We start from the raw sequence: 57,671 nt of genomic DNA, 5'->3' as shown, positions 1-57,671 counted from the left end.
TTTGCCGATTTGATTAATCAGGCCGGTTATGCTTCACCGATAAGGACACCGCGCGGGCGCGATATTCTTGCCGCTTGCGGGCAACTTAAATCACAATCGGAACGTTTAAGAAAATCGGAACGGTTAAAACTTGAAGCCATGATGATTGCCGGACATGGCGACTGAAAATGGTGGCTCGAATAGGAAGTGACATGAAAAGTATTACAGCATTTCACATTACATGGATTTTAGTCGGCTGTATCTTTGCCGAAGCTGCATTCATGATTGTACAAATCGGCTTGACGGTTCTTTTACTCGAGCATGATATAACGTTGCACGATCTGTTATCGCCAAACAATCCTCTCTACGCAGTTCCGCCCCATTTCCTCATTGTGGGTGTTGTCTTCATTTTGGCAATTATCTATGGCGAACACCGCCATTTCTACAAAATGCACTATTATTTATTGTCAGCCCTCGTAGCCGCCATTCTTTATTTCATCTCTCTATGGCTGAGCGGAATGGCTCTTTCATTTGGTGAAACTGTCATCAATCTTATAGCTTCTCTGGTTTCTGGCGGTGTTTACTGGTGTATCACACCGCGTCGCTATAATCGCCGCTCATTGGCAAGCCTCAAAAACAACTAGGCTTCGCGACTACGCCGTTCGACCGGGCTTTGCAAAACATGCAAACCCGGTTTTTTTAGGCTGAATTTTACTCGTTTATATCGCCGGTTTTTATTTTATCGATTAGCAAATCTTTTTTTAAAGCGCACCCGATATACTTTTCCAAGCTTGAACTATTTTAGCCTAAAGATCACTCGACATGATGCTTTGTCATGCCCCTATGTTCCAGTCTACAAAGCTGATAAAAGCTATTTCCCATTCTTATAGAATTGAAGCATATCTGATCGTGTCGCCGTTTCAGAATGCCGTTTTCTATCGTCTCTTTTGAGCCCTGTTATTTGGAGCTAGCCAAAAACCGTAAGACCTGCCAAAAGCCTTAAAACCGGTTCATGAAAATTGGTATCCGCGAGCCACCAGACGCTGATGGCGTTCGGCCAGCCGGTCTTTCATCTTTCCATCTCTCACCATCTGGCGCAGTTTTTCAATGCGCTTACGACGTAATTTTGGCGAACCGCGACGCACCATTGGCCAAAGAATCCAAGGCAAAGCAAAGATATGAAACATTGCAAGAACAATAATCGTTGCGACTTTCGACGCCATAAGATAGTGCCCGCGCGCGCGCAAAATATAATAGGGAATGCTGGCACAGATGCCCACAATAACTGCCCACAAAACCGGTATAATAATGGCCAGAAGAAATACACCAAATTTTCCGAGATCAATAAAAAATGTCAAATTCCATGCATGAATAATCCAGTTCGAGATCCCGAGCAGACCAACCAGCAATGCACCATAGATGAAAATAACAAACATAATGAGGAAGGTAAGTGGTGCGGCTATACCCGGCTCGCGAAACCGATCATCATTCTGATGAGCCAAAGAGGTCATTATTTTATCCTGCTATTGAAAAACGCCGAACAACTGAATGAAAATCCGACGACAGAAAGCCTATCAGCCGTATCCCCGCCGGTCAACTCAAGATAACCGGCGAAAACCGGTTGAAGTGACAGGAATAGAATACCCGCATTTCAACCTCATGCGGGCACAAGTAAGATAGATTATGCAGCGTTCGAAGCCGCCGGATGCTGCGTAAGAAAAGTATGGATGGCTGCCGCATCATGGGTGTTGCGCAATTTTTGAACCATATCATTGTCGCGCAAAACGCGGGCAATTCGGGATAGAGCTTTCAAATGGTCGGCACCGGCGCTTTCAGGTGCCAGCAGCAAAAAAACCAGATCGACCGGTTCGTCATCAAGCGCTTCAAAATCAACCGGCGTTTCAAGACGGGCAAAAACCCCGATAATATGATCAACATTGGCTAGTTTGCCGTGAGGGATAGCTATACCGTTTCCCACACCGGTCGAACCAAGTTTTTCTCGCTGAAGAATCGTATCTAGTACTGTGCGCTCGTCAAGACCGGTCAAAGACGCGACCTTATCCGCCATGATTTGCAAAACCTGCTTTTTCGAGTTTGCTTTGAGGGCGGGAATAACTGCGTCCGGTGCTATCAAATCACTGAGATCCATGTGGTTTCCTTTTTTCCATCCCCAATTCTTTCCCGAGCCTGAGGGCCAAGTCCGGAGCATTAAAGGGCGTGGAGCATTCCCCTTAACATCAAACTTTATGAAAGTCGAAGAAAAGGGAATTCCTCATTCAAGCTTTATTGGTAATGGATGACGGGTCAATCCAACCGATATTTCCGTCAGCCCGCCGGTAAACAATATTGATTTTACCATCAGCAGCATTGCGGAATACCAGAACCGGATTATCCATCAAATCAAGTTCTACAACTGCATTGGCGACAGACATATCGCGCAAAGCCATCGACGTTTCGGCAACGATCGTCGGTGCGTAGTCTTCCGGCAAGCCTTCATCTTCATCCGGCACCGGTTCCATAATATGATAAGCATATTCGGCAAAAGTCGCATTGTCATTTTGCTTGTTGCTGCGTGATTTCAAACGCCGTTTATAACGACGAAGGCGCGTTTCCAATCGTTCTGCTGCGGCATCGAAAGCACCTTGCGGATCCTGTGCCTGACCGGTTGTCTGCAACACTGCACCAGAGCTTAGATGCAATACGCATTCCGCCGAAAAACGCGAACCGGATTTTACAACGGTAACATGTCCGGTCACACCACCGGCAAAATATTTTGAAATCGCATCGTTGATCCGGTCCTCAATCCGCGTACGGAAAGCGTCACCGATATCCATGTGCTTTCCCGAAATGCGCAAGCTCATTATAAACCTCGTTCATAATTCGTGATTTTTGCAGTTTAACGACATCTTCAAGAGGAAGCAACTCAAAGCACGCCCTTTTCTCGAAATGACGGAAAAACCACGTTTTCAAAGGGGCTTCTATTCAGTTATCAACAATAAGTCAATTGACTTAAATCAATCTATAGTTGTTGCAAGTTTTGCTTTCTTTTCTCTGCGTCGTGTCACTGATGAGGAAATATTCATTACTTCTCTATATTTTGCCACTGTACGACGTGCGATATCTATATTTTCTTTTTTGAGCAACTGAACAAGTGTATCATCGGAGAGAATGTCATCTGCATTTTCGCCATCAATCAGGTCACGGATACGTTGCTTGACCGCATCTGCCGCATATTGCTCGCCGCCATTTGTTGATTGCAATGCCGCCGAAAAGAAACTGCGCATTTCAAAAATACCACGAGGCGTTGCGATATATTTATTTGCGGTTACGCGACTTATGGTTGATTCATGCATGTGAACCGCTTCGGCAACCATCGCTAGTGTCAGGGGTTTGAGAGCTGCAATGCCACGACGCAAAAATTCTTGCTGGTGGCGAACAATTTCTGCGCTTACCGTGATAAGCGTGCGTTCCCGCTGATCAAGCGCCTTGATCAGCCAATTTGCATTTTGAACACAATCGCTAATAAAACTGCGACCGATATCGCCTTTACCTATTTTGACTGCATAATCCCGATCAATCACAAGCTTCGGCATTAAAGCGCGGTTAAGCTCGACAACAAATTCGCCATTCTGATCCACAGAAACAATCACATCGGGCGCAACAGGAACCGCCATTGATGTGCTATAGGCCGTTCCCGGTTTGGGATCGAGACTGCGAATTTCTTTCAAGATATCAACAACCTCACTTTCATCAAGACCGGAAAGCCTTGAAAGCATTGTAAAATCACGTTTTGCCAAAAGCGGAAGATTTTCAAGAATAACGCTGATTGCCGGATCAAGGCGGTTTTTTCGTTCAAGCTGCAATGAAAGGCATTCACAAAGCGAGGTCGCAAATATTCCCGGGGGATCGAATTGTTGAAGGTGTTTCAGAACTTTTAAAACCAGTGCTTCAGGCACTGAAAATTCTTCCGCCACTTTTTGGACAGAACCGGTAAAATATCCCGCTTCATCAAGATCACAAGCGAGATAACAGGCAATATCGTGTTCATTTTTATGTTTGAAGGCAAAGGCAATCTGCTCGCTAACGAAATCCTGTAGATTTGTTTTATCTGCAATCGTTTCAAAAAAGTTGACATCTCCAATTGCCAAAGCTTTTGTCGCCGGTTTGTCCCAATTGTCCATGCCTATAAAGTCGGATGAATAGTCTCTTCCCGAACTTCTATCAGTCGTTTGGTTATGCAAAGAAACAGCCTCATCGGCGCCGTCAAACATGTTGGAAAGCGTTTCGGAATCAAATGTTTCAAATGTATCCTGATCGTTGGCGGCTTTTTCTTCCGGAATTTGTTCACTTAAATCGAATTTTCCAGTCTCTTGTCCGCTTTCGGCATGGAGATCCGTGTCTCCCTCACAATCGTCTGCATCCGATCGTTCAAGTAACGGATTTTTTTCCAGCGCCTCTTCAATAAATTGCTCAAGTTCACCTGCAGTCATCTGGAGAAGTTTGATTGATTGCATCAGCTGGGGCGTCATCACCAGAGATTGTGATTGACGTAGCTTGAATGACGGTGATAGCGCCATAACCTTAATTCCTCCCCGATGGACCCCTCGCGAAACGGCCAATGAACATCACACACAACCAACCGAAGTTTGAAACTTCGACGTGATATTTTAAAAAAATCTATTCCCTACCGAAACTGGTATGATCCTTGCTTGTCAATAAAAAAATGATAAAAAGTCGAAAGCTTCAATCCTTGCTTTCATTTTCAACAATTTTTGTATCTTACCGGTTATCGAATTTAGTTGTCGTCTGCAATAAATGCCTCGACATTATTCCGTATGAACACGTTTTTGTTAAAAGCTGCTTGATACATGGATTATAATAAAAACGCTCGAGCGCAGTAAATCACCCTTTCAACCCTCATTGTCCCCCTTCTCACTTGTTCTGACATGAAAGTAAAAACGCAAAAACACAAAAATATATTTATACTATAAAATATTTTAAGAATTTTTATATATAAATAAATTAATACAAATTTGTTTAATAACCTTTATTATTTTTATTTTATAAAATAAAAATTATTTATATTATATTTTGTTATAATTTTAATTAAAATTTCAAAACCATAAATATATTCTATATATTTTGATGCAATTTATATTCGACACCCGCGCCCGTATCTTTCAAGTGTGCTAAATATGAAGCACGGCTATTCGATATTACCAACATCGGAAATAAGTTATCAAAACCCCATTCATGATGAATAAAAACATGGACAAGCCGCGTCCACTAAGGCTGTTAATTATCCGACGTTGTTTAGAAAACACGAAGATCAAGCAACAGAAGATGCCTTGATACGTCCGGCGCCGACATCTCGCCTATTTCACATAAATATTGAAAAATCAGAGAGAAAACTGATCGCCGAGATAAAGTCTGCGGACATCCGCATTGGTAACAATATCGTCCGGTTGGCCGTGGGTTAAAACCTGACCATCGTGGATGATATAGGCACGGTCAACAAGCCCCAATGTTTCACGCACATTGTGGTCGGTCACAAGAACACCAATGCCGCGGCTTTTAAGATGCCGCACCAATTGTTGGATGTCGGCAATCGCAATCGGGTCAATACCGGCAAAAGGTTCATCAAGCAGCATGAAGTTCGGGCGAGAAGCGAGTGCACGGGCAATTTCCAGACGCCGTCTTTCACCACCGGAAAGAGCGAGAGAAGGACTCTTGCGCAAATGCGCAATCTTGAACTCATCAAGAAGCGCATCAAGTTCTTCGGCACGCTTTTTGCGGTCTTTTTCGACGACTTCCAAAACCGCCTTGATATTGTCTTCCACCGAAAGCCCGCGGAAAATGGAAGCTTCCTGAGGCAGATAGCCAATGCCCAAACGTGAACGCCGGTACATCGGCATGTCGGTCACATCAAAACCATCAATTTCAATGCTGCCGCCATCAACTTCGACAAGTCCTGTGACCATATAGAAACATGTTGTCTTACCCGCTCCATTGGGGCCAAGAATGCCGACAATTTCTCCGGCGCGCACGCCAAAAGAAACACCTTTGACAACTTTGCGCCCCCGATAGGTTTTTGTCAGATCGCGAGCAACGAGTGTCCCTTTGAGGCGTTCTTTGAGGCTTTTACCCGAACCATCTTCATAGGCTATTTCTTCAAAAGCCATTTGCGAATCACTTTGTGACATAAAACGCTCATTTTCCGTTTTGTTCGTTGCGATTCATAATGATCGATACCCGACCATTTTGACCCGCGGATTTACAGCTTTCGAGAAAAGCTTTGCCTGTATCCATGTGGGCAGTCAATTTACAACCGGTCGCCACATTATCACCATCTGCCAAAATGACGCGTTTTCCTGTCAGAACCATCAATTTCGATTTGCCGTCAAAAACACCTTCATCACCGGTCGCAACCTGTGTTGCCGTTTTGATATAGACTTTGCCGGATGCTTCCATTTTTTCAACACCCGTCGAACCGAGACCACCGGCACCTACTGTTTTGGTGGCAGCATCCCCTTTTGCCTGACCGGAGGCAGTGTTGCTTGATGCATCTGTCTTGTCTTTATTGGCGTCTTCAGGTGCCTTGGCGTAATGGACTATCAATTTCGATGTCCGCAAAATCCGGTCGCCCTGAACAACCGAAACGTTACCGGTAAAAATTGCAACGCCGTCTTTGTCACGCATTTCGAGATTATCAGCGTTGAGCTCCACCGGCTCTTTTCCGCCGGAAAGATTGACACCGAAATTCGTCTGTTGAGCCAATGAAGGCGTTTGCCCGAGGCTCATGAAAGCCAATCCTGTTGCCATCACTGCACCAAGGTTAGAAAAATACTGCTTTAAAGGCTTCATTTTACAATCCTCAAATAAACGCGACACTGCTCATTTCAAAAGGCAGGGGTCTTTCGTTCCTTATTGCGCATTTGCGTTGTCAATGACAAGACTGACACCACGATTAAAAAACAACACTTGTCCATTATCACGTATTTGTAAACCGTTTGCCTTCAAATGTTGCCCGCCACGACGAATATCAACCGGTTGATCTGTGCTCAACTGGCTGGTTGACAAGTTGACATCAGCAGCTTCGAGTTTTGCCACCATTCCATCATTTGTTTTAACCTCAAAGGGTTTGTCGAATTGCAGTCGCCCGTTGACATTATCATAAAATGCACCCACCGCATTGACCGCCGCTTCCCCGCGCTGCCCCAAGGGAAGAGTTGCGGCAATCTGTTGTAATTCGATCATACCGGGGTGATGTGGGTCCTGAATGGCTTTATTGGCTTTCAAAGAATAGGGCTTATTGGCCGATGTGTAACCTTCAAGCTTCGGATCAGTCATTGTCAATTGTCCGCCACTGCCCTGATCGCCATTTAAAACGACAAGATCACTCGTGCTTGGGGTAGCAAAAAACGTAAACCAGGAAAAAATCAGTGCAATAACAATGGCTGCCACCGGCAGCAGAAACTTCAATATATGGACGCGCACTGAATGACGACGTGCGGCATCAAAAACAGCGTCAGATTTATAGCTCGGTGAAAATATTTCTGAACTGTCGTCCATTCTACCCCTAACAATCTTTCGAGTTTGATAAAAACAATCGCCTAGACGAAGTTCCCATATACCAGTTCAATATTTAGAGCAATTGTACCCGCCATTCAACTTTTCATTAAACGACCTTGTTATTAAATAGAACGACAACAAAACGTGTAAATCTGAACAAAACAGGCAAAAACGCTTTTTTTTTCAACGGTTTTTAACGGTCTTGAATAATTTTTTGATCAAACAGCGTTGACGAAATGCAATAGACAGACAATAAACTATCACAGCAATTGAATATTATAGTGAATGGCAAAGGACAACTGGCAGAATTTTTGAAACGGAATTCGAAATGCCTGTCAGACATGGGATTATAAAATCAACGAATCGTTATGAGCCTTGATTTTGTAACGGGTCATTGTCACCAAGCCGATCAAAATTGGAGGCTGTTTTGATTAAATCGGAACTTGTGCAAATTATCGCTAACCGTAACCCTCATCTTTTCCAAAGGGATATTGAAAATATTGTCAGTGCTGTATTTGATGAAATATCCACGGCTCTGGCTGAGGGGAATCGCGTAGAATTGCGCGGATTCGGGGCTTTTTCGGTTAAAAACCGTCCAGCGCGCTCCGGTCGCAATCCCCGCACAGGAGAAACGGTTTCGGTTGAAGAAAAATGGGTTCCGTTTTTTAAAACAGGTAAAGAATTGCGTGACCGCTTGAACAACGAGTGAAATCATGAATCTGAAACAGATTGTTAGTTTGATAATACTGATCCCGGTTGGCATCATCCTGATTGCTTTTATCATCGCCAATCGGGCGAGCGTTGCTTTAAGCCTCAATCCTTTTGACACAACGGACACCAGTCTTGTTTATCACGCTCCGTTGTTTGTCTGGCTTTTTCTTGCACTTGCAATCGGTATTATTATCGGCGGAATAACAGTCTGGCTTACCCAACATCGCTTCCGCAAAGCTCTGAAAGACACGCAAACCGAACTGCAAGGGCTTAAAATGGATATGTCTAAGAAACCGGATTTGACTAAAACAGATCTTACAGTCGTTGACCATTCCTGAATATTAAGCCCCGTCGGGCAAAGTAGAATTTTTTCATTCATCTGCTTTCTGTATTCAACAATTTTTTTAAAATTGTAACCGGCGCCCTTGAACTGAATGACCTAGATTATAAGCGTTTGGCTTATCAATAATTTTATGCAAATATTTTATTGTTTTTTGCTCGCTTTTTTGGGTGATCGTTATCGATTGTTTTCGAATATTTGCGACAATAAAAACGGGACTATCAGCTTACCGTCCAATTCTCACTAAACCGCATAAGCAAAATGAAGAACGATTATTTTGCCGGAATCTTTATTCGTTTTGATAGTGGAATGCGTTGTTCTTTAGCCGAAACCGGTTTTAGAGCGTGCAAGAAAAATATACCTTTTTGAAAAAGATGTTTTATAAGCAAAGAACATCCTGAAATTTATGGAAAACGCCCGATTGTGAAAGCACAACACCCAAAAGAAAAGAAGCGCGGATCTAAAATATCACGCAACAGTGCTCCCTATAGTCCGAAAAAGGCCTCTGAAACGTTAGACAGGCCTGAAAGACGCAAAGCTATGCGCATCAACAATTCAGGGAAATTTCATAAAGCCCACACACCGGACGCCGCTGTGAAATCAGCTAAAGAGGTACTACGCGAAGACAAGGGTGGAAACACAACGCAGGTGAAAAACCGCTTTTTACCTCGCCCGTTGGGGAAAAGGCCCGAAGAAAAACTGCCGGTCATTCTCGAAACAACTGCAAGCGAAAATTATGCATTGATTGATAGCGGTAATGGCTTGAAACTCGAGCGTTACGGAAATTTGCGCATTATCCGGCCTGAAGGGCAAGCTTTATGGCAACCCGCGTTAAGTGAAAAAGATTGGCAGGATGTTGATGCGATTTTTACCGGAAATACCGATGAAGAAGGGATGGGGCGCTGGAATTTTCCAAAACAGCCACTTGGCGAAACATGGCCATTGACATGGGATGGAATGTCATTTCTCGGCCGCTTTACCTCATTTCGTCATGTCGGGGTCTTTCCCGAGCAGGATGCCCATTGGCGTTTTATGGAAGAACTTATTAAAAAAGCAAATCGTCCGGTCAGGGTGTTGAACCTTTTCGGCTATACCGGTCTTGCCTCGCTTATTGCGGCAAGAGCAGGAGCCGAGGTCACCCATGTCGACGCATCCAAAAAAGCTATTTTATGGGCCAAAGAAAATCAGGAAGTTGCACATTTGACAGATCGCCCCATTCGCTGGATTTGTGATGATGCGATGAAATTTGTCGAACGCGAAGGGCGACGCGGCAAACATTACGATATTATTTTACTTGATCCGCCGGCTTACGGGCGCGGGCCCCATGGCGAGGTGTGGCAACTTTTCGATCATTTGCCCGAAATGGTCAAAGGATGCCGCGCTATTTTATCCGACACCCCGATTGCCGTGATATTGACTGCCTATTCAATTCGCGCCTCATTTTTTGCAATCCATGAATTGATGCGTGATGAATTTACCGGCCTTGGCGGACTTATCGAATCGGGTGAACTTATTTTGCGTGAAGAAAAGGCAAAAAGGGCGCTTTCGACTTCTCTTTTTAGCCGCTGGATTTTTTAAAATGACAACACAAAGACAACACGGTCAGGTTAAAGAAATTACCTCGCTCGCCAATCCGATCATCAAGGATATGAAATCCTTGTCACTCAAAAAAAACCGCGATCGTGAGGGCGTTTTTATGGCCGAAGGGCTGAAGCTCATCATTGATGCTCTTGATCTCGGCTGGACAATACGCACACTTTTGTTTTCCAAAGCAGGGCTAGGTAACCCGCTCATCGAGAAAACCGCAGCCCGCACAAAAGCTTCCGGTGGTCTCATCATCGAAGCAAACCAGAAAGTTATGGAATCCGTAACACGGCGCGACAATCCGCAAATGGTGGTTGGTGTTTTCGAACAACGCTGGCGTGACATGTCTACCTTCAACGCCAAGGGAGAAGATGTCTATGTTGCACTCGATCGCATTCGTGACCCCGGCAATCTCGGGACCATTATTCGTACAGCCGATGCAGTCGGGGCAAAAGGACTTATCCTTGTTGGTGATACAACCGACCCCTACTCGCTTGAAACAGTACGCGCAACCATGGGGTCTATTTTTGCTCTTCCGCTTTTTAAAATGAGTGCTGACGAGTTTTTAAAATGGCGCACCGGATTTCACGGCCAAATCATCGGTACACACTTAAAAGGTTCCGTTGATTACCGCACAATCGACTATAAAAAGGGACCTATCATTCTTTTTATGGGCAACGAGCAACAAGGCCTTCCGGATAATCTTGCCGATAGTTGCGATCAACTTGCCCGTATTCCGCAAGCGGGACGCGCCGATTCACTCAATCTAGCTGTGGCAACCGGTGTCATGCTTTATGAAATCCGCCGTCATAACCTGACACTTGACCCGCGCGAGGCCCGTTCATGAAGGCAAAATCCCTCATCACACTTATAGTGGGGCTTATCATCACAGTTGGTCTTGACCAATTGATCAAATATTGGGTGGTGAATACATTGGAAGTCGGGGAAGAAATCGACCTTTTGCCATTTCTTTCACTTTATCACGCCCGCAACCCCGGAATTGCTTTTTCCATGTTGTCATCAGTCTCCGATTGGGGGCTGATTGCATTGACGTTATGCATTATCTGCTTCGTTATCTGGTTATGGAAAAACGCCGGTCCTGAAAAATCACTGTCGCGATTTGGTTTCCTGCTGGTGATCGGTGGAGCCATCGGCAATCTCATTGACCGCATACGTTTTCACTATGTCATTGATTACATTTCTTTCCATATCAACGGTGTTTTCTCGTTTGCTATTTTCAACCTTGCTGACAGTTTCATAACGGTCGGCGCTGTCCTGATCGTACTGGATGAATTGCTGCACTGGAAAAGGGAAAAGCGAAAAGCAGACTAGAATTTTCAACTACGCAATCAGGCTCGTTGCGTCCCCCTTTTATGGACTTGAAAATCTTAGAACGCTCGTAAGCAGCTTTTCATTTGCATTTTCTTAAAGCCGAAAAACACTTTGGCTCGCGCTTTTTACCAAAATCATCCGCTCTCTTGTTTACACTTCAAATAACAATTCTTTACCAAGACGATATTATCAGCGTCTTTAATCTGCCGAGACTTCCGCTAAAACAAAAATAATTCGAAACGGATGGGCTACTTTTTCCTAAAGCTTGTTGAAAAACGTCCTTTTCGATAAACCCGTCTTTTTTCAAATTAATCAGCCCCGTCTTTCCCAAAATGGTTACGACAAAGCTGTTTCGATTGTCATCAGCCTTTATCCATTAGCGGTTAAAAAGGATAAAAATCATATCCATTTTTGATACATCCGCCCTCTAACATCTGCCTTTGCCATTTTTTTGACAGAAATAAAATTGCGGTTCTTAACCGGCTAACCCGTTTCAAGCTCTTATAAACATAGAAAAAAGTCTATATTTACCAATTATTAATCCTATTTCAGGGCGATTGTGAATTGCCTTGAAAAAATCACTTTCCCGTCATTGTCATGCACCAAGAAAGTTCTAAATCGACAACAGAACATGATGTTGATTGATTTTAAATCAACAGCGCTTCAATAAGGAGCATTGAAATGACAGCTTGTGCAAGGACAGTTCTGAAAACACCGGATAATGAAAGTTGCGATATGAGCGATTCCCTCTTACTTGCAACATTCAGTTCTTTGGAAGCCCGTCTGCGGAAAGTCTCTGGTGACCTTGAACAAACGGTTCCGGCATCAGCCCAAAAAAATGTAACGGATGATCGTGACGAATGGGTGATGGTTGTCAATGATAAAGCACACCCGCAAAATCCTGTTGCAAGTTGCCACATGACACTTACAAATGTTCTAGGTGCCAATCAAAATCTTGACGGGACGAGTCTCGGTGACAGTTTCGAAGTCGAAGGCGGCCAGACTTCACCGGTGATTTTGGCAATCGCTCCTTTTGAATGCTTTGACAAATCGAAGGCACATCGTGCCCAAGGCCTTTTATGGCAGGCGATTTCGCACTTCTGCCAGCTCCAGAATGTCGATTATGTCATTGGAAGTCTCGCATTCGACAGCCGCTATCCTGCCGCACATGCTCTGGAACTTTCCTATCTCTATCATTTTTGCCGGTCACAATCCGGACTTCATTTGCGTGCTGCCCATGGTGTGACCATGGATATTATGCCGGAAGAGGCAATCAAGCCCGATGAAGCATTTTCTTCGCTTCCGCCCATGCTGCGCTATTGCTTGCGTGTTGGAGCGAAAGTTGCCGATAATGCTGTGGTTGACCGTGCGAGCAATGAAACACGCGTATTTTTATTATTCCCAGCCAAAAAAATTGTGGGCTGAAACAATACCTATAAAAGGCAGAAATGTATTTTGCCCATAAACTAAAGTTCAAGAAACGGAGGCCGTAAAATGCTTCCGTTTTTTGACATTTTAGAGCTATTTAATATTCATCCGCTTGTAGCAACTGAAACCGCCTAACGAACTTACTTGATTTATTGACAGATTTTTAAAAACGCACCAAATGATATGAACCCGTTTGGCAAAACAATGGGGCATTGTTTTTGGCGGTCTCACTAATTCCATTCCGGTGCGTTAAAATTAGTGGCTATGTTTGGTTGGAGCATGTTTTTTATCATGATGTTTTACATCATCCGCCTTCAGCCAATGGGCGGAAATTGCATTATATTCGCCATTTTTCTGCATCAAATGCAACCATTGATCGACATAAAGTTTCCAACTGATATCGCCCTTCGGAAGCATGTAGCCCTTCTCGAAAAACTCCAAAGGCTTTTCCGGATTGACGGCGCATAATGTCGGATAATACCGTTTTTGATAAAGAGCTTCGGATGCATCGGTAATCATGACATCGGCTTTTTTATCAACAAGATTTTTAAAAATCGTCGTATTGTCATGAAAAAGCTCGAGTTTTGCATTTGGCATATATTTTCTGACAAACGCCTCATTGGTTCCGCCAGCGGGTTCGATCGCACGAACAGTCTTTTGGTTAAGTGCACTTAACGTATTATATTTTTTAGCGTCTTCACAACGTACAAACGGAATTTTGCCATCCACTCCAAGTGGTTCCGACATATAAACCTGTTGTTGGCGGGCAAGCGAAATGGAAATCCCGCCCATTGCAATATCGCATTTGTCATCAAGGAAATCCGCCATCAGCGTTTTCCAGCTTGTTTGCACAAATTCTACCTCGGCACCAAGCGATTTGGCCAGAGAATGCGCCATGGAAATGTCGATGCCTTCATAGGTACCGTCAGTTTTCAAAAAGCTATAAGGTTTATAGTCACCAGTGGTGCAAACACGTAATGTTTTAATATCAAGAACATCATTGAGTTTCGACGCATCGGCATGTGTCAGCATCAAGAACGAGCACCCCAAAAAAAGCATCATAAGAGTTTTCTTCATCATCGGTCCCATCCGGCAGTTCATTGTTCGTCTGACTGTTTTCTTTCCCACATTGTTTTAACCTTATTGCTTGTCGGTTTTATAAAATCAGCCATCAAGCAAATCAATAAAAGCACCAACTGCTTTGGTTTTGAAGCGTTGCGGATTGAGTAACAGTAAAAAATCTCGTCTTACGGATAAAAAATTCAACCTTTCAACGAGTCCTGCGGCAAGCAAAGCCGAAACTGCACGTTTTGAAATGGCGGTCAGAGCATTTGATGCCGCTACTGCCGAAAGCACCGCTTCATTCGACGGGAAAGTCTGCATCACATCAAGAGCGGCCAGTTCATAACCATGGTTTGAAAGCGCCTGCTCGAAAATGGCCCGTGTTCCCGAACCCTTTTCACGCAAAATCCACGGAAACGCCGAAATATCCTTAAACTTCACCGACGGCTTATTTGTAAGAGGATGGTTCTTTGCGGCAACAATGAACAATTCGTCATCAGCTACTTTTTGACGATGAAGGCTTTCATTTTTTATGGTCCCTTCGGCAAAACCGATATCTGTTAGGCCTGATAGAACAGCATTTTCGACCTGTTCGGTGTTACCGATCGACATTTTAACCGTTATCGCCGGATATAAATTGCGAAATTGTGCAATGACCGGTGGCAAAAAATAATTTGCGATTGTCTGACTCGCATAGAGACCGAGCGCTCCACGTTTGAGACCGCTAAATTCACGCAAAGTTGTTTCCGCGACTTTGACTTGCGCCAATGTGTGGCGGCAATCTTCCACGAAGACAGAACCCGCATCACTCAACTGGATACGTCGGCCAATGCGATTGAAAAGACGCACCTGATAATGTTCTTCAATCATGTGGATGGCACTGGAAACGGCAGAAGGCGTCAATAAAAGTGCTTTCGCCGCTTCGGTCAAATGCTCGCGTTCGGCGACAGCCAGAAATATCCGCATCTGTTCAAATGTAATCATTGCCGTGCCAATGTTCGATCAAATCGAATAATTCATAACATATTTGAAAATTGATTACATGATTAAACAGCGCTAGCAGATTTTAAAAAAAGGATATTTCAATATGGCTAGCCGAGTTCAGGCAATTTTCTTTCGTTTTGCACCGGGCATCATATTATGCGCGGTTATTTCGGCTGTTGCCATTGTTCTGGAAAAGCTTGAAAAACTCATCTTCGGCGAGGCCTGGCTTGAAAGTCTGGTTCTTGCTATACTGATCGGCGCAATTATCCGGACAGTCAAAGGCATTCCATCCCAATATGCGGAAGGGGTCGGATTTTCTGCAAAAATCCTTCTTGAATGCGCGGTTGTACTATTGGGTGCAAGTATCAGCGTGAGCGCAGTCGTTGCTGCCGGTTTCGGATTGCTTGTCGGTATTGTCGTTATTGTGGCCTGTGTAATTGCCATAACCTATGCAATCGGCAGACTTTTCGGCCTCGGCCCACGTCTCGCATTGCTTGTGGCCTGTGGCAATTCGATTTGTGGAAATTCGGCCATTGCCGCTGTCGCACCGGTCATCAAGGCAGAAGGCTCGGATGTGGCTTCATCAATCGCTTTTACAGCCGCACTCGGTATTGTTGTCATTCTGGTCTTGCCACTTGCAGTCCCCTTAGCGGGCTTAAGCTTTACACAATACGGGGTTCTTGCCGGTATGACTGTTTATGCAGTGCCGCAAGTTTTGGCTGCGGCTGCACCTGTATCACTTATCAGTGTGCAGACAGCAACACTTGTCAAACTCGTCAGGGTTTTGATGCTTGGGCCGGTAATATTCGTGATCGGCCTCATTTACGGCCTCGGTGCCAACACCAAACTCAAATTCAGCAAAATAGTGCCGTGGTTCATTATCGGCTTCGTCATTCTTTTGCTTGCCAATTCCTGCGCTATCATTCCGCAATTGGCACTCGACGCCATGGCTTTTCTGGCAAAAATTTTGACAGTCATTTCAATGGCCGCTTTAGGACTGGGTGTTGATATAAAGGCTTTGAAAAAATCCGGTCCACGGGTTGTCCTGACAGCTTTCATATCCATCATCATTCTGGCAACCGCAAGTCTGACAATGATCTCGCTTCTTCAATTGTCATAAATGGCCGATAGTGTCGTAAACGACGATATATCCAAAAAAAACAGCCCCGAAGGGCTGTTTTAATAGATTAAATGCAATCTGTTTCTTTTAAGATTACAGAATAAACCGCGACAAATCGGCATTGGCGGCAAGGTCACCTACGGCTTTCTTGACATAAGCTGCATCAACCTTGAAGGTTGTTCCCGATTTATCAGGAGCTGTGAAGGAAATTTCATCAAGAACGCGTTCCATCACTGTTTGCAGACGGCGGGCACCGATATTTTCTACAGTAGAGTTCAAATCCACTGCTATATCGGCCAGAGCATCAATGGCATCATCGGTAATTTCGAGCGTCACATTTTCGGTTGCCATCAAAGCAATATATTGCTTGATAAGACTGGCTTCAGTTTCCGTAAGAATGCGGCGGAAATCTTCCCGTGTGAGCGCATTAAGTTCGACCCTGATCGGTAAACGCCCCTGAAGTTCAGGCAAGAGATCCGAAGGTTTCGATACGTGAAACGCACCGGAAGCAATAAACAGAATATGATCGGTTTTGATTTGACCATATTTGGTAGCAACCGTTGTTCCTTCAATCAAAGGTAACAGATCACGCTGCACACCTTCGCGCGAAACACCGGCACCAAGGCCACCTTCACGCGCTGCAATCTTGTCGATCTCGTCAATAAAGACAATACCGTCATTTTCAGTGGAACGAAGTGCTTCCTGAACAATCTGATCCTGATCGAGAAGTTTGTCGGATTCATCTTCGATCAATGGTTTGAATGCATTTTTGACTGTTGTTTTCCGCGTTTTGGTGCGTCCACCCATTTTACCGAAAATATCGGACAAATTCATAATGCCCATTTGTGCGCCCGGCATGCCTGGAATATCGAATGTAGGCGCATTATTCGGGCTGGTATCGGCAACTTCAATTTCAATTTCGTTGTCATCAAGCTCGCCCTCACGCAATTTTTTGCGGAAACTGTCGCGGGTTGCGGGACTTGCAGTTTTACCAACCAGCGCATCCAGAACACGTTCTTCTGCGTTGATATGGGCTTTGGCTTTCACAGCTTCGCGTTTTTTTTCACGGACAAGATTGATTGCCACTTCAACCAGATCACGAATAATCTGTTCGACATCACGGCCGACATAGCCGACCTCTGTAAATTTGGTGGCTTCAACCTTGACAAAAGGTGAACCTGCAAGTTTTGCGAGACGCCGTGCAATTTCGGTCTTGCCAACACCGGTTGGCCCGATCATTAGAATATTTTTCGGCATCACTTCTTCGCGCATTTCGCCTTTAAGCTGTTGGCGGCGCCAACGGTTGCGCAATGCTATAGCAACGGCACGCTTGGCATCTTTTTGTCCGATAATAAAGCGATCAAGCTCGGAAACTATTTCGCGGGGGGAAAATACAGAACTCATCTAAAAGTGCTCTCTCTTTCGCACTTCCTGTCAGGCTTAAAGCTCCTTCGACAAGAAGCGACATGGAAACATTCAATCATTATTCGGCATCAAGCGTTTCGACAATAAAGTTGCTATTGGTGTAAACGCAAATATCGGAAGCAATCTTCATGGCTTTGCGGGCAATTGTTTCGGCATCCATATCGGTGTCAATAAGTGCACGCGCTGCCGAAAGTGCAAAATTACCACCCGAACCGATTGCCATAATGCCATCTTCAGGTTCAAGCACATCACCAAGGCCTGTCAAAGCCAGCGTTACATTTTTATCGGCCACCAACATCATTGCTTCCAATTTACGCAAATAACGATCGGTGCGCCAATCCTTGGCAAGTTCAACACAGGCACGCATCAATTGGTCAGGATATTGTTCAAGCTTGGTTTCAAGCCGTTCAAGCAGAGTAAATGCATCGGCTGTTGCGCCGGCAAAACCGGCAATAACCGATCCATTCTTGCCAATACGGCGGACTTTTCTTGCATTACCCTTCATGATTGTCTGCCCTAATGTCACCTGTCCATCGCCGGCAATGACAACCTTATTGCCTTTACGAACTGTAATGATGGTCGTGCCATACATTGTATCGGGCTTATGTTCTGTCACAAGTAAACTCCTTTTATCCACACGCTCCATCCTCGTTAAAAGCAATGAAAAGCGGCTATATAGAGTGCATATTTAGGAACTCGCACATTAAAACTCAACCATATTGACGAAGACATTTTAAAAACCTTCTTACTTTTTAAACAACGCCTCAATCATTCCGGAAATTCCATTCAATGATGACTTGCAGTGAATGCTCGTTGTTGGTGTGAACAAATCCTGCTAAGGGTTGGCCGATAAGAACATTCAAAGGAAGACGTAAAATGCCATTGCCGACAGTAGCTATTGGTGCATTGGGTGGCACAATTGCCATGGTCGCCGGAACATCTGGCGGCGTGGAGCCGGAACTTTCGGCTGACCAGCTTGCAAAATCAGTTCCCGGCATTTCCGAACTTTCTACAATACATTCCAAAACATTGGCAAAACTGCCAAGCGGTTCCCTTTCCTTCAGAGTGTTATTTGATGCTCTTGATTGGGCAAATAACCAGATTGATGAAGGTGCAAAAGCTGTTATTCTGACACAAGGAACCGATACGCTTGAAGAATCAGCGTTTCTTCTTTCACTTTATTGGCAAAAGCCGCAGCCGCTCATTATAACAGGTGCTATGCGCGCACCTATGGCAGCCGGCGCCGACGGGCCAGCCAATCTTTTATCCTCTTTACTCGTGGCAATAGATGAACAAAGCATCGGTCGCGGTGTCATGGTAGTGATGAATGACGAAATCCATTCCCCTTATTTTGTAAGAAAAAGCCAATCGCTCAAAGTTGAAACTTTCAAATCAGGTTTAATCGGCCCGCTTGGTGCGGTTGTCGAGGCAAAACCGGTTTTCTTCCGCTCTACCGATAGGTTACCAAAACCGTTAAGCCAACCGAAAACGCTTGATAAAAAAGTTGCCCTCGTCGAAGCCTGCCTTTCTTCGGGAAGTGACCATCTTGAACTCGTATTTTCAAGCGGCATTTATCAGGGCGTTGTGATTGCCGGTTTCGGATCAGGTCATGTAAGCTTCGAGGAAGCCGATATTATCAAAAATTATGCCCATAAACTTCCGGTTATTATGGCAACACGGGCCTATAGCGGTCCAACGAGTGAGAAAACCTATGGCTATAAAGGATCTGAAATCGATCTGATGAGAGGCGGCGTGCTGATGGGCGGTTGGCTTTCGCCCTTAAAAGCGCGGCTTTTATTATGGGCTCTTCTTTCAGCCCGTCATGATAAAGAGGAAATTGAAAAAGAATGGAAACACTGGCAAATCGGCTAGATGATAAAAAACTGCTTAAAGTCACAAAACCGATTGATTGATGAAAAAGACGTGAAAGCAATTGGATATTTTGCACTAATGATTTAACATTGCTACTTCAAAAGTGACGCTGGCAAAGCTTATAAATAATACTGCTTCATTAAGTCTTGTACTCATCGTCAGGTTTTGAAAATGACAACAAGTGGAGCATCTTTCAAGCTTCTTGGAACGGGAACAAAATGACGCGCTCAGCAACGATAAAACGCAAAACCAACGAGACAGATATTTCGGTTTCGGTCAATCTTGACGGGACAGGAACATTCGAGATTGATACCGGTGTAGGATTTTTCAATCATATGTTGGAACAACTTTCCCGCCATTCATTGATCGATATGAAAATCAAGGCTGTCGGTGACACCTATATAGATGATCATCATACGGTTGAAGATTGCGGAATTGCGTTGGGTGAAGCTATCAAACAGGCTTTGGGGGAACGGCGCGGCATTCGCCGTTATGCTTCGCTTGATCTCGCGATGGATGAAACCTGCACGAGAGCGGCCATTGATGTATCGGGACGCCCGTATCTCATCTTCAAGGTTGAATTTCCGACACAAAAAATCGGTTCGTTCGATACCGAATTGGTCAGAGAGTTTTTTCAGGCTTTTTCCCAGCATGCCGGAATTACGCTTCACATTGTCAATCATTACGGTTTGAATAGCCACCATATAGCCGAGACCGCATTCAAATCGGTAGCCCGCGTTTTACGTGCTGCAATCGAAGAAGACCCGCGCCAGAAAAACGCTGTGCCCTCGACCAAGGGCACTTTGAAAGGTTGATAAAATGCAGGTCGCAATTATCGACTATGGCTCCGGCAATTTACGCTCGGCCACAAAAGCTTTCGAGCGTGCAAGCCATGACCATGGCATAAACGCGGATATTATCCTCACCAATCGGGCAGAAGATGTTATAAAAGCCGACCGCGTGGTTTTGCCAGGCGTCGGTGCCTATGCGGATTGTCGGGCGGGACTTGATGCTGTTCAGGGAATGGTTGAAGCTTTGAATGAACGGGTGCTGAACGGTGGCCATCCCTTCATGGGGATTTGCGTTGGTATGCAACTCATGGCTTCCCGCGGAATGGAAAAAGCAATCACCAACGGGCTTAACTGGATTAAAGGTGACGTTACTTTGATAAAGCCTCAAGACGACGCTTTGAAAGTGCCCCAGATCGGCTGGAACACTCTCGAATTGAAACGGAGCCATCCGCTATTTTCCGGCATCCGCACGGGTGAACACGGGCTTCACGCCTATTTTGTCCATTCCTATCAACTTGATTGTCAAAATTCTGATGAATTATTGGCGGTAACCAATTATGGTGGGCCGGTCACAGCAGCAGTTATCCGCGACAATATGTTCGGGACACAATTTCATCCGGAGAAAAGCCAGCGTCTCGGCCTTCAACTCATTGCCAATTTTCTGGAATGGAAACCATGATTCTTTACCCTGCAATCGATCTCAAAGACGGGTTTTGCGTTCGTTTAAAACTCGGCGATATGAATAAGGCAACTGTTTATAGTGCCGATCCTGCCGCACAAGCCCACCACTTCCAGTCGGAAGGTTTCAAATGGCTTCACGTTGTTGATCTCAACGGTGCATTTGAAGGCGTCACAGTCAACGGTTCGGCCGTTGATGCGATATTGCGCGCAACGACAAACCCAGTCCAGCTTGGTGGTGGTATCAGAACCCTTACCCATATCGAAAACTGGCTGGAAAAGGGTCTCGCCCGCGTAATTCTTGGCACTGTTGCCGTCAGAAATCCGCAACTGGTTCGCGAGGCTTGCAAACTTTTTCCGGGAAAAATTGCTGTCGGCATTGATGCCCGCGGTGGCAAAGTCGCCGTGGAAGGGTGGGCTGAAGAGTCCGAACTTTCCGTCCTTGAACTGGCAAAGCGTTTTGAAGGTGCGGGCGTTGCCGCCATTATCTATACCGATATTGATCGCGATGGTATCCTCACCGGTATCAACTGGAATTCGACCCTTGATCTTGCCCGTTCTGTTTCAATTCCGGTTATTGCTTCCGGCGGTCTTGCATCGATGGAGGATATCAAACGGCTTTGTTCACCCGATGCTTCCATATTGAATGGTGCCATTTCCGGACGTGCTCTTTATGACGGGCATATTGATGCAAAAGAAGCATTGGCATTGATTGACGAGGCAAATAAAAATGCCGGAAAGAGTGGGCAATCATGACGCTCAAAGCGCGTATTATTCCTTGTCTTGATGTCAAAGACGGACGTGTGGTCAAAGGGATCAACTTTGTTGATCTCGTTGATGCCGGTGATCCGGTTGAAGTCGCAAAAGCCTATGACAGCGCCGGTGCCGATGAATTGTGTTTTCTCGATATTACAGCAAGCAGCGATAATCGCGAAACATTGTTCGATGTTGTTGCCCGCACGGCTGACCAATGTTTCATGCCTGTCACTGTTGGCGGAGGTGTTCGCACTGTAAACGACATTCGCAAACTTCTGCTTGCCGGTGCCGACAAGGTGTCGATAAACACCGCCGCTGTTAAAAACTCCGATTTTGTAGCCGAAGCGGCCGATAAATTCGGCAACCAATGTATTGTAGTTGCCATTGACGCCAAAGAGGTGGCAAACGATGGCAAAAACCGGCATTGGGAAATTTATACGCACGGAGGGAGGCGCCCGACCGGCATTGACGCAATCGAATTTGCCCGTCTTGTTGAAAAAAAAGGTGCCGGTGAAATTCTGCTTACCTCTATGGATCGTGACGGGACAAAAGAAGGCTATGACATTGCTTTGACCCGCACCCTTGCCGATGCAGTGGACGTTCCCGTTATCGCGTCGGGTGGGGTCGGAACACTCGACCATCTTGTGGCCGGTATTCGTGACGGACATGCAACGGCCGTGCTTGCCGCATCGATTTTCCATTTCGGAACCTATAGCATCGGCGAAGCAAAACACTATATGGCAAAAGCCGGCATTCCTGTACGCATGGATGAGTTTGGAGAAGGTGAATGACTGATTTTAGCTTGCATAGCCTTGAAAATACCATTGCCAAAAGGGCAGTGGTTGACGATGGCAGTTCCTATACGGCAAGCCTCGTAAAAAAGGGAATGGGGCGTGCTGCCAAAAAAATGGGGGAGGAAGCTGTTGAAACTGTTATCGCCTCGCTTGATGAAGACGACAAACATTTCATCAGCGAGAGTGCCGACCTTATCTATCATTTGCTGGTTATGTGGCATATCCGCGGAATAAAGCTTGATGACGTCATCAAAGAGCTTGAAAGGCGCACCGCACAATCGGGACTTGAGGAAAAGGCGTCCAGAAAGAATGGGTAACGCGTTGAAGCCTGCCAGTCAGTCCGGCGACCTCGGTGACTTCGTTTTCGGAAGATATTCACCCTACAGTGTTTTCACTGCTTACGAATGGTCTGTCTTTCGCGCCGATACGCCATTGACCCTGACATTTGACGAGGTCAAACGGTTACGCTCCATCGGCGATCCAATCGACCTTCAGGAAGTTCAACGTATTTATCTTTCTCTATCCCGTTTGCTTTCGACCCATGTCGAGGCAATCCAGACTTTATTCCAGAAAAGAAAGCGGTTTTTGCGCACACAAAACACTGCAAAAACACCTTTTATTATCGGGATTGCCGGTTCGGTTGCAGTTGGTAAATCAACCACCGCGCGCATCCTGCAAGAGCTCCTGAAACGCTGGCCATCAAGCCCCAAGGTAGATCTGATAACAACCGACGGTTTTCTCTATCCCAATGCAGTCCTGAAGGCTGAAAACAGGATGGACAGAAAGGGGTTTCCCGATTCTTATGATGTCGGCAAACTTTTGCGCTTTCTTTCTGCTATCAAAGCAGGTATGGGCGATGTTGTAGCGCCACTTTATTCCCACGCAGCCTATGATGTTTTGCCAAATGAGCAAATTGTTGTTGACCGGCCGGATATTCTCATTGTCGAAGGTATTAACGTGCTTCAGGTCAGAGATTTACCGCGTGACGGAAAAGCTGTGCCTTTTGTTTCCGATTTTTTCGATTTTTCTATCTATATCGATGCAAAAACCGAAATCATCCGTCATTGGTATATGGAGCGGTTTCGCCGTTTCAGACTCACAGCATTCCAGAAGCCCGATTCATATTTCCATCGTTATGCAAAAATGACGGAAAATGAAGCCATGGCCGTTGCCGAAACGCTTTGGAACACAATCAATTTGAAAAATCTTGAAGAAAATATTCTGCCAACAAGACCACGCGCCGATCTTATTTTGCGCAAGGGCAGCGATCATCTGGTGGAATATGTTGCGCTTAGAAAATTATAGGTGAATTATGTCGCGAATATTGGCTCCGATAACGTCTTGTCCGATTGAATTTACAACAGAACAATCCGAACACAGCCACCCGATCATTCTGGTTGCCGAAAATGATGAATCCTTTGCTTCCGAAGACCCCGTTGCAGCCTCGTGGGCAAAAGCCAACCACTTCACCGGAAAAAGCGGTGACATATTGGTGGTTCCTGATAATGACGGGACGGCTTCCAGAGCCTACCTTGGAGCGGGCGACGGCAGCGATGCCTTTATAACCGGAAATTTGTTTAAACAATTGCCGGAAGGTGAATGGTATTTTGCCAATTTGCCGGAAAACCCGCTTAATCTTTTTCTGGGACTTGGGTTAGGAAGCTATAAATTCAGCAGATATCTTCAAACCGAAGGCGACAAAAAACTAAAATTCACCCTTCCGGAAAATATTGACCGCAGTGAACTCAAACGCCTTGTTGAAACAACATTTTTTGTACGCGATCTCATCAATACACCTACCAATGACATGCAGCCCGACACGATCGAGGAGGCAATACGCCAATTGGGAAGAACTTACGGTGCGAATGTTACAAGTATCTGGGGGGATGATCTTCTCAAACAGAATTTCCCGATGGTTCATGCTGTCGGCCGTGCCGGCTCGGTAGCCCCGCGCATTATCGATCTTCGCTGGGGAGAAGTGAACCGCCCGAAAGTGACATTGGTGGGAAAAGGGGTTGCTTTCGATAGTGGCGGCCTTGATATAAAATCCGCAAACGGCATGTTATTGATGAAAAAAGATATGGGGGGAGCTGCCAATGTTATGGGGCTTGCCAGACTCATCATGGATGCAAAACTCCCTGTCCAGTTACGACTTATCGTTCCCGCTGTTGAAAATTCGATTTCGGGAAATGCCTTTCGCCCAGGTGATGTTTTAAAAAGCAGAAAAGGCTTGACCGTCGAAATCGGCAATACCGATGCAGAAGGGCGGCTTATTCTGGCTGATGCACTTGCCTTTGGCGACGAAGACAAGCCTGATTATCTTTTCGACATGGCAACCTTGACAGGTGCAGCACGTGTTGCATTAGGACCGGACGTTCCGCCATTTTATTGCAATAACGGGGATCTCGGCCGGGAAATTTCGACACTTTCGCTCAATATTCAGGATCCGTTGTGGCAATTGCCGCTCTGGAAACCCTATCAGAAAAAACTTTCCTCACGCATTGCCGATCTCAATAATGTAACAACCGACGGATTTGCCGGCTCTATTACGGCTGCTTTATTTTTGCAAAAATTCGTCGATCAGGCGGTAAACTGGGCGCATTTTGATATTTATGGCTGGACACCTGCCGAAAAACCGGCATTTCCGATTGGTGGCGAAGCTCAAGGAATTCGTACGCTTTACACATTTCTGAAAGGCCTTTGATGGATAAACTTGATCCGCGTCTTCATGCTTATCGCCCTGACCTTGCCGACGAATGTTTGCGTGGCAAAGTCGAAGCGCGACAATTTGTGGCCGGCTCTTTGAAGCGCATTGTTGCGCCTGTTGCTGCTCTTTACAAAGTTCCGGACGCGCTGTCAGAGCGGCAAAGCGAATGTCTTTTCGGCGAGGATGTAAAAGTATTTGACGAAAAAAACGGGTTTTGCTGGGTTCAAGCTCAACAGGATGGCTATGTCGGCTACATCGAGCAATCAAAAATCGGATCTGCCGCAAATCACCCCACCCATCGGGTGAACGTGCCACGCACCTTCCAATATCGGGATGCAGATTTACGCAGCCCCATGATAAGTCCTTTATCCATGGGAAGCCGCATCACTGTAGTTCAAGAAACTGAAACACGCGGTACCCGTTATGCCAAGCTTGATAATGGAAGCTTCGTTGTTGCCAATCATATTATGCCTGTCACCACTGTGGCAGATGATTATGTGACGATAGCAGAGTCCTTTATGAACACCCCATATCTGTGGGGCGGAAAAAGTGGTTTGGGAATTGATTGTTCAGGCCTCGTACAACTTGCTATGATGATGACGGGACGAACGGTCTTGCGCGATACCGATATGCAGCAAGCGACAATCGGAAAAATGATTGCACCAGAAGAAGGACTGCAACGTGGTGATCTCGTTTTCTGGAAAGGACATGTTGCCATTATGGTTGATTTTCGCACGCTTATTCATGCCAATGGCGCATCAATGAGTGTGAAAACAGAACCACTTGATGAAGCGATTGCACGCATTGCACGAAATCACGCGCAACCGACCTGCTATCGCCGTCCGGATTAAAGGAAGAAATTATCATGTTAGTGGTGTGGCTCAAAGATTTTCTGGAACTCGCCCGCACCCGTAGTTTCACCAAAGCCGCCGAAAATCGCCATGTTACCCATCCGGCTTTCGGAAGGCGCATAAAACTTCTGGAAGAATGGGCCGGAGTTCCGCTCGTCGAGCGGAAAAAGCCGGTCGAGCTGACACCTGACGGCGTCATAGTGCTTGAAGCCGCAACCGATATATTGGAGACAATCCGGTTGCTCCATGGCAGGCTTGATGCCCGCAAGGATGATGCACAACCGGATTTGAGAATAGCAACCGGTGTCGCATTATCGGTAACGTTCTTTCCCCAATGGTACAAGGAGATGAACGAAAAAGTCGGTACTTTCAGAACACGTGTCATCGCGGGAAGTAACGAAAGTGCCATCCAGTCGCTCGCAAATAATGAAGCAGACCTTCTATTGGCTTATTCCAGCTATCATACGAGGCTACGCATCAATCCGGCAAAATTCAACTGGCTGACAATTGCTCATGAAACACTTGTTCCCATTAGTGCCCCTGACAAAGAAGGAAAACCTGTTTTTACCGGAATGACTGAACAGTCCGATCCGTTTTTAGCGTTTTTACCGACAACCGCATTGAAAACAATTATCACCCGTCATCTCGCAAGCCTCGACGACAAGCCGAATTTACATGTTGTTCATGAAACCGACTCTTTCAGCTCGATTGTAGAACTGGTTGCAGCCGGATTGGGAATGGCCTGGCTACCCTATCAACTCTGTAAGCCCGCAATAGAAAGCGGGCGCATTGTGGAAATTGATAATCCCAAATGGCTTATGCCGGTTGACATCGCTCTTTATCGCAAAAAATTTTCGAGCCATCCGATCGTTGACAAGATATGGGCTTATTACGTCGGCAAAAGTTTAAAATAAGCACATACTTGTGCAAAATAAGCACGGGTATTTTGACCCTGCTCTAGTTTAGAATTTACCTAAATCGATTGATTGACATTGATCACATGAATGGATCACTACAATAACAATTCGATCAATCGTATAAAAGTGGTTTCAAAAAATTCGGACAAGTTGAATTTCAAAAACCCGAAAATGACAGAGGGAAAAATGGGCCAAGCCAAGAGCAAAGGAAAACGGTCAATCCGGCAAAGCATAAAAGAACATTGGCGTGAATTTGCTGCTGCAAGTGCCGGTAATGCGTTAGAATTTTATGACATCCTGATTTACGGTTATTTCGCGATTACCATCGGTCATTTGTTTTTTCCGAACAAAGATAGCGCCGTTTCGTTACTGATTGCTGTTGGCACTTTCGGCATATCATTCATTACCAGACCTTTAGGTTCCGTCGTCTTGGGAAGCTATGCCGACAAAGCCGGCCGTAAAGCATCAATGACACTTTCTATCTCGTTGATGGTTGTCGGCACGGCCATGATCACTTTTTGTCCGACCTATGAAACCATCGGGATCTGGGCGCCGCTCATCATCATTATAGCACGCATGTTACAAGGCTTTTCGACCGGAGGGGAATTCGGCTCTTCTGTTGCTTTTCTCGTTGAACACGCAGGCATCGACAAACGCGGCTTTTTTGCAAGCTTCCAGATGTCGACACAAGGATTGGCAACCGTTTTTGCAGCCGGATTCAGTGCGCTGCTCTTTGCTCTTCTTACGCCTGAACAACTTAACGCATGGGGTTGGCGGCTCGCCTTTGCATTCGGATTGTTTATCGGCCCGATCGGCTTATACATACGCCGTAGTGTGGCAGAAACAGCCGATTTCGAGAGTGTAAAAACCTCTCGCCCGAAAAATACACCGCTGCACGACCTATTTAAATATAATTGGCGCGATATCCTGTTGTGTATCGGACTTGTCGCAGCGGCAACGGCATTCAATTATGTTCATAAAATCTACATGCCGACCTATGCGATCAAGCAACTCCATTTACCGGAAACATTTTCCTTCATCGGTGCAATGATTACCGGCGTTATGTTGTTGATTGTCTCGCCAATGGTGGGTGCCATTTCCGACCGGTTTGGACGTATCCGGATTGTTGGCATATCACTTATATTTCTCGGCATCACATCATGGCCGTTATTCTATATCCTCAATGCTATGCCGGTGCCTGCCGTGTTGTTTGCCGTACAAGCTTTTGTTGGTTTTCTCCTTGCCTGTAGTCTGGCAGCAATGCCTGCGCTTATTGCCGAAATATTCCCTACCAATGTACGCAGTACAGGTCTTGCCATCAGTTATAATCTGGCTGTCACGATCTTTGGTGGTTTTGCCCCCCTCATTGCAACATGGCTCATTCAAACGACACACAACAACATGTCTCCAAGTTTTTATGTCATGTTTACGGTTCTTCTAAGCCTGATATCGATATCTTTTCTTGCACATCGTCATCAGATTGCCGAGCCAAAAGAAAATTCTCAATCCAAAGCTTTGAAACAAGGAATTCAAGAATAGACTATGATGAATAACCTCAAACAATATCCGATCGAATTGTCCTTTCCGGACTTATCAAAATGGAAGCAGGGTAATTGTGGCGTCGATTACGTTTATCAGTTCAAGTCGGAGAATCCCGGCAAACACGTTATGATTATGTCGCTTATTCATGGCAATGAAATTAGCGGTGCTTTGGTTGTCGACAGGCTTTTGCGAGACAAGTTAAAGCCCGAACGCGGAACTCTCACTTTGGGGTTTGCCAATGTTGCAGCCTATGAAGCGTTCTCACCCGATGCACCTGATGCAACCCGCTTTCTCGAAGAAGATATGAACCGTGTTTGGGACGAGAAAGCCCTTGACGGTCCCCGCGACAGTCAGGAATTGCGCCGCGCACGTGCTTTACGCCCTATTGTTGATCAGGTTGATCTTCTTCTTGATCTCCATTCCATGCATGAATCCGATCCGGCAATTATGATGGGTGGCTATCTTAAAAAAGGTGAAGATCTCGCCCGCAAAATTGGTGTACCCGAGTATATTGTCATGGATAAAGGCCATAAAGCCGGAAAGCGGTTGCGCGATTATGGCGATTTTGGCAATCCGGAAAGCCCGAAAGCAGCTATTTTGTTCGAGTCAGGCCAGCATTTTGAAAAACATGCCTATCCGGCTGCGCTTGATGTTGCTGCCCGCTTTTTGATCGTTGCCGGCGTTGTCGACCGGAAAACAGTTGAAGATTACCTCCTGCCCACAACCGTTCAAAAACAGAAAGTGGTCGATATTACCGAGGCTGTTACAATCAAAACAGACAAATTCCGTTTTGCCGATGATTTCAAAGGTATGCAGCTGATAAAGAAGGCCGGTACAATTATCGCCTATGATGGTGATGAAGAGATAAAGACACCTTATGACAATTGTATTCTTGTTCAACCATCAATGCGCCACGCCCGCAAAGGCAATACAGCAGTGCGCTTAGGACATCTGCTTTAGTCCGAATAAAAATCCGAATACATAAAATGAATGGCGGCAATTTTGCCGCCATTTGATTTAGAAACCTTCAACAACAAGTTTACCGACCGAACGTTGGGTTTCGATCAGGCGGTGCGCTTCACGTAAATTGGCAGCATTGATGGGCGACAACACTTTGGACAATGTTGGTACCAGCTTTTTCTCGTCGATCAATTGCGCAACATGACGCAAAATCTCTCCCTGTCGGGCAATATCATCTGTCGTGAACATAGAACGTGTAAACATCGATTCCCAATGAACCGACACGCTTTTCATCTTTAACGGGTTAATATCAAATGTTTTCGGTCCATCGATCAGACCAAGTCGCCCTTCGGGTGCAAGAATGTCGACATATTGTGGCAAATAACCATCAGAATTTGCTGTCGAGAAGATAAACGCCGGATGAGGAAAACCGATCTTCTCAAGCTGTGGTGCAAAATCTTTTGTGTGGTCGATAACGTGATGCGCTCCCATTTTCAGCGCCCATTCCTGTGACCGTGGACGGGAGGCGGTTGCAATAATTTCTACATCGGAAAGGTGGCGTGCCAATTGAATGGCTATAGAGCCGACACCACCGGCGCCAGCAATCATCAATAGCGCATTTTTGCCCTTATGAACCGGCTTTAAAATATCAATCCGGTCAAACAACATCTCGTAAGCAGTGAGCGATGTAAGCGGCATAGCAGCGGCTGTCTTAAAATCCAGACTTTTTGGCTTTAACGTGACCAGACGGCTATCTATCGCTTGAAATTCACTGTTTGAACCTTGCCGGTTAATGGCACCGGCATAGTAAACCTCATCGCCCTCGTGGAAACCGGTAACTTTCTTGCCAATTTTTTGCACAATGCCCGCGGCATCAAACCCCAGAATTCGTGGGCTATCCCCAAAAGGTTTTCCGCTTTGCCGTGTTTTCACATCAATCGGATTGACCGAAACAGCTTTCACTGCAACCAACAGGTCATTGTCGCCGATTTCCGGCACATCAAGATCAAAATCCTGCAATGACCGATCGTCACTAATCGGTAAATTTTCAAAATATCCGACGGCTTTCATAATGGTTTTCCTTTGGTGAGAAACATTTAAAACATCTATAAACTGACATGGATAGGAGGCAATTATCTCCTAAACCACCAATTTAGAGTATTTTTGAAAGAAAGCCAATTGAACCTGACAAATCGGTTATTGCATTATTTTGCGTCTGCCAGAGATAGCCCATGCAAAATGTAACCGGAATTACAAAGAACCCGAATTATTTGGCAATTTTTTTCTGATTTTTCGACGACGCTTCAATATGATCAACATCGTCAAAATCGGGGTCCTTGAATTGTAAATCGTGGAGATGCTTATAAAGGCCACCTTCAATCTGCAACAATTGATGTTGGGTTCCTTGTTCGACAATCTTTCCATTTTTCATAACAACAATTTTATCAGCGCGCGAAATTGTCGAAAGCCTATGTGCAATGACGATCGTCGTGCGGTTGGTTGTCAACCGTGCCAAAGCTTCTTTGATCAAGGATTCGGATTCTGAATCAAGAGCACTGGTTGCTTCATCCAAGATCAGAATTTCACTATTGCGCAACATGGCGCGTGCAATAGCAATGCGCTGTTTTTGACCGCCTGAAAGATTGCCACCATTATCACCAACATCGGTGTCGTAGCCATTCGGCAGTTCCATAATAAAATCATGCGCATTGGCAAGCTTGGCAACTTCTTCGATTTCTTCTTCGGTTGCCCCTTCACGCCCGAGCCCGATATTATAGCGGACAGACCCTTGAAAGAGAAACGTATCTTGCCCGACATAAGACATCAATTCGCGCAACGATTTGAAGCTCACATCACGGATATCTTGACCATCAATCAGAATACGGCCCTCTTGCGGATCATAAAGGCGCATGATCAGATTGATCATTGTCGATTTACCTGAACCGGAAGGTCCGACCAAGGCAGTCATTTTTCCTGCCGGAATATCAAGATTGATATCATGCAGAACCATGTGGTCCTTCACATAGGAAAAGCCGACATGTTCAAGCCGGACATCACCCTTTGAGCGATCAAGATCAACAGGATTTTCTTTTTCCATAAGAGTGAGCGGATGATCAAGAATTTCGAACATCATACGCACACCGATCATGCCTGATTCGATTTTGACACGCACATTGGCAACCCGTTTTGCGGGTTCATAAGCTAGAAGGAGCGCAACAATAAATGACATCAGCTCGCCTTGAACGCCAACCTTTTGCGTTGCCATATAGCCGGAAAAACAAATAACCACGGCTATAGCAATACCGGCAAGCGTTTCCATAATCGGATTAGTTGCCGATTCGAGCATCGCAATACCATTCGAGCGAATTTCCACATCGGTAATAGCCTTGTCCATGCGCCGCTTCATCAGCTCTTCAAGAGAAAAAGCTTTAATAACGCGAATGCCGATTGTGGTTTCCTGCATAACTTTAATGATTTCGGAAATAGAGGAAAGTTCTTTTTCCATCAGGCCACGAACGCGTTTGAGAACCTGGCGAACACCGATAAAAGCAAGCGGTCCGACAGCCAAGGCAACAATACTCAGCAGAAAATTCTGATAAAGCATCACTGCGAGAAGGCTGACAACCGAAAAAAGGTCACGCACAAATGTGGTTACAATCGTATCAATAATGCTGCGAGCGGCATTTGCGTTTTGTGTAACACGCACAAGCAAATCGGAGGAAGAATTATTCTGATAGAATGCAACACCTTGCTGCATCAGTCGCGAATAAATACGGCGCTGTTGTTCAGCCACAATACTATTGCCTGCTTTACTTAAAAAATAGGTCTGGGCAAAAGTGGAAAAACCCTTCAGAATAAAAATTCCCGCAACCGCCGCGGAAACCATTGCAATAATTTTAAAGTCCTTGGCTTCAATGATGTGATTAACCACATCCCGCATAATCCACGCGCTTGCTCCGGTCGTAGCAGAAATCACGAGCATTGCGATAATCGCACAGACATACCAGAATGCATGTTTGCGGAAATTATCATGAAGCAAACGCATAATGAGTTTTTTATCAAATGATGATATCTGCTTTTTTTTTGCCATAAACAGCTGAACCTTTTTAAATGGCTACTTTTCGTGAAGGATAAATCGTTCCTTCACCAACAGCCACTATCACTATCCACGTTCCTATCCTGTTAAATAGCCAGATGCAAGAAGTCCGTCCATTTTCAAATATATTATGTAGCCGATTAGCCGACAGTGCTTATATATAAGTGTAATTTTATGTCATCCAGATAAACAGGTTATCCCAAAAACAAACAGGCAAATGAAAACTGTCTTTACCGAAGAGTAAGACTATTCAACAACGCAAAATTTTTGTACATATTTCTGGCAGGTTGGGAAATTTTGAAGTGTCTTTTTATCAAAAAACAATAAACGTTTTTTTGTCAAAAACTGTCAGAAAAATCGTCGATCTAATTAATAGACCGGCTAGTTACCGGCGTTTTGATAAACAGCTTCCTACAGTTACCATCATATATGGTTCTTCAAATTCTACCATTGTTAGCCTGATTGATTATGTAAACGGATTAGCAGGCTGTTATAACCTCGTCCTTTTCTTACCCGAAGGATATACGGGCTTACCAGTTGAAGAACGGAAAAAATGTTGGCAGATTTACTACTATAATCCAGAAGATTTGCTTAAGCGTGTAAAACAGAAATTTGCGTGGTTTTTTCGATCCGTCCCTGACATGCATTTTGTCTTGGTCGACGCCTGTATCGGCCGCTTTCTGATGCGCTATCTGTGGCGTAAAAAAATAGCCAGTATATTGCTTGTTAACAAAAATTATCCTCTCAAAGGAAAGCCTTTAAATAGAGTACTCGCTTACGCAACGAGAGTTATTTACGATTCCTATAATACTTTTATGAAAACTCTCACTAACGAGCTCTGGGCGTTTCCTGACAGTACAGACTATCTTTCTTTCGAAAAAGATGAGCGCCCACGAGAAGCCGAGGCTTATGTTCGGGAGATCATTGATATCTGCGAGAGGGCCAATAAGCAACTCGCTCAGGAAGACGAAGATGCGCATTTTTTAAGTAAATCGCCGGAGTTTGATATTCCGTATTGGACCGGAAAAAACAAACATGTCTTAAACCGCTTTCGTTATGCTCGGCGTTATATCCGTGATTATAAAAGCGGCGCCAATGCAGCTCGTCCCAAACCCGGCTTTCATCCGGGAATTTACGCAGAAAATCACGATCTTGGTATAACTCGAATTGATCCATTCGTAGATTATCTAAAGTCGGGTAAACCTCAAGGGCAATGGAATTGGCAAGTACTTACATCGCCAGACATTGTTCATTCTTTCATTGGCAGACAGAAAATTGCATTGCACATACATGCATTTTACCCGGATATGCTGGGGGAAATCTTTCAAAGATTGAAGAGTAATACAATACGTCCGGATATATTTATCAGTGTCAAAAGTGACAGAGATAAATCGGTTATTGAACCGATGCTTAAAGGATATGGTGACAAAATCGAGATCAAGCTTGTTCCTAACCGCGGAAGAGATATCGGTCCACTGTTAACGGAATTCGGACACAAGTTTGTAGAAGACTATGATATCATCGGTCATATCCACACAAAAAAGAGTTTGCACAAAACCAACCGCGAGATGGTCGCTGCGTGGAATAATTTCCTTTTAACAAATCTTTTAGGCGATGGGAAAAAGATACGGATGGCCGATGCCATCCTGAACTATATGCAATCAAATGAAAAAAACGCTCTTATTTTTCCTGATGACAAATATGCCGTTGGCTGGGCCCGCAATTATCAAGCCGCGGTTGATATAGCTCACCGTATAGGGTTAGTGAAATTGCCCAAATATGTTGTATTTCCAACAGGTTCAATGTTTTGGGTTAAAGCAGCTGTGCTAAAGCCATTTGTCGATCTCAACCTCACATGGGAAGACTATCCTGATGAGCCCCTGCCAACCGATGGTACGCATTTACATGCAATTGAACGGATGTTGACGTTAAGCTGCTATCAACAAGGCCTTGATATAGCTACAACCTATCTACCAGACACAATGCGATGAGCCTATTTAAGAAAAGAGTGGTTCCAAACAATCCTTTTTTCAAAGGATGAACCGGAACCATATTTTTGTTACGACAAACGACGGAATTTAACGACTTTTGAAAGCCTTACTTTTTTTCGTCATTTCTCAGTTTTATGCTCTCGGCAGTTTTTTCAATCTCGTCACTATAGGCAGCCAATGTACCTTTTTCACCGGTTGCATGCATAAAAATCGGATGACCGTCATTACCAACCGCAGCATAGATAACGAGATCAACAGGATCCCCCTTCATAAGGGCGGTTGCCTGTAAACGAAGTCCCGAATGGCCGGCAAATTTTGTCGTCGAGGTCTTGCGATGCTCGACATTATTGACGGTGTTCTGGATAGACTGGAGATAAGTATCAACAACCTTATCAAGGGGTGCATTCGGGGCAGTCTCGAGACCTTTTGTGACGATAATATCGGGCCGTTCGACATCCTCTTTTGTATAAGCCGGAATCGTGAGCATTGCCGAACTGTTCATGATCGATCCGACAAATTCGAATGGCGGTTGAGCGCCAAAGGTAAAGGGCAATGCACTTAATTGATCAGTTTCGTCATTATGGCTGGCAAGTGAAACAGAATTGAAAATCTTCATGGCATCATCAGCCGAAAATTCTTCGGTTTCCGGTGCTTGCACCGTTATGACATAAGATGCATTCGACGTGAAAAGCATTGATGACCATTTATCGAAAACATCATTTGCAGCCGCCTGCTTGCCCTTATAAACAATTAAATCATAGCCATCGCGCGATTTTGTTTTGAGCTGCGTTGCTATGTCATAGTGCTGAGCACCCATTGCAGCTGTAAATTTGCTCTGATCGTTGAACAGCTCTTTCATCCTGTTACTTGCCGGAGGCATGGTCGCAACAAGAATGGAAGCCCCGTTTTTTTTGTCGACAAAGCCGCTAAAATCGGTTGTCAGAGTAAAGCTGTCAGGAACGCTGATATATACCGCTGTTCCGGGAACTTTCTGGTATACCGCAGCTCGAGTAGCTATCGGTGCCACGCATAAAGCAATAACAGCAGAGATGAGTCGTATTGATTTATACACTGTTCGGACCTCCAGTATTCTAAACCACCCAATGCATCAACGAGTTGAACCGCATATCTAATATAATACCTAGAACGATTATAAGATAGAAATGTTCAACAAAAAACACCCTCATGATGGATCAGTCACGGAAATGTGACGGGCTATGTTACTCTTTCTGTATCCGTAACAAAAATAGAACACGATTCCAATGAGGTTCCACAAGAGAAAATAGAACTGGGTTTTCGAAGGCAGGCTGAAAAACAGATAAATACACCCGATAGCACTCACCGGCCCGACAATCCATACGAAAGGTGTTTTGAATTTTCTGGGAATATCTGCTGCAGTTTTACGCAAGACAACAAGACAAATACCGACAGAGGTAAAGGCGACCAACGTTCCGGCATTGGCCAATGCCGCGATTTCATCAAGACGGAAAAGCCCGGCAATGGCAGCAATGATTATCGCTGTGAAAATTGTTGTCGTAACCGGCGTACCGGTTTTTGCACTGACGCGAGAAAGGAAACCGGGAAGGGTTCCATCACGTCCCATAACAAAAAATATGCGCGTCTGACCGTAAAAGAATGCTAATAAAACAGTTGGCAAGGCCACGACAGCAGCAATACCGATGATGCCGGCAATACTATTGGAATTAAGACTACGCAAAATATGTGCAAGTGGCTCCTCGCTGTGGGAAAATGCCGTGTAATGAAGTGCTCCCACTGCGCCAAGACCGACGAGAACATAAATAATGATACAGACGATCAGCGAACCGACAATGCCGATAGACAGATCACGACGTGGTTGCTTGGTTTCTTCAGCAGCCGTTGCAATTGTATCAAAACCATAGAAGGCGAAAAATATAATAGCGGCCGCAGCCATCACACCGCGTTCGACGCCATCAGGCGACATGACTTTGGAAAAGCCATTCGGCATGAAAGGATGAAGATTTTCAATATTGAAATGCGGCAGCGTAACAATAATGAAAAGCACAAGAGCTGCTATCTTGATAAGAACAAGGAACAAATTCAACGTTGCACTTGCTTTGGTGCCAATAATCAACATGCCGGCAATAACGAAAACAATAAAAACTGCAGGAAGATTGACAAGCCCATGAAGTTGGGTTGCGGGATCAACAGAATTATAACCGGCTGTCAGCCAGAACGGCAGATGAATGCCGATGCCGTGCAAAAAACCTGTTGCATAGGCCGACCAGCCGACAGCAACAGTACTTACAACCAGTGAATATTCGAGAATAAGACTCCATCCGACAATCCAGGCAATCAGCTCTCCTAATGCAGCATAGGAATAAGTATAGGCTCCTCCGGCAAGCGGAATAAGGGTAGCAAGTTCGGCATAGGCAAATGCGGCACATGCACAAATAACACCTGCAATCACAAAGGATAACAGCACTGCCGGCCCTGCTCTATCGGCGCCAATGCCGATCAAAGTATAAATGCCGGTACCGACGATCCCTCCAACTCCCAAGGCAACAAGATGATGCCAACTTAATGTCGGAATGAGCTTACGCTCGTTATCCGAAGTTTGTTGAACAACCGGTTTACGTCTAAGCCATTCTGACACTCTATCTACTCCCTACTCCTACCGCCTTACAATGCTCTCAACAGATTGGAAGCATGTATCCCTTCACGGTATAAAACGCGAAACTCCAACTTTTTTGTTCTATAAATATAAAAATAAAATGCGATGTTTTTACTATTTCATTTATTGGCTAACAATTGCAACAAAAAAAGGTAATAAAAAAGCACCGTTATAAACGGTGCTTTTCAAATTCCATCGCTTTATTTGGGTGCGATGACCATCATCATCTGTCGCCCTTCAAGCTTAGGCTCGGCTTCCACTTTCGAAATACCGGACGTATCTACTTTTAAACGTTCAAGAAGTTGCATACCCAATTCCTGGTGGGCCATTTCACGGCCACGGAACCGAAGGGTAATCTTGACCTTGTCGCCACCTTCAAGAAATTTTGCGATCGCCTTCATCTTTACCCCGTAATCGTGAGTATCGATGTTCGGCCGCATCTTGATTTCTTTAATTTCCACGGTCTTCTGCTTTTTACGAGCTTCAGATGCTTTTTTCTGGTTCTGATATTTCAGTTTGCCAAGATCGATGATTTTACAAACCGGAGGTTCTGCATTGGGAACAATCTCTACAAGATCAAGACCAGCCTCTTCAGCCATTGCCAAAGCATCGTGCGTTGAAATAATCCCGTGATTATGCCCTTCATGATCAATAAGCTGTATACGAGGAATGCGAATATCCTGATTGGAACGCGGCCCATCTTTTGGGGTTGGCGTTGATTTAAACGGTCGGCGAATGGTCGGTTCTCCCTATAATAGTTTCAATTCTTCAGCCTTGACATAAGCTATCCGTTAAAAATAGGCGGGGTGACTTGATAGAACAAAGTTTCCTCGCCGGATATATGTTTTATATCCGGATAAACTTATATCTTCTCTGTCATATACAAATTGACGTTTGAAAACAACCGAAATGCTAGGCTTTTAACGAATTTGCCGTGAAAGAGCTATTAAGGGTTTAAGTTCGCAAATTTCCGGTTAGAATAAAACTGTTCGAAATAAATCCGGGCTTTCAAACTTTGCAAGGAGTTTTTTATGGAAAATGGTGATCTTGAATTTCTGACTGTAGGCCATCAAAAACTCGCTATTCGCGCGTTGAAGGGGAGTAAACATCCCGGCTTGATGTGGTTGCCCGGTTACCGTTCACATATGATGGGCGGCAAAGCTCTTGCATTGAACGAATTTGCAAAAAGCAACGATTATCCTTTTTTACGTTTTGATTATTCGGGAACTGGCGAATCAGAAGGTGATTTCCATCAGGGCAGTATTTCCAAATGGTTGGAAGAAAGCCTGATACTTTTTGAAAAATTTTGCCAAGGACCGCAAATTATTGCCGGCTCGTCAATGGGTGGTTGGATCGCGCTTCGCATGGCACAAATTCTCGCAAAAAAAAACATCCCGCTTGCCGGTTTGTTACTTTTGGCACCTGCTCCGGATTTTACGCGCGATCTTGTTCGCCCTCAAATGACAGATGAACAGAAAAAGGAACTTGATAAACAGGGCTTTTTTGAAGTTCCTTACGAAAAGGATATGGATCCCGTACCTTTTACAAAAATTTTCCTTGATGACGGGGATAAAAATCTGGTTATGGAAGGGCTCATTGATATCAACTGTCCCGTTCACATCATACAGGGAATGGCCGATAATGAAGTTCCCTATCAACACACGCTCGAACTTGTCGAACATCTTCCGTTCAATAATGTCACGCTGACGTTGGTTAAAGACGGCGAACATCATCTTTCAAGACCCGAAGATATTGCTATAATTCTGGATGGTTTGAAAATGTTGATAGAAAATCACGACCACTGAAAACAATGTTTTGATGATCAAACGGAAAATCCGGCCGGTTTTCTAATCGGCAAAATCCCGTTAACAACGGAAAAGCAAATTGGCGAGAATTGCCGTGAAAATTGTTTGTCTTCAAAATTAACAAATTGAATGCAAAACAAAAATTCGCCGAATGTTTTTGGAGTGAATTTATAGCAAATCTTTCCATGATATTTTTACCTATCTCTTCAAAAAATGCTTTTTGTTATTAAATAAAGGCCATGTTTTTTCCCAAGCCTCGCACTCACTATTTTGAACCAGAAAAATTACAGCTGACGCTGCAATTGTCGGATCGTGCCTTGCCGCTTACGATTGTAACAAGCGCTCGAGCAAAAAGGCTGACATTGCGGATAGAAGCCGGTGGAAAAGGCGTGCGTGCAACTATCCCGCCAAGAACATCTGAAGAAGAGGTCTTAAACTTCGTCGAGCGTTATAAAGGTTGGATAGAAAACCGCATTTCCTGTTTGCCTCCTCCACAGGAGGCACCGATGTTGAGAGCTGGTGCCGCCATACCTATCCTCGGTTATCCTTATGAAATTATTCATCAGGAAGGGCGCGGCAATGTCACTATTATTCAGAATGATAATGGCAAGGGCGGAAAAATCATTGTTTATGGTGATAGCCGGCATTTGCCGCGACACATCAGCGAAGCACTGAAGAAACAGGCTGCCCGCATTATCGGCCCGCTTGTCGAAAAACATAGTCAAACGGTCGGCCGCAAACCGGTTTCCATTCGCTATAAAGATACCAGAAGCCGCTGGGGGTCTTGCTCGGCCGACGGTCATTTGTCGTTTTCATGGCGCATTGTCATGGCACCCTTGGGTGTCATTGATTATCTCGTTGCTCACGAGACTTCCCATCTTATAGAGATGAACCATGGCCCGAAATTCTGGGCGCTGTGCGAGAAACTGTGCCCTCGCACAAAAGAATATAAGGCATGGCTCAAGCGCAATGGACAGGCACTTCATGCGATCGACTTCAAATAATTGATTGAAAAAACGCGATCATTGTTGCGGCCTTAAAAAAATCACCGTCTTCGCGGAAAGACGAGTCCGAATAGATTGAAATTGACGAAATACGTTGTTGATGTCACCTGCAAAATAACGTTGAAAAGCCGCGGATTCATTAAAACGCCAGCACCTTGGGGAATGCATAAAGGTTAGGCATCAAGCCCCATTTGCCAGAATTCGGTTTCAAGGCGGGTTGCCGTGTTGAAAATTTTGCTCAAGCGGTCAAAACGTTCTTTGCTGTTATCTGCCCCGGCAAGTTTATTGAAACTTTCAAGAAAAGACCGGACACCATTCAGATAGTCTTCGCTCTTATAATTATTGATCCATTCCGAATAGGGATTGCCTTTGAACACTGTTTTATCAGAGTTGACGAGATTAAGACCAATTTCGGCATAGCCTGCAACACAAGGTATCAAGGCCGTCATTAAATCAAGTCTATCGCCCGAATATCCGACATCCAGAACAAAACGGGTATAGGCAATGGTTTGAATTGCTTCTTCTGCCCGGCTCATCTCCTGTTCCGATATTCCCCACTTTTTTGCATAGGCAACATGAAGCGGCATTTCCTCTGCAATGGCTTTGAGCCCGTCAAGCGCCTCTGTGATATCGGAAATATTTGTAGATTTTGCTGCAAGAAGCGCATAGCCTCGGGAAAAATGAACAAGAAACAGATAGTCTTGCGTTAAAAACTTCCTGAAACATTTTTCATGCAGCGTTCCTGCAGCCAATTGGTTGACAAAAGGATGACAAGTATAAGCCTGCCATAATGCGCCCGCGTTTTTTCTCAATTGTCCAAAAGAACCTTGTTCGAAATCGGGTTTTTTCATTAATCCTCCTCTATATCTGCCTGACAGGACTGTAATACGACTTTATCTGTTTTTGACTGCTCGTTGTCTTTATAGGTCCCGTTGTCTTTATAGGTAAGGACTGCCTCATTACCCTTTATATGAAGGCGATAATTATCTTGTTCATCAACGGCAACAAAAAGTTTTCCTGGAAAAAGCTTATCCGGATTTTTAGGCTCCTCACGCATTGCGACCAATTTTCCATCAATGGCAACAACTGCATAATCGCGTTCTTTGTCTTTGATAAAGACAACCTGTAACGACACACCGCGCTCGCAAATATAGGTCTCATTATGTACGGACGGGTCTTGTGCATTGGCCGCAATAAAAGGGAATGCCAAAAACAAAGCAACCGTCACGAAAATCGTCTTCAACATTTTTCAGGACCTTTTAAACAGGATAATTTTTTGGAACTTTATGTGAGACCATCCGTTATGAAGGCACCGGGAACAAACCTGGTACCCCTGGGTGCCCGATAGAGTTGCCCCCGCTTGTCTAGGTCGGGCACCCGTTCTTCTCATTATACGCCTCCTCCCATATAATGAGCACTAACCTACTACAATCGGTGTTCCGACAGGAACCCGGTTGTAGAGGTCTATGATATCCTGGTTCATTAATCTGATACAACCTGAAGACATTGATTGTCCGATGGACCACCATTCCGGCGAGCCGTGGATTCTATAGCCGGTATCACGACCATTCTGATAGATATAAAGAGCACGCGCACCAAGCGGATTTGTCGGCCCCGGTTCCATGCCGTTACGATATTCGACAAGTTCGGGTTTTCTTCCGATCATTTCGGCAGGTGGTGTCCAGCGTGGCCATTCACGCTTGAATTGGACATTGGCACGCCCCGACCATTGGAAACCGGCAGCACCAATGCCTACGCCATAACGCAGAGCATCGCCATCCGGCTGGATAAAATAGAGGAAATGATCTTTCAGGCTAACAACAATGGTTCCAGGTGGTTCACCAGTCGGATTTGGTACAATCTGCCGTAAAAATTGTTTCGGAACCTTGTCATAAGGTATGGCGCTAAGCGTATAAGGACCTTCGTGAACGGCCGCATACATAACATCAGGTGAGGTAAAGCCTTTATCAATTCCGATCGGCGGGCGAGGAATTGAACCGGTGGTCATATTATTATAACCACTCCCCAAAATTCCGCTGCTGGTGCAGCCACTCAAAACCCCGATAAATGCTGTTCCGCTTCCAACAAGGAAAGTGCGACGAGACAAAGAGGGGCAAGATTTTTTCATAAAGTGCGTGAACTCATCTTCAAAAAGTTGCAATTCCGAACGGATTCAATTTCCGATAATTCCGTTCGACCGATATTCAACTTTTTCGATAATGCATAAGGATGGTTTCCGATTGGTTAATGCTGTTTTAAAACTGCTTCTACAAGTGCACACCAGAAAATTGCTCCGTCTATAAGATTGCGATCGTCGAAATTATAGTGTGGACTATGTAGACTTGCACTGTCGCCATTACCGAGAAAGAAAAATGCTCCCGGACAGGCTTGCAGCATAAAGGCGAAATCCTCGCTTACAGTGGTTGGCATCTCGTTTTGGACGATTTTATCAGCTCCCAATCTCTGTTTTGCAATATCGAGAGCAAAATCGCTATATTCAGCATGATTGACCAACGCCGGAACCAGCCGGTCATATTGTATATAAGAGCGCGCCCCGAAACTCTGCGCCTGCGCTTCAACGATTTTTTTGATCCGGTCTTCAACAAGATTTTGAATATCTGCTGAAAAACTACGCACCGTTAGTGAAATTGTCACACTATCCGGAATGATATTGAATGCTTCACCGCCATGTATCGAGCCGGTTGATATAATCGCCGAATGAAGTGGCGGAACATTCCGCGCGACGATGGTTTGTAATGCTATGACGATCGAAGACGCAACAATAATAGGGTCGATTGCAGTTTCAGGGCGGGCTCCATGACCACCTTTTCCATGAACAACAATTGTTACGGCATCGACAGAAGCCAACATGGCACTTTTGGTAAATTGTATTTTACCTTGTTCCAATCCCGGCCAATTATGCAGTCCATAAACAGCATCACAAGGAAATCGTTCAAACAATCCGTCTTTAATCATAGCCTTTGCTCCGGCACCGATTTCTTCAGCCGGTTGAAAAATAAGATGCACTGTTCCGTCGAAATTCCTTGTAACGGCCAAAGCACGTGCAGCTGTAAGAAGTATTGTCGTATGGCCGTCATGGCCACATGCATGCATCACTCCTTGATTTTTACTGGCATATTCCAGATCTGTTTCTTCTTTTATCGGCAAAGCATCCATATCGGCACGAATACCGATAGACTTTTCTCCATTGCCATTTTTCAATGATGCGACAATACCGTTTCCACCGACGTGACGTGTGACTTTATAACCGTATTGTTCGAGAAGTTCGCCTACACGAGCCGATGTTACCGTTTCCTTTCCCGACAATTCCGGATTTTTATGCATAGCATGCCGGAATGCTGTCATTTCCGGCAAATAGGAGAGAATCAAATTTTCAATTGATTTGTCAGCCATCTTTCCTGTCCCCGTTGATCATCTTGCCTATTATGGATTTTGCAAAAGGTGATTATCAAGAAATGGCCAACCAAGTTTTCTTTTTGCCGCGCTATTTTTTTCTTCTTAACCGAAGTTTCCGGCTATGTTGCTGTTTAAAAAATCCGGTCGATTGCGATTGCGGTTAAAACACGTCAAAAATAATTTTCTCGAATAAAAAACCCGCCTGTTTTTGAAATATGCCGATCGGCTTTTTTTAAACAGACGGGTAAATAATGTTGATAAGCTGGTTTTTGCCGCTGGATGCAATGAATAATCATTGAATATCCGGCCGGAGAAAAGGCAACTTAAGATCTAAATTCTTCAAGCTTTGGCAAGATATTTCTCAACCAGTGCACCCCAGAGACTTGCACCGACAGCAATGCCTTCATCATTGAAATTGTAATGTGGCGTATGCAGACCCGAGCTATCACCATTACCCATAATAATGTATGCGCCCGGTACTTTTTGCAGCATATAGGAAAAATCCTCGCTCGGGGTCAACGGCTCGGCATTCTCGACAACGTTTTCGTCGCCGACAACGTCTCTTGCAACGCCTAAAGCAAAGTCGATTGCATCCGCATCATTTACTGTAACGGGATAACCACGCTCGTAATTGATAATGGCTTCTGCGCCATAGCTTTCAGCCTGTGATTTGGCGATTTTACAAATCCGTTCCTGTAGAAGGTCACGAACTTTTGCCGAGAAACAACGGATCGTCAGATCCATCTTCACTTCATCAGGAATAATATTGGAAACGCTGCCGCCCTGAATCTTGCCAACCGTAACAAGTGCAGCCTCAAGCGGGGGAACATTACGGGAAACAACTGTCTGCAAGGCCATAACGATAGAAGAGGCTGCAACAATCGGATCAATTGTGGTTTCCGGCCGTGCACCATGACCACCTTTACCGTGCACTGTAATATAAGCGGTATCGACTGAAGCCATCATCGGCCCCTTGGTAAAGCGCAATGTTCCGGCAGGAAAGCCCGGCCAATTATGAAGCCCATAAATACGGTCACAGGGAAATTTTTCAAACAGACCGTCTTCAATCATGGCTTTACCGCCACCATAATTTTCTTCAGCCGGCTGGAAAATAACGCGAACTGTGCCATCAAAATTCTTTGTCTCGGCGAGATAACGGGCAGCTGTCAGCAGGGTTGTTGTGTGTCCGTCATGTCCGCAGGCGTGCATGACACCTTCGTTCTTACTGGAATATTCAAGATTTGTTTCTTCCGAAATCGGCAACGCATCCATATCAGCACGGATACCGATGATTTTTTTGCCGTTTCCGACCTTCAATGTTCCTACAATACCGGTTTTTCCGATTCCGCGAGTGACTTCGAAACCCCACTTTTTCAAAAGTGCGGCGACTTTATCACCCGTCTGATGTTCGTGATAGCCAAGCTCCGGATTCTGATGGATCGAATGGCGTAATTCGATCATTTCATTGATCGTTTTATTAATATGTTCGCGAATATGATTCATTATCTTTTCTTTCTAGCACGCGTTTTCTGAATGAGCCTTGTGCAAATTTTCGTCCGGCTCAAGTCGGAATTAACGCAAATATGTTTCCACCAACTTGACCCAATAACAACCACCCAACGGGATCAAATCGTCGTTAAAATTATAATTCGGACTATGAAGGGACGCACTTTCACCATTGCCGATCAAAAGATAGGATCCGCGCTTTGCCTGAAGCATAAAGGCGAAATCCTCGCTGACAGATGGAGGTGTCAATTGCGCATCAACCTTTTCTTTTCCGAAAGTATTACGCGCAACGCCGACGGCAAAATCGGTTTCTTTCTTGTGATTGAAAAGCATCGGGTAAAGCCGATGATAATTTACCTCTGCCGTGGCGCCGAAGCTTTCTGCCTGGGATTTTACCAGTTTTTCTATGCGGTTTTCCAGCAAATCGCGCACATCCGCGCTGAAGCAGCGTACGGTGAGCTCCATCTCGGCTGTATCCGGAATGACATTATTGGCAAAGCCGGCATGAAAACTTCCCACTGTTATGATAGCAGCTTCAAGCGGTGGCACATTACGTGAAACAATTGTTTGCAATGCTGTAACAATGGCAGCACCTGCTGCAATCGGGTCAATAGCCTTTTGTGGAACAGCTCCATGCCCCCCCTTGCCAATAACGCGGATTGATACATTGTCGCTTGCAGGCATAAACGGGCCACTATTAACCGCAATTTTTCCTGCAGGAAGATCCGGCCAATTGTGCATTGCATAAACAGCATCACATGGAAATTTTTCAAACAGACCATCGTCGATCATGGCCTGCGCACCGGCAAATCCTTCTTCCGCAGGTTGAAAAATCACATTGACAGTGCCGTTGAAATTTTTAGTCTCTGCGAGATATCTCGCAGCCGTCAACAACATGGTTGTGTGCCCGTCATGGCCACAAGCGTGCATTTTTCCTTCGTTTGTGCTCGAATATTCAAGATTAGTCAGTTCATGGATGGGAAGAGCATCAAAATCAGCCCGCAAGCCAATCGAGTTTTTACCATTTCCTACCTTCAACCGTCCGACAACACCGGTTTTTCCGATGCCGGTTTGAACTTCATAACCCCATTTTCTTAGAAGCTTTGCAACAATATCTGCCGTGCGGTGTTCCTCGTAAGCGAGCTCCGGATGGGAATGAAGGTCGTGTCTCAAGGCCACCATTTCCGACAAATATTTGGAAATCGCACCGAAAAGCTTTTCGCTTTCCGGTGAAACTTTTTCACTCTTCATTATAAGTCTCCTGATAGCGCCTAGATATTATAACGCTTCTCGTCGAAGAGGGCCAATGCGATAGCTCCGATAACCAGAGAAGTCCCGAGATACCAGAACGGCGCCATGTTGTTGCTATTCGAATACTTCAACAGAAGTGTCACGATCATTTGCGCTGTGCCACCGAAGATCGAAACCGAAAAAGCGTAGATAACCGCAGTCGCTGTTGCACGGATTTTTTGCTCGAACGCCTCCATAACCATCAAAACAGAAAATGTTAAAATGAGTCCGAGGCACCCGACCGCTATAGTGTGGAAAATAAGAAATATGCCGATATGCGAAACAAAGCGGAAAGCAAAATATGACGAAATGAACGCGACCGCGATAATGATAATGCCGCCAACTTTGCGTCGTTCGAGCTTGTCACACAAGAAACCGGAAGCAAAAGTGGTTATCAGCACAATAACGCTTGCGTAACTTGATATCAAAAACGCGGTAGAACTGTTGATGTCGGTTACCGTTTTCAGATAATTCGGCATATAGAAAACCAGAATATACATCAAAGCGGTGACGGGAAGGATGAAGAAAATCCCTAAAATTGTCTGTTTTCCGTGCTGCGTTATCAGCTCTTTAAACGGGTGGGTTGTTTTGTTTTCGACAACCGGTGCTTTGAATGTTTCACAAATATGCGCTCGGATATAAAGGCCGACCGGTATAATAACCAATGCAAAGATGAATGGAACACGCCAGCCCCAGCTGTGCATTTGTTCGGGTGTTAGAAAGCCCATCAAACCTGCTGCAAAGAGCGAACCGGTCAAAGAACTCAACCCCTGTCCGAAAAACTGCCAGCTCACAAAAAATCCGCGTTGGTTACGATCGGCTGATTCCATCAACAATGTTGTGGCGGCACCGATTTCTCCACCTGCCGAAAAGCCTTGCAACAAACGACCGAGAACAATGAGGATAGGTGCTACAACTCCGATTGATGTATAAGGCGGAGCAAATCCGATGATAGCGCTGCCACATGCCATGAGAATAATCGTAAGCAACATGGCCGCTTTGCGCCCGTGCCGGTCAGCATAAGACCCGATCACAATCGAACCGAGTGGACGCATCACAAAACCGACACCAAAAACCGAAACCGAAATTAACAGCGAGATAAGTGGATCACCCGAGTTGAAGAAAACATTGCCGATAATTGCAGCAAAGAAACTGTAAACGGTAAAATCGAAAATCTCGAGAAAGTTTCCGATACCTGCTGCAACAATCAATTTTGTTTTGTTGCCAACAGGATTTAGGGCAATATCGCCCCCGCCATTATCAGGCGTATCGATTAATCCGGCCATAACTGCTATCCCTTGATTTTTCCCCTACTGAATGTTTTTTATTCGCCCAAAGAAATTCGGGCATGTAATTTCTTTAGCATCCTATTGAAAATATTAACAATATATTTTCTTAATTATTATCATATCGGTTAATAACTATTGCCGATAAGTTTTCAAACAAAGGACAATCGCTGTGCTGTCACTCAAAGATCCGGTCGCTTTAACGCAGGCACTCATCAGATGTGCATCGGTAACACCACAAGAAAACGGAGTTCTTGAAACCGTCCAATTGTGGCTCGAAGCTATGGGATTTACTGTAGAAAGACCGGTTTTCACAGATAAAGACACACCTGATGTTGAAAACCTTTATGCCAGAATCGGCAAAGGAGGGAAAAACCTTGCTTTTGCCGGACATACTGATGTTGTACCGACAGGCGAACCCCGATTATGGCGTCACCCGCCATTTTCCGGCATCATTGAAGAGGGTAAAGTTTTCGGACGGGGCGCTGTGGATATGAAAGGCGGGGTTGCAAGCTTTATCGCAGCACTCGCACGCTATCTCGAAAGCAATAAACTTGAAGACAGTATCAGCCTTATTATCACCAATGATGAGGAAGGTCCGGGAATCAACGGCACAATCAAACTTCTGAACTGGGCAAAAACAAAAGGTGAAAAATGGGATGCGGCAATTGTCGGTGAACCGACGAATCCCGACCGTTTGGGCGATATGATAAAAATTGGGCGACGTGGTTCACTTTCCGGTATCATTACCGTCGTTGGGCATCAAGGCCATGTTGCCTACCCTGAACGAGCAGCCAATCCACTCGATCTTGTTGTAAAATTATGCGAAGCGCTTAAAAATCCGGTTATAGACACGGGAAGCGAAAATTTCGAACCGAGCAATCTCGAAATAACAACCATTGACACGGGAAATCCGGCGAGCAACGTCATTCCGCAACAAACTATTATCCGCTTCAATGTGCGTTACAACGATAATTGGACCGCCGAAACCTTGAAACAGGAAATAAAAAAGCGGCTTAACTCGGTAAAAATTGAAAAAACAGGAAAATTTGTTCCGACATTCAAAATCGATTGGGTTATAAGCCCCGGTGGCGTTTTCTTAACAAAGAATGATGAGCTCGTCGGGTGCTTGAGCAAAGCGATCAAATCGGTTACCGGACGCACGCCTGAATTATCAACCTCCGGCGGCACATCGGATGCCCGTTTTATAAAAGATTATTGTCCCGTCGTTGAATTCGGGCTCGTAGGAAAAACCATGCATATGGTCGATGAATGTGTAGCAACCGATGATCTTGAAGGACTGACAAAAATTTACGAAATTTTCTTGAAAGCGTTTTTCCAATCCTGAAAAATTAGCCAAATTTCCGGATAAACGACAGACAAAACAGACACCGGTTGAAAAACCGCTTTTCAAAGTAGCTTCCTGCTTTTCAAAATTGCGTTGAAATTAGCGAGCTTGGCTTCTTACATACATGTCCTTTCGGCTCGTTTAAAATGGTCGATCGCTTGAAGAGCCTTCCAACCGAACAATAATGCCCTTTAACAGCTCTCAAGACGACACAAGTCGAGCCGACCTTACCAATCTAGCTTTTCGGTGTGGTATTATTGTTGCCAATACCTTCAAAGAACTCTTTCATACGGGCAAAAAATCCATGTGACTGCGGCGAGTTTTCATCAACCGAAAGTTTTTCGAATTCTTCGAGAAGTTCACGTTGCCTTTTGCTCAGCTTTTGTGGCGTTTCGATTGCAACCTGAATATAAAGATCGCCCGTTGCCTGTTGGCGCAAAACAGGCATTCCTTTACCCTTCAGCCGGAACTGACGTCCATTTTGCGTGCCTTCCGGCACTTTGACGCGTGTTTTCATTCCATCAAGGGTCGAAACTTCAAAATCTCCGCCAAGAGCAGCAGTTGTCATCGAAATAGGAACACGACAATATAGATCGGCACCATCGCGCTGGAAGAATTCATGCGGTTTGATAGATAGGAAAATATAAAGATCGCCAGCCGGTCCACCATGACTTCCCGCATCACCTTCTCCTGCCAGACGGATGCGTGTGCCATCTTCAATGCCGGCGGGAATATTGACCGTCAATGTGCGCTCTTCTTCAATGCGTCCCTGCCCATGACATTTCGGGCACGGATCCTTGATGGTTTCGCCGCGCCCCTGACATGTCGGGCAGGTTCTTTCAATCGAGAAGAACCCTTGGGCACTGCGAACTCTTCCGGTTCCGCCACAGGTTGCACAGGGTTGCGGTTTCGAGCCTTTCTTGGCACCGGTTCCCGAACAAAGATCACAGGTGATCGAACCCGGCACCCTGATTTGCGCAGTTTTACCATGGTAAGCCTCTTCCAGAGTGACTTCCATATTGTAACTCAAATCGGCACCGCGCTCTCGTCCGTCAGCACGCTTGCGCCGTGCGCCACCCATCATTTCTCCGAAAAAATCCTCGAAAATATCGGAAAAACCGCCCGCAGCAAAACCACCGCGTCCGAATGGATTTCCACCACCGGCACCGCCATTTTCAAAAGCAGCATGACCAAAACGATCATAAGCCGCACGCTTTTGCGGATCCTTTAAAACTTCATAGGCTTCGCCTATTTCTTTGAATTTTTGTTCCGCCTCTTTATCACCGGGGTTTCTGTCTGGATGATATCGCATGGCAAGTTTCCGAAATGCAGATTTGAGCGTTTTTTCATCGCATTCTCGTGAAACGCCCAATGTTTCATAATAATCAACTTTCATCGCTTATTCCTGCAGTTCCTCTGCCATTTATTGACGAGACGACATTTGCTATATTCAAAATTCGCTCGAACGATTGTCGTCGGTTTTAAAAAACCGTTGTCATTTTGGCTTTTATTACGAGCATATTGGCTGTTTTATAACAAAGCCCGCCCTTTTGATAAAAGGTCGGGCTTTTTTCAATTTTACAAGGACATAAGATCAATTATTTCTTGTTCTTCTTATCGTTGTCGTCGACTTCTTCAAAATCGGCATCAACAACATCGTCGTCCTTATGCTCTTCTTTTGCAGCATCATGGGCTGCATCGGCTTCAGCTTGCGCCTTTGAAGCGGCATACATCGCTTCACCAAGTTTCATGCTGACTTCAGACAATTTCTTGGTTTTTTCAGGAAGACTATCAACATCATCCGACTCGATAGCTTTCTTGACATCCGCGATTGCAGCTTCAATTGCCGACTTGTCTTCAGCCGAGACTTTATCACCATAATCGGCAAGCGATTTCTCGGTCGTATGAACCAACGCTTCCGCCTGATTCTTCGCCTCGACACCTTCACGCCGCTTCTTGTCATCGGCTGCATGGGCTTCAGCATCCTTGACCATCTTGTCGATATCGGCATCACTCAAGCCGCCAGAAGCCTGAATGCGGATCTGGTGTTCTTTACCAGTGCCTTTATCTTTTGCCGAAACACTGACAATGCCGTTGGCGTCAATATCGAATGTAACTTCGATCTGCGGAACGCCACGTGGTGCCGGCGGAATGCCTACAAGGTCAAACTGGGCAAGCAACTTGTTATCAGCTGCCATCTCGCGTTCACCCTGGAAGACACGAATCGTCACAGCATTCTGATTATCTTCGGCAGTCGAGAAGGTCTGCGATTTCTTGGTCGGAATCGTTGTATTGCGTTCGATCAGGCGTGTGAAGACACCGCCCAATGTCTCGATACCCAAAGAAAGCGGTGTAACATCAAGCAACAGAACGTCCTTGACATCACCCTGCAAAACACCGCCCTGAATGGCAGCACCCATTGCAACAACTTCATCCGGGTTAACGCCTTTATGCGGATCCTTGCCAAAGAACGTTTTCACAATTTCCTGAATCTTCGGCATACGGGTCATACCGCCAACGAGCACGACTTCGTCAATATCGCCAGCGCTCAAACCGGCATCCTTTAATGCAGCCTTACACGGATTAATCGTCCGTTGAACCAGATCATCAACCAATGACTCGAATTTTGCGCGGGTCAATTTCATGGTCAAGTGTTTAGGACCAGTTGCATCAGCAGTGATGAACGGCAAGTTGATTTCCGTTTGCTGCGAAGATGAAAGCTCGATCTTGGCTTTTTCAGAAGCTTCTTTCAAACGTTGCAAAGCAAGTTTGTCTTTTCTCAGATCAATGCCGTTTTCTTTTTCGAATTCTTCGGCAAGATAAGTGACAAGACGCATATCAAAGTCTTCACCGCCAAGGAATGTATCACCATTGGTCGATTTAACTTCAAAAACGCCATCGCCGATTTCGAGAACAGAAATATCGAACGTACCACCGCCCAAGTCATAAACGGCAATTGTTTTACCGTCTTTCTTGTCAAGGCCATAAGCCAAAGCAGCTGCCGTAGGCTCGTTAATGATACGCAAAACATCAAGACCGGCAATTTTACCGGCATCTTTGGTTGCCTGACGCTGGGCATCATTAAAATAGGCAGGAACTGTAATAACTGCCTGCTCGACTTTTTCGCCCAAATAGGATTCTGCCGTTTCCTTCATTTTCTGCAAAACCATTGCAGAAACCTGGGAAGGTGAATATTTTTTGCCTTCTACTTCAACCCAGGCGTCACCATTTTCCCCTTTTACAATTTTATAAGGAACAAGCTCTTTGTCCTTGGTAACCATCGGGTCGTCGAAACGACGGCCAATCAAACGCTTGACCGCAAAAATAGTGCCTTCAGGATTGGTTACAGCCTGACGTTTAGCCGGCTGTCCAACAAGACGCTCGCCACCCTCTGCAAACGCTACAATAGAAGGTGTTGTGCGAGCACCTTCCGAATTTTCAATAACTTTTGCGTTTTTGCCGTCCATGACAGCCACGCAAGAGTTTGTCGTACCTAAGTCAATACCGATTACTTTTGCCATATATCTACTCTCCATCCAGCAAGCTGTCGGGACCTCTACCGAGCATTCCCCAGACAGCTCCTTATCATATGAAAAGCTCGTAATGGCCACTCAAAAATCGGCAACCATAACGAACCTCGTTGACGCGTATATAAGGGCACCCCAATAGACGTGCAAGAGATGTTGGCAAGATTCATATGATAAAGCGTTTTTTTGATATTTTTTGATGGCTTCGGAGCTTTTTTGGCAGCCAAACTGCGAGATTATCCGTCTTTTATGTCACTTGAAGGTCATTTTTAACAGACAAAGCTTGTCTGGTATAAAACCGGCTCTAAAATTCCGACTAAATTCAAACGTATATGTGTGTAAAAAACGAAGTACGACATTTGCAAATAAAACCCGATTATGTTTCTATACGAGTGTTACAAAGTAAATGCGCTCGTATAGCTTTGTAACTTGAATAAAGCACTGTCAGGGCCATTTCTTTATTGATAATTTAACGATAAGAGTAGAACCAAAGCGGTGTGATGACATGAAGCATCAACGCTTCAAAACAGGAGAAATGAAAATGAAAAAGATTCTTGCAGTCTCTTTGGCTGGCCTTTTGGCAGCAGGATCGATGGTATTGGCAGCTGAAGCCCGCAATGGCTCAGGTGACGGTTCGGTTGAAGATAGCTATGTAGAAGGCCAAAAGGAAAAGGCGCCGGAAGCTGACGTTCATCATGATCGTGGTGGCAACGCCGGTCGCCACTTTGGTGACGGTTCACGTGAAGACAGCTACGTACCGGGTGAAAAGAAAGATACACCTATGGACAAAACTGTCATTCAGGACGATGAAAAAGGTGAATCCGACGACGGCACACCGAGAAAATAATCTGGTTTTATGTTTTAAAGCGAGGCGGGCTTTGACCCGCCTTTTTTATTTTAAATGCGTTACGAATTTTCAATTTTTAAACCGTTCTTCCGGCTAAAAAAACTTCCTTCAACGCAAAGAAATAATCTTTCTCATTTTCTTTTTTCGGTTAAAAATTAAAAGACATGAAATCCGAAACAGCTTTTCCTGACCAAGAGGCTTGAGGAAAACGGTGATTGCCGTGACCGGTTTGCAGCTTATGAAGAATAATCAAACCGCTGATGCCCGAACTTTCAAACTAAGAAGTAAGAAAACTCGGAACCGAACGCCCTCCAATTTCAAAAGAAATTTCCCGCATCTTTTCCCGAAAACAGAAGTAACAAAATCTATTCGCGCATTTTAAAAGCTAAACTATCCCGACGACAATTTTCTTCTACACCGACCGAAAAGCACCAAGGAAAAAATTGCTTTCAGGATGATGAATCAGACTTTCGGATTTTTATAGCTTACTGTTTATCCAGCTCATAAAATTCGCGAATAATCGCCCAACCTTCTTCGGCACTTTCAACATAATTGACGAGTTTCGCATCATCAGGTGAAATCGTCCCTTGTTCGGCAAGATAATCAAGATTGAGAACATTTCTCCAGAATTCACGGCCGAACATCAATATCGGCACACGTTTCATACGACCTGTCTGGATGAGTGTGAGAGATTCGAAAAATTCATCCAACGTACCAAAGCCGCCGGGAAATATTGCGATAACCTTTGCGCGCATAAGAAAATGCATCTTGCGCATCGCAAAATAATGGAAATCAAAACAAAGATTGGGCGTCACATAAGGATTAGGCGCCTGTTCATGAGGCAATACGATATTAAGCCCGATACTGGGAGCACCGACATCGGCTGCACCGCGGTTACCCGCTTCCATTACGCCCGGACCACCACCAGTTATAATGACAAATTCATGATGGTTGGAAGAAGCAGAATATTGCGAACAAAGTCGGGCAAATTTGCGTGCTTCGTCATAATAACGGGAGGCTTGTTCAAGATTTTTCTTCTGTTTCGAATTTTTTGCCGCACGCGCTTCTTTACCCGGTTCGGGAATACGGGCACCACCAAATAGAACGACAGTCGATTTGATGCCATGCTCGACAAAACTGAATTCGGGCTTCATCAGTTCCAGACCGATTCGTACCGCACGTAACTCGCGCCGCATCATGAAATCTTCATCTACATAGGCAAGGCGATAGGCAGGTGAACGCGTTTGGGCGGTATCGGGAACTTCATGAACTTTGCGGGCATCCTCTTTCGAGTGCGGAAAAGGTGTCCAACCGTTTTTTTCGCCATTAGCCATTCAGGATCTTCCTTTTCATTGACCACAATTGTTTCTTGCATTAGGCCGGAGAGAATAAATGCTGATGCTTTCGACTTACTTAACGGAGACCTAATGCCATGACCAATCTGTCCCAACTGGAATCCATCATTGAAAAGGCGTTTGATGAACGCGATAAAGTGAATATTTTGACACAAGGGGAAATACGCGAGGGAGTTGACCACGTGCTCGACCTTCTCGACAAGGGAGAACTACGTGTCGCCGAACGTGAAACCAATGGCAATTGGAAAGTTCACCAATGGTTAAAAAAGGCTGTGCTTTTGTCGTTCCGGCTTAATGCTATGGGACTTATTTCCGGTGGACCCGATCAATCGAACTGGTGGGACAAAGTACCATCCAAATTCGACGGCTGGAACGCGGATAATTTCGAGAAAGCAGGCTTTCGTGCGGTACCGAATGCGATTGTGCGCCGTTCGGCCTATATTGCACCAAGTGTTGTTTTGATGCCCTCATTCGTCAATATCGGTGCTTATGTCGGTGAAGGCACAATGGTCGATACATGGGCGACTGTCGGCTCATGTGCACAGGTTGGTAAACACGTTCACCTTTCTGGCGGCGCAGGCATCGGCGGTGTGCTTGAACCGTTACAGGCCGGCCCGACAATTATCGAGGATAATTGCTTTATCGGCGCACGTTCCGAAGTCGTGGAAGGATGCATTGTCCGCGAAGGGGCTGTGCTTGGCATGGGTGTTTTTATCGGCAAATCAACAAAAATTGTCGACCGCGCAACCGGCGAAATTTCCTATGGCGAAGTACCACCTTATTCGGTTGTTGTTGCAGGAACCATGCCCGGAAAACCTTTTCCGAATGGCGAACCCGGTCCTAATCTTTATTGCGCAGTCATTGTCAAACGGGTTGACGAAAGGACGCGCTCAAAAACATCGGTCAACGAACTGTTGCGCGACTGAAAGCGACTAAAAGTGCTGCCAAGCAAGCTAAAGCCCCCGTCTTTTCAAATGCATTGATAATGCCAAACCGAGAAAGGACGGGGAGAACCGATATCCGGCAAAATTCAACAAATTCATGACCATTCGGGCACCGCTATTGCCCGAATGCACAATCCATCTCAATCAATAATTGTCCGAAACAATAATTAAATGCAAAAACAGGTGAAGAGCCGGCTCGCGTCCTCACCCGTTTTTACATTGAAAGAGTGCAGCAGAGTATGCGGGGGTGTAACTCTGCTGCGCCGGGTCATGGTCATAAGAAAGACCAAAACCCAACTGGTTATCAGCCCCTTAAGGTCTGAAAAATCAAAACCTTGTGTGAAATTTTATATGGCAAACTATTAATCGGCTTATTACCGGCCGTCAACTCCCAAAAGTGGATAATTATGTGAAATATTTTTAATCCGGCACTTTATGATTGAAACGGTCGATGCGACACAAAACAGAGATTGCATAGTTCGACATCCGGTCAAAATTGAAAAGCCGAAAACCAAGAAAATTGAAAATCAAATCAATGATTTTTCAAAATACGAATCAACGTAGAATTGAATCGTCAGATCGTAAACGCACCTCTATCACCGCGTTTAAAAGATAAGATACATCAAACGCACGACTGATGGCAATTTCAAAAACGGGAACTTTAAAACCCTCATTCCGGCTAATCTTATCACTTGCAGATGGACGTGAAAATGAAGGTTTAGCGAGGAATCTTATTCCTGTTGATTGCAGCAACAAAAACGCCAATTACAAGAAGTTATAAGCTACTTTTCGATGTTTTCAGTGACCTTTGATTACGCGCATTTTCTATTTGTCTCACAAAGACCATATGGAATTCTTGTTGTTTTCACATACAACTTCCACATATGATCTTCGTGATACTGGGTGATCAATCGGTCATCTTCAAAGCCTGAATGAATGCTTCTTGAGGTATTTCCACCTTACCGAATTGGCGCATGCGCTTCTTGCCTTCTTTTTGTTTTTCAAGAAGTTTACGCTTACGGCTCACGTCGCCACCATAACATTTGGCCGTAACATCTTTACGCAATGCACGGATATTTTCACGCGCAATGATCTTGCCGCCAATAGCTGCCTGAATGGGAATCTGGAACATATGTTGAGGAATAAGTTCTTTCAATTTTTCGCACATTGAACGGCCGCGTTTCTCGGCTCCGGACCGGTGCACGAGAATAGAAAGTGCATCAACAGGTTCACCATTGACCAGAATACTCATTTTGACGAGATCACCTTCCCGATAATCGGTTACGTGATAATCGAAAGAGGCGTAGCCTTTGGAAATCGACTTCAAACGATCATAGAAATCGAATACGACCTCGTTGAGCGGCAGATCATAGGTGACCATCGCGCGTGTACCGACATAGGACAGGTCTACCTGAACCCCGCGACGATCCTGACAGAGTTTTAAAATTGAACCGAGATATTCATCCGGCGACATAATTGTGGCGCGTATCCACGGCTCTTCAATGGAAGCAATTTTAACAACATCAGGCATATCGGCCGGATTATGCAACTCTTTCACCGACCCGTCGGTCATATTGATGCGATAGACGACAGAAGGAGCTGTGGCAATAAGATCGAGGTTAAACTCGCGTTCAAGCCGTTCTTCAATAATTTCGAGGTGCAAAAGCCCTAAAAAACCGCAGCGGAAACCGAAGCCAAGAGCAGCGGAAGTTTCCATTTCATAAGAAAAACTGGCATCATTCAAACGAAGCTTGCCCATTGCCGCACGAAGATCGGCAAAATCATCCGCATCAACCGGAAAGAGCCCGCAGAAAACCACCGGTTGCGCGGGCTTGAACCCCGGCAAAGCATGGTCGCACGGACGATGATCTTCCGTAATTGTATCGCCGACGCGGGTATCCGCCACTTCCTTGATAGAAGCGGTAATGAAGCCTAATTCACCCGGCCCCAAGTCTTCAATCGTCGCCATTTTAGGAGTGAAAACACCCACCCGCTCGACCGGATATTTTGCGCCGGTGCCCATCATGCGGATTGTCTGGCCTTTTTTCAAAACCCCGTCGATCACGCGCACAAGAACAATCACACCGAGATAGGCATCATACCAGCTATCAACCAGCATTGCTTTGAGCGGCTTGTTGAGATCACCTTCACGGGGGGCTGGCAGTTTATGGACAATAGCCTCGAGAACCTTGTCGA

General features: G+C 45.1%; 54 protein-coding genes (2 of these 54 running past the window's edge). 27 read left to right on the top strand and 27 right to left on the bottom strand.

Going from position 1 to position 57,671, the window contains the following annotated elements; genetic code table 11:
• Together rlmN and H3V14_RS01885 are read left to right on the top strand one after the other, a co-directional pair.
• On the top strand, positions 1-165 hold the 3' portion of the coding sequence (gene rlmN / locus H3V14_RS01890) for a 23S rRNA (adenine(2503)-C(2))-methyltransferase RlmN (protein ID WP_198214272.1). 1,065 nt of this gene lie to the left of the window's left edge; the window shows 165 of its 1,230 coding nt (coding positions 1,066-1,230); the start codon falls outside the window, past its left edge; it ends in the stop codon at positions 163-165.
• Between the two features lie 26 nt (positions 166-191).
• Positions 192-623, top strand: a complete 432-nt coding sequence (locus H3V14_RS01885) for a hypothetical protein (RefSeq protein WP_075869592.1) — start codon at positions 192-194, stop codon at positions 621-623.
• Between the two features lie 366 nt (positions 624-989).
• On the opposite strand, the gene H3V14_RS01880 is transcribed toward H3V14_RS01885, so the two are convergent.
• The 7 genes from H3V14_RS01880 to lptC form a co-directional block, all read right to left on the bottom strand.
• Positions 990-1,490 (bottom strand): hypothetical protein, encoded by a 501-nt coding sequence (locus tag H3V14_RS01880; RefSeq protein WP_198214273.1) that lies wholly within the window; start codon positions 1,488-1,490, stop codon positions 990-992.
• A 170-nt stretch (positions 1,491-1,660) separates the two neighbouring features.
• Positions 1,661-2,128 (bottom strand): PTS IIA-like nitrogen regulatory protein PtsN, encoded by a 468-nt coding sequence (ptsN, locus tag H3V14_RS01875; RefSeq protein ID WP_198214274.1) that lies wholly within the window; start codon positions 2,126-2,128, stop codon positions 1,661-1,663.
• Positions 2,129-2,255: 127 nt separating this feature from the next.
• Positions 2,256-2,840: a ribosome hibernation-promoting factor, HPF/YfiA family gene (gene hpf / locus H3V14_RS01870; RefSeq protein WP_075915310.1), complete on the bottom strand. Its 585-nt coding sequence runs from the start codon at positions 2,838-2,840 to the stop codon at positions 2,256-2,258.
• 153 nt (positions 2,841-2,993) lie between these two features.
• Positions 2,994-4,556 (bottom strand): RNA polymerase factor sigma-54, encoded by a 1,563-nt coding sequence (rpoN, locus tag H3V14_RS01865; RefSeq protein ID WP_198226200.1) that lies wholly within the window; start codon positions 4,554-4,556, stop codon positions 2,994-2,996.
• 822 nt (positions 4,557-5,378) lie between these two features.
• Positions 5,379-6,161: an LPS export ABC transporter ATP-binding protein gene (gene lptB, locus H3V14_RS01860; protein ID WP_143238510.1), complete on the bottom strand. Its 783-nt coding sequence runs from the start codon at positions 6,159-6,161 to the stop codon at positions 5,379-5,381.
• Between the two features lie 28 nt (positions 6,162-6,189).
• Positions 6,190-6,843: an LptA/OstA family protein gene (locus H3V14_RS01855; RefSeq protein ID WP_198226199.1), complete on the bottom strand. Its 654-nt coding sequence runs from the start codon at positions 6,841-6,843 to the stop codon at positions 6,190-6,192.
• A gap of 60 nt (positions 6,844-6,903) precedes the next feature.
• Positions 6,904-7,551, bottom strand: coding sequence for an LPS export ABC transporter periplasmic protein LptC (gene lptC / locus H3V14_RS01850; RefSeq protein ID WP_075869586.1), 648 nt, complete (start codon positions 7,549-7,551; stop codon positions 6,904-6,906).
• Positions 7,552-7,978: 427 nt separating this feature from the next.
• Between lptC and H3V14_RS01845 the strand changes: the two genes are divergently transcribed.
• From H3V14_RS01845 to H3V14_RS01820, 6 genes are all read left to right on the top strand, one after another.
• The gene (locus H3V14_RS01845) at positions 7,979-8,260 is read left to right on the top strand and encodes an integration host factor subunit beta (RefSeq protein ID WP_075869929.1); all 282 of its coding nucleotides are present in this window, start codon (positions 7,979-7,981) and stop codon (positions 8,258-8,260) included.
• A 28-nt stretch (positions 8,261-8,288) separates the two neighbouring features.
• A complete protein-coding gene (locus H3V14_RS01840; RefSeq protein ID WP_246784926.1) occupies positions 8,289-8,600 on the top strand; it encodes a lipopolysaccharide assembly protein LapA domain-containing protein in 312 nt (103 codons plus the stop codon).
• Between the two features lie 596 nt (positions 8,601-9,196).
• Positions 9,197-10,180, top strand: coding sequence for an RsmD family RNA methyltransferase (locus H3V14_RS01835; protein ID WP_369522662.1), 984 nt, complete (start codon positions 9,197-9,199; stop codon positions 10,178-10,180).
• A 1-nt stretch (position 10,181) separates the two neighbouring features.
• Entirely contained in the window at positions 10,182-11,033 is an 852-nt protein-coding gene (locus tag H3V14_RS01830; RefSeq protein WP_198221571.1) for an RNA methyltransferase, read from the top strand.
• The gene (gene lspA, locus H3V14_RS01825; protein WP_075869583.1) at positions 11,030-11,518 is read left to right on the top strand and encodes a signal peptidase II; all 489 of its coding nucleotides are present in this window, start codon (positions 11,030-11,032) and stop codon (positions 11,516-11,518) included. The genes H3V14_RS01830 and lspA overlap by 4 nt, the downstream gene beginning before the upstream one ends.
• Before the next feature lie 681 nt (positions 11,519-12,199).
• Positions 12,200-12,943 (top strand): hypothetical protein, encoded by a 744-nt coding sequence (locus H3V14_RS01820; protein ID WP_198226197.1) that lies wholly within the window; start codon positions 12,200-12,202, stop codon positions 12,941-12,943.
• 258 nt (positions 12,944-13,201) lie between these two features.
• Here H3V14_RS01820 and H3V14_RS01815 read toward each other — a convergent pair whose 3' ends face one another.
• Both H3V14_RS01815 and H3V14_RS01810 read right to left on the bottom strand, forming a co-directional pair.
• The gene (locus H3V14_RS01815) at positions 13,202-14,026 is read right to left on the bottom strand and encodes a transporter substrate-binding domain-containing protein (RefSeq protein WP_246784924.1); all 825 of its coding nucleotides are present in this window, start codon (positions 14,024-14,026) and stop codon (positions 13,202-13,204) included.
• Positions 14,027-14,110: 84 nt separating this feature from the next.
• A complete protein-coding gene (locus H3V14_RS01810) occupies positions 14,111-14,992 on the bottom strand; it encodes a LysR substrate-binding domain-containing protein (RefSeq protein ID WP_198226196.1) in 882 nt (293 codons plus the stop codon).
• 103 nt (positions 14,993-15,095) lie between these two features.
• On the opposite strand from H3V14_RS01810, the gene H3V14_RS01805 reads away from it, so the two are divergent.
• Positions 15,096-16,112 (top strand): YeiH family protein, encoded by a 1,017-nt coding sequence (locus H3V14_RS01805; RefSeq protein WP_198226195.1) that lies wholly within the window; start codon positions 15,096-15,098, stop codon positions 16,110-16,112.
• A gap of 93 nt (positions 16,113-16,205) precedes the next feature.
• Here the strand turns inward: H3V14_RS01805 and hslU are convergent, their stop codons facing one another.
• Positions 16,206-17,516 carry an ATP-dependent protease ATPase subunit HslU gene (hslU, locus tag H3V14_RS01800; RefSeq protein WP_198214284.1) on the bottom strand — a complete coding sequence of 437 codons (1,311 nt, stop codon included), beginning with the start codon at positions 17,514-17,516 and terminating at the stop codon, positions 16,206-16,208.
• Between the two features lie 79 nt (positions 17,517-17,595).
• Positions 17,596-18,153, bottom strand: coding sequence for an ATP-dependent protease subunit HslV (gene hslV, locus H3V14_RS01795; protein ID WP_075869579.1), 558 nt, complete (start codon positions 18,151-18,153; stop codon positions 17,596-17,598).
• 266 nt (positions 18,154-18,419) lie between these two features.
• Between hslV and H3V14_RS01790 the strand changes: the two genes are divergently transcribed.
• From H3V14_RS01790 to H3V14_RS01735, 12 genes are all read left to right on the top strand, one after another.
• Positions 18,420-19,409, top strand: a complete 990-nt coding sequence (locus H3V14_RS01790; RefSeq protein WP_198226525.1) for an asparaginase — start codon at positions 18,420-18,422, stop codon at positions 19,407-19,409.
• Positions 19,410-19,627: 218 nt separating this feature from the next.
• On the top strand, positions 19,628-20,224 hold the full coding sequence (gene hisB / locus H3V14_RS01785) for an imidazoleglycerol-phosphate dehydratase HisB (protein ID WP_198226194.1): 597 nt from the start codon (positions 19,628-19,630) through the stop codon (positions 20,222-20,224).
• A 4-nt stretch (positions 20,225-20,228) separates the two neighbouring features.
• Positions 20,229-20,879 carry an imidazole glycerol phosphate synthase subunit HisH gene (gene hisH / locus H3V14_RS01780; protein WP_198226193.1) on the top strand — a complete coding sequence of 217 codons (651 nt, stop codon included), beginning with the start codon at positions 20,229-20,231 and terminating at the stop codon, positions 20,877-20,879.
• The gene (gene hisA / locus H3V14_RS01775; protein ID WP_198226192.1) at positions 20,876-21,634 is read left to right on the top strand and encodes a 1-(5-phosphoribosyl)-5-[(5-phosphoribosylamino)methylideneamino]imidazole-4-carboxamide isomerase; all 759 of its coding nucleotides are present in this window, start codon (positions 20,876-20,878) and stop codon (positions 21,632-21,634) included. The genes hisH and hisA overlap by 4 nt, the downstream gene beginning before the upstream one ends.
• Positions 21,631-22,425, top strand: a complete 795-nt coding sequence (gene hisF / locus H3V14_RS01770) for an imidazole glycerol phosphate synthase subunit HisF (protein ID WP_198226191.1) — start codon at positions 21,631-21,633, stop codon at positions 22,423-22,425. The genes hisA and hisF overlap by 4 nt, the downstream gene beginning before the upstream one ends.
• Entirely contained in the window at positions 22,422-22,745 is a 324-nt protein-coding gene (locus tag H3V14_RS01765) for a phosphoribosyl-ATP diphosphatase (protein WP_075869574.1), read from the top strand. The genes hisF and H3V14_RS01765 overlap by 4 nt, the downstream gene beginning before the upstream one ends.
• A complete protein-coding gene (coaA, locus tag H3V14_RS01760; protein WP_075913707.1) occupies positions 22,738-23,733 on the top strand; it encodes a type I pantothenate kinase in 996 nt (331 codons plus the stop codon). Before H3V14_RS01765 ends, coaA begins: the two co-directional genes overlap by 8 nt.
• A gap of 7 nt (positions 23,734-23,740) precedes the next feature.
• Positions 23,741-25,132, top strand: coding sequence for a M17 family metallopeptidase (locus H3V14_RS01755; protein WP_198214290.1), 1,392 nt, complete (start codon positions 23,741-23,743; stop codon positions 25,130-25,132).
• On the top strand, positions 25,132-25,986 hold the full coding sequence (locus tag H3V14_RS01750) for a C40 family peptidase (RefSeq protein ID WP_198214291.1): 855 nt from the start codon (positions 25,132-25,134) through the stop codon (positions 25,984-25,986). Before H3V14_RS01755 ends, H3V14_RS01750 begins: the two co-directional genes overlap by 1 nt.
• 14 nt (positions 25,987-26,000) lie before the next feature.
• A complete protein-coding gene (locus tag H3V14_RS01745; protein ID WP_075869570.1) occupies positions 26,001-26,900 on the top strand; it encodes a LysR family transcriptional regulator in 900 nt (299 codons plus the stop codon).
• 90 nt (positions 26,901-26,990) lie between these two features.
• Positions 26,991-28,442, top strand: a complete 1,452-nt coding sequence (locus H3V14_RS01740) for an MFS transporter (protein ID WP_198215821.1) — start codon at positions 26,991-26,993, stop codon at positions 28,440-28,442.
• A 3-nt stretch (positions 28,443-28,445) separates the two neighbouring features.
• Positions 28,446-29,405: a succinylglutamate desuccinylase/aspartoacylase family protein gene (locus tag H3V14_RS01735; protein ID WP_075869569.1), complete on the top strand. Its 960-nt coding sequence runs from the start codon at positions 28,446-28,448 to the stop codon at positions 29,403-29,405.
• Positions 29,406-29,462: 57 nt separating this feature from the next.
• Here H3V14_RS01735 and H3V14_RS01730 read toward each other — a convergent pair whose 3' ends face one another.
• On the bottom strand, positions 29,463-30,476 hold the full coding sequence (locus H3V14_RS01730; protein WP_198226190.1) for a zinc-binding alcohol dehydrogenase family protein: 1,014 nt from the start codon (positions 30,474-30,476) through the stop codon (positions 29,463-29,465).
• Positions 30,477-30,672: 196 nt separating this feature from the next.
• Positions 30,673-32,496, bottom strand: a complete 1,824-nt coding sequence (locus H3V14_RS01725) for an ABC transporter ATP-binding protein (protein ID WP_198226189.1) — start codon at positions 32,494-32,496, stop codon at positions 30,673-30,675.
• Positions 32,497-32,804: 308 nt separating this feature from the next.
• On the opposite strand from H3V14_RS01725, the gene H3V14_RS10905 reads away from it, so the two are divergent.
• Positions 32,805-34,493: a rhamnan synthesis F family protein gene (locus H3V14_RS10905; protein WP_198226188.1), complete on the top strand. Its 1,689-nt coding sequence runs from the start codon at positions 32,805-32,807 to the stop codon at positions 34,491-34,493.
• Between the two features lie 106 nt (positions 34,494-34,599).
• Here H3V14_RS10905 and H3V14_RS01715 read toward each other — a convergent pair whose 3' ends face one another.
• From H3V14_RS01715 to infC, 3 genes are all read right to left on the bottom strand, one after another.
• Positions 34,600-35,565 (bottom strand): hypothetical protein, encoded by a 966-nt coding sequence (locus H3V14_RS01715; protein WP_198226187.1) that lies wholly within the window; start codon positions 35,563-35,565, stop codon positions 34,600-34,602.
• A gap of 111 nt (positions 35,566-35,676) precedes the next feature.
• The gene (locus H3V14_RS01710; RefSeq protein WP_075915326.1) at positions 35,677-37,128 is read right to left on the bottom strand and encodes an amino acid permease; all 1,452 of its coding nucleotides are present in this window, start codon (positions 37,126-37,128) and stop codon (positions 35,677-35,679) included.
• A gap of 218 nt (positions 37,129-37,346) precedes the next feature.
• On the bottom strand, positions 37,347-37,883 hold the full coding sequence (gene infC, locus H3V14_RS01705) for a translation initiation factor IF-3 (protein WP_075869563.1): 537 nt from the start codon (positions 37,881-37,883) through the stop codon (positions 37,347-37,349).
• A gap of 294 nt (positions 37,884-38,177) precedes the next feature.
• Here infC and H3V14_RS01700 point away from each other — a divergent pair, with 294 nt between their 5' ends.
• Positions 38,178-38,951, top strand: coding sequence for a carboxylesterase (locus H3V14_RS01700; RefSeq protein ID WP_198226186.1), 774 nt, complete (start codon positions 38,178-38,180; stop codon positions 38,949-38,951).
• 317 nt (positions 38,952-39,268) lie between these two features.
• Complete coding sequence (locus tag H3V14_RS01695) at positions 39,269-39,955, top strand: M48 family metallopeptidase (RefSeq protein WP_246784922.1); 687 nt, start codon at positions 39,269-39,271, stop codon at positions 39,953-39,955.
• A 173-nt stretch (positions 39,956-40,128) separates the two neighbouring features.
• On the opposite strand, the gene tenA is transcribed toward H3V14_RS01695, so the two are convergent.
• The 7 genes from tenA to H3V14_RS01660 all read right to left on the bottom strand — a co-directional run bounded on the left by tenA (position 40,129) and on the right by H3V14_RS01660 (position 47,454).
• Positions 40,129-40,806, bottom strand: coding sequence for a thiaminase II (tenA, locus tag H3V14_RS01690; RefSeq protein ID WP_198214299.1), 678 nt, complete (start codon positions 40,804-40,806; stop codon positions 40,129-40,131).
• Positions 40,806-41,201 (bottom strand): MliC family protein, encoded by a 396-nt coding sequence (locus H3V14_RS01685; RefSeq protein WP_075913720.1) that lies wholly within the window; start codon positions 41,199-41,201, stop codon positions 40,806-40,808. Before H3V14_RS01685 ends, tenA begins: the two co-directional genes overlap by 1 nt.
• 171 nt (positions 41,202-41,372) lie before the next feature.
• Positions 41,373-42,083: a L,D-transpeptidase gene (locus H3V14_RS01680; RefSeq protein ID WP_075869558.1), complete on the bottom strand. Its 711-nt coding sequence runs from the start codon at positions 42,081-42,083 to the stop codon at positions 41,373-41,375.
• A gap of 116 nt (positions 42,084-42,199) precedes the next feature.
• Positions 42,200-43,369: a M20 aminoacylase family protein gene (locus H3V14_RS01675; protein WP_198226184.1), complete on the bottom strand. Its 1,170-nt coding sequence runs from the start codon at positions 43,367-43,369 to the stop codon at positions 42,200-42,202.
• 342 nt (positions 43,370-43,711) lie between these two features.
• Positions 43,712-44,875: a M20 aminoacylase family protein gene (locus tag H3V14_RS01670; RefSeq protein WP_198226183.1), complete on the bottom strand. Its 1,164-nt coding sequence runs from the start codon at positions 44,873-44,875 to the stop codon at positions 43,712-43,714.
• A 69-nt stretch (positions 44,876-44,944) separates the two neighbouring features.
• Positions 44,945-46,129 (bottom strand): M20 aminoacylase family protein, encoded by a 1,185-nt coding sequence (locus tag H3V14_RS01665; RefSeq protein WP_198226182.1) that lies wholly within the window; start codon positions 46,127-46,129, stop codon positions 44,945-44,947.
• Positions 46,130-46,149: 20 nt separating this feature from the next.
• Entirely contained in the window at positions 46,150-47,454 is a 1,305-nt protein-coding gene (locus H3V14_RS01660) for an MFS transporter (protein WP_198214304.1), read from the bottom strand.
• 172 nt (positions 47,455-47,626) lie between these two features.
• On the opposite strand from H3V14_RS01660, the gene dapE reads away from it, so the two are divergent.
• Positions 47,627-48,802, top strand: coding sequence for a succinyl-diaminopimelate desuccinylase (dapE, locus tag H3V14_RS01655; protein WP_198226181.1), 1,176 nt, complete (start codon positions 47,627-47,629; stop codon positions 48,800-48,802).
• A gap of 235 nt (positions 48,803-49,037) precedes the next feature.
• Here dapE and dnaJ read toward each other — a convergent pair whose 3' ends face one another.
• Positions 49,038-50,198 (bottom strand): molecular chaperone DnaJ, encoded by a 1,161-nt coding sequence (dnaJ, locus tag H3V14_RS01650; protein ID WP_198226180.1) that lies wholly within the window; start codon positions 50,196-50,198, stop codon positions 49,038-49,040.
• 202 nt (positions 50,199-50,400) lie between these two features.
• Positions 50,401-52,323, bottom strand: a complete 1,923-nt coding sequence (gene dnaK / locus H3V14_RS01645; protein WP_075869551.1) for a molecular chaperone DnaK — start codon at positions 52,321-52,323, stop codon at positions 50,401-50,403.
• Positions 52,324-52,870: 547 nt separating this feature from the next.
• Here dnaK and H3V14_RS01640 point away from each other — a divergent pair.
• Positions 52,871-53,176, top strand: a complete 306-nt coding sequence (locus H3V14_RS01640) for a hypothetical protein (protein ID WP_198221628.1) — start codon at positions 52,871-52,873, stop codon at positions 53,174-53,176.
• 485 nt (positions 53,177-53,661) lie between these two features.
• Here H3V14_RS01640 and H3V14_RS01635 read toward each other — a convergent pair whose 3' ends face one another.
• Positions 53,662-54,510, bottom strand: coding sequence for an LOG family protein (locus tag H3V14_RS01635; protein WP_075913725.1), 849 nt, complete (start codon positions 54,508-54,510; stop codon positions 53,662-53,664).
• A 98-nt stretch (positions 54,511-54,608) separates the two neighbouring features.
• On the opposite strand from H3V14_RS01635, the gene dapD reads away from it, so the two are divergent.
• Positions 54,609-55,457 carry a 2,3,4,5-tetrahydropyridine-2,6-dicarboxylate N-succinyltransferase gene (dapD, locus tag H3V14_RS01630; protein WP_198226179.1) on the top strand — a complete coding sequence of 283 codons (849 nt, stop codon included), beginning with the start codon at positions 54,609-54,611 and terminating at the stop codon, positions 55,455-55,457.
• A gap of 925 nt (positions 55,458-56,382) precedes the next feature.
• Here the strand turns inward: dapD and lepA are convergent.
• Positions 56,383-57,671 carry the 3' portion of a translation elongation factor 4 gene (gene lepA / locus H3V14_RS01625; RefSeq protein WP_198226178.1) on the bottom strand. The gene runs 517 nt beyond the window's last position, so the window shows 1,289 of its 1,806 coding nt (coding positions 518-1,806); the start codon falls outside the window, past its right edge — the gene reads right to left on this strand; it ends in the stop codon at positions 56,383-56,385.

It is taken from the genome of Bartonella sp. W8151, assembly GCF_016100385.1.
In the GTDB taxonomy this organism is placed as follows: domain Bacteria; phylum Pseudomonadota; class Alphaproteobacteria; order Rhizobiales; family Rhizobiaceae; genus Bartonella; species Bartonella apis.
The sequence above is the reverse complement of the archived record's forward strand: the minus strand, read 5'-3'. Positions and strand labels throughout refer to the sequence as shown.

Coding starts and splice junctions, on each gene's coding strand:
- H3V14_RS01885 (WP_075869592.1), top strand. CDS start 192: ATGAAAAGTATTACAGCATTTCACATTACATGGATTTTAGTCGGCTGT.
- H3V14_RS01880 (WP_198214273.1), bottom strand. CDS start 1,490: ATGACCTCTTTGGCTCATCAGAATGATGATCGGTTTCGCGAGCCGGGT.
- ptsN (WP_198214274.1), bottom strand. CDS start 2,128: ATGGATCTCAGTGATTTGATAGCACCGGACGCAGTTATTCCCGCCCTC.
- hpf (WP_075915310.1), bottom strand. CDS start 2,840: ATGAGCTTGCGCATTTCGGGAAAGCACATGGATATCGGTGACGCTTTC.
- rpoN (WP_198226200.1), bottom strand. CDS start 4,556: ATGGCGCTATCACCGTCATTCAAGCTACGTCAATCACAATCTCTGGTG.
- lptB (WP_143238510.1), bottom strand. CDS start 6,161: ATGGCTTTTGAAGAAATAGCCTATGAAGATGGTTCGGGTAAAAGCCTC.
- H3V14_RS01855 (WP_198226199.1), bottom strand. CDS start 6,843: ATGAAGCCTTTAAAGCAGTATTTTTCTAACCTTGGTGCAGTGATGGCA.
- lptC (WP_075869586.1), bottom strand. CDS start 7,551: ATGGACGACAGTTCAGAAATATTTTCACCGAGCTATAAATCTGACGCT.
- H3V14_RS01830 (WP_198221571.1), top strand. CDS start 10,182: ATGACAACACAAAGACAACACGGTCAGGTTAAAGAAATTACCTCGCTC.
- lspA (WP_075869583.1), top strand. CDS start 11,030: ATGAAGGCAAAATCCCTCATCACACTTATAGTGGGGCTTATCATCACA.
- H3V14_RS01820 (WP_198226197.1), top strand. CDS start 12,200: ATGACAGCTTGTGCAAGGACAGTTCTGAAAACACCGGATAATGAAAGT.
- H3V14_RS01815 (WP_246784924.1), bottom strand. CDS start 14,026: ATGATGAAGAAAACTCTTATGATGCTTTTTTTGGGGTGCTCGTTCTTG.
- H3V14_RS01810 (WP_198226196.1), bottom strand. CDS start 14,992: ATGATTACATTTGAACAGATGCGGATATTTCTGGCTGTCGCCGAACGC.
- H3V14_RS01805 (WP_198226195.1), top strand. CDS start 15,096: ATGGCTAGCCGAGTTCAGGCAATTTTCTTTCGTTTTGCACCGGGCATC.
- hslU (WP_198214284.1), bottom strand. CDS start 17,516: ATGAGTTCTGTATTTTCCCCCCGCGAAATAGTTTCCGAGCTTGATCGC.
- hisB (WP_198226194.1), top strand. CDS start 19,628: ATGACGCGCTCAGCAACGATAAAACGCAAAACCAACGAGACAGATATT.
- hisH (WP_198226193.1), top strand. CDS start 20,229: ATGCAGGTCGCAATTATCGACTATGGCTCCGGCAATTTACGCTCGGCC.
- hisA (WP_198226192.1), top strand. CDS start 20,876: ATGATTCTTTACCCTGCAATCGATCTCAAAGACGGGTTTTGCGTTCGT.
- hisF (WP_198226191.1), top strand. CDS start 21,631: ATGACGCTCAAAGCGCGTATTATTCCTTGTCTTGATGTCAAAGACGGA.
- H3V14_RS01765 (WP_075869574.1), top strand. CDS start 22,422: ATGACTGATTTTAGCTTGCATAGCCTTGAAAATACCATTGCCAAAAGG.
- coaA (WP_075913707.1), top strand. CDS start 22,738: ATGGGTAACGCGTTGAAGCCTGCCAGTCAGTCCGGCGACCTCGGTGAC.
- H3V14_RS01755 (WP_198214290.1), top strand. CDS start 23,741: ATGTCGCGAATATTGGCTCCGATAACGTCTTGTCCGATTGAATTTACA.
- H3V14_RS01750 (WP_198214291.1), top strand. CDS start 25,132: ATGGATAAACTTGATCCGCGTCTTCATGCTTATCGCCCTGACCTTGCC.
- H3V14_RS01745 (WP_075869570.1), top strand. CDS start 26,001: ATGTTAGTGGTGTGGCTCAAAGATTTTCTGGAACTCGCCCGCACCCGT.
- H3V14_RS01740 (WP_198215821.1), top strand. CDS start 26,991: ATGGATCACTACAATAACAATTCGATCAATCGTATAAAAGTGGTTTCA.
- H3V14_RS01735 (WP_075869569.1), top strand. CDS start 28,446: ATGATGAATAACCTCAAACAATATCCGATCGAATTGTCCTTTCCGGAC.
- H3V14_RS01730 (WP_198226190.1), bottom strand. CDS start 30,476: ATGAAAGCCGTCGGATATTTTGAAAATTTACCGATTAGTGACGATCGG.
- H3V14_RS01725 (WP_198226189.1), bottom strand. CDS start 32,496: ATGGCAAAAAAAAAGCAGATATCATCATTTGATAAAAAACTCATTATG.
- H3V14_RS01700 (WP_198226186.1), top strand. CDS start 38,178: ATGGAAAATGGTGATCTTGAATTTCTGACTGTAGGCCATCAAAAACTC.
- tenA (WP_198214299.1), bottom strand. CDS start 40,806: ATGAAAAAACCCGATTTCGAACAAGGTTCTTTTGGACAATTGAGAAAA.
- H3V14_RS01685 (WP_075913720.1), bottom strand. CDS start 41,201: ATGTTGAAGACGATTTTCGTGACGGTTGCTTTGTTTTTGGCATTCCCT.
- H3V14_RS01680 (WP_075869558.1), bottom strand. CDS start 42,083: ATGAAAAAATCTTGCCCCTCTTTGTCTCGTCGCACTTTCCTTGTTGGA.
- H3V14_RS01675 (WP_198226184.1), bottom strand. CDS start 43,369: ATGGCTGACAAATCAATTGAAAATTTGATTCTCTCCTATTTGCCGGAA.
- H3V14_RS01670 (WP_198226183.1), bottom strand. CDS start 44,875: ATGAATCATATTCGCGAACATATTAATAAAACGATCAATGAAATGATC.
- H3V14_RS01665 (WP_198226182.1), bottom strand. CDS start 46,129: ATGAAGAGTGAAAAAGTTTCACCGGAAAGCGAAAAGCTTTTCGGTGCG.
- H3V14_RS01660 (WP_198214304.1), bottom strand. CDS start 47,454: ATGGCCGGATTAATCGATACGCCTGATAATGGCGGGGGCGATATTGCC.
- dnaJ (WP_198226180.1), bottom strand. CDS start 50,198: ATGAAAGTTGATTATTATGAAACATTGGGCGTTTCACGAGAATGCGAT.
- dnaK (WP_075869551.1), bottom strand. CDS start 52,323: ATGGCAAAAGTAATCGGTATTGACTTAGGTACGACAAACTCTTGCGTG.
- H3V14_RS01640 (WP_198221628.1), top strand. CDS start 52,871: ATGAAAAAGATTCTTGCAGTCTCTTTGGCTGGCCTTTTGGCAGCAGGA.
- H3V14_RS01635 (WP_075913725.1), bottom strand. CDS start 54,510: ATGGCTAATGGCGAAAAAAACGGTTGGACACCTTTTCCGCACTCGAAA.
- dapD (WP_198226179.1), top strand. CDS start 54,609: ATGACCAATCTGTCCCAACTGGAATCCATCATTGAAAAGGCGTTTGAT.